This window comes from Enterocloster sp. 210928-DFI.2.20, from assembly GCF_020554465.1.
Classification (GTDB): Bacteria; Bacillota; Clostridia; order Lachnospirales; family Lachnospiraceae; genus Enterocloster; species Enterocloster bolteae.
On record NZ_JAJCHK010000005.1, the window covers coordinates 115344 to 173014 of the forward strand.

The window sequence follows — 57671 nt, forward strand, 5'->3', positions numbered from 1 at the left end:
GGAGCCGAGACATGGGCCGACCATGGAAAATACCAGATATTCTTTGAATACCAGAGCCTGATGGCAGAGCTGTTAGACATGTCCTTCCTGACCGTCCCATGCCACTGCGGCGGTCAGGCATCAGCCACAGGCCTTCGCATGGCCTGCCGTATCACCGGAAGGAACAAGGTCCTCCTTCCCCATACCATGAACCGTCAGAACCTGGCTCTGGTGCGCAATTACCTGAAAATGATAGATGCGGACCAGGAAATTAAGATTGAACTGGTAGCCTGCCGCAGCGATACCGGAATGCTGGACCTGGAAGACCTTAAATCCAGGCTGGACCAGGATACGGCAGCTGTCTACATTGAAAATCCAACCTTTCTGGGCATCATCGAGACCCAGGGTGAGGAAATCGGGAAGCTGGCAAAGGCTGCGGGAGCCGAATTCATCGTGTATACGGACCCCATTTCCCTGGGCGTGCTGGAGGCTCCTGCCAACTACGGCGCTACCATCTGTGTGGGCGACCTTCACGGACTGGGCCTTCATCTGAACTTTGGCGGCGGCCAGGCAGGTTTTATTGCCAGCCATGACGATATGCGCTATATCACGGAATTCAAGGAGCTGGTGGACGGAATGGTGGAGACCACGGTACCCGGGGAACAGGGCTATTCGGTTGTGCTCATCGAGCGCACCCACTATGCCATGAGGGAAAACGGAAAAGAATTTACCGGAACCCAGAACAATCTGTGGACCGCGCCCGTGGCTGTTTACCTGTCCCTCATGGGCCCGAAAGGCATGGAGGAAATCGGCCATACCATTATGACCAACGCAAAATACGCAGCCAAAAAACTGGCTGGGATTCCCGGCGTATCACTCCGGTTTCCATCTGTGTTCTTCAAGGAATTTGTGGTGAATTTCGATAAAACCGGCAAAACAGTGGAGGAAATCAATCAGCTGCTGCTCTCCCGCCAGATTTTTGGCGGCGTGGACCTGTCCCGGGATTATCCTGAACTTGGTCAGAGCGCTCTGTACTGTGTGACCGAGACTGCAGACAAAGAATCCATAGACCGGCTGGCTGGTGCGTTGCAGGCTATATTAAATTAAGGGAGGACATTAGAATATGAAACGAGATTACAGCAAACATTTACGCAGGTTCCATGAAGCAAAATGGGATGAAGAGCTGATTTTTGATTTGTCCGTTCCCGGACAGAGAGGTGTCAATGTAACAAAGCCAAGTCCACATATAACAGAAGAAGTGGGCGACGGCGCCGACGACATTCCTACCTGCATGAGAAGAAAGACACCCCCGTTCCTGCCTGAGGTACACCAGGCCAGGGTCAACCGCCACTATCTGCGTCTGACCCAGGAAATTCTGGGCAACGACATTACCCCTGATCTGGGCGAAGGAACCTGTACCATCAAATACAGCCCCAAGGTGCAGGAGCATATTGCCAATACCCATCCCAACATCATCGACGTACACCCGCTGCAGGATGCATCCACCATCCAGGGCATCCTGGAAATATACAAAAAAACAGAAGAAATGATTTGTGAAATTTCCGGTATGGACGCTGCCTGCTGCCACATGGGCGGAGGCGCCGCTGCCTGCTTTGCCGGAGCCAGCGTGATTCGTGCTTATCATGAGGCAAAGGGCAATACCCAGAAGGATGAAATCATCACCACCATATTCTCTCACCCCTGTGACGCAGGCGCCCCTGCCACCGCAGGTTACAAGGTGATCACCCTGATGAGCGACCCGGAGACAGGCATGCCCTCCCTGGAAGCCTTCCGGAGCGCCTTGTCAGAGCGCACTGCCGCCATCTTTATCACCAATCCCGAGGATACAGGCATCTTCAATCCCCAGATTAAGGAAATCGTGGATGCTGCCCACGAAGCAGGCGCCCTCTGCTACTATGACCAGGCCAATGTAAACGGCATCATGACCATTACCCGTGCAAAGGAAATCGGAGCTGATTTAATCCACTACAATCTGCACAAAACCTTCTCCTCCCCTCACGGCGGCATGGGACCCGGCGTTGGCGCTCTCTGTGTCAGGGAACCGTTAAAGGCCTTTCTGCCCGTACCCCGGGTGGAATACGACGGCAAACAGTATTATATGGACTTCAATTGCCCTGAAAGCATTGGAAAGGTCCGCATGTTCATGGGAAATGCCAACGTAATCCTCCGCGTTTACATGTGGATCCGCCAGTTAGGAGCCGACGGCCTGCGGGAAGCCGCTGTGTGCGCTGTTCTCAACAATCAGTATATGATGAAAAAGGTGGGACAGATTAAAGGCGTTAAGATATTCTATGCCGAGGGGAAACGCCGGATTGAACAATGCCGTTACAGCTGGCAGCCCTTAAAAGAGGACACCGGCTTTGGAACCGTGGATGTGACCAAGCGTCTGGTGGATTTCGGCATGCAGCATTACTGGCAGTCCCACCATCCGTGGATTGTGCCTGAGCCATTTACGCTGGAGCCTACGGAGTCATTTTCCAAGGATGATTTGGATGAATTCGCGGCCATCCTCAAAGAGATATCCAGGGAATGTTATGAGGAGCCTGAGACAATAAGGAGCGCTCCCCATAACGCTCCCATCCATAACACCCTGTTGGATGAAGTCATGGATTTTGATAAAATAGCAGTTACATACAGGCAGCTTCGCAAACGCATGGAAGCCGGCACAATCAGCAAGGATATTCTCGGCCAGTAGCAGGTAAAAGCAAATAATGAGGAGGAAACAAGAATGGAGCACAAAGATAACTATGACCGACTATTGCCCATGCCGGTAAAACTGGGTTTTGGTATTGCCAACTTAGGCGACACAGTCATCACTGAGTTTGTAGGAGCATTTTTCATCTTCTTTCTGACAAATATCGCAGGCGTGCGGCCTGCCCTGGCCGGTACCATTGTCTTTCTGGGAGTTATGTGGGATGCCATCAGCGATCCCATCATAGGAACCATGTCAGACCGGTGCACACTGGAAGCCGGGCGCAGACGTCCGTTCCTGCTGATATCCACCGTGCCCCTGATCCTGCTGACTACCATGATGTTCACAAAAGTGAACTTTTCAGCTAATTTAAAGTTTGTATATTTCGTTGTTGTGTCTGTGTTTTACTGGACCGCTTACACCCTGTTCAATATTCCCTACCTGTCACTGGGTTCTGAGCTGACCACCAACAACGATGAAAAGACCCGCGCGTCCTCCATACGCCAGGTATTCGGCACCTGCGGCCTGTTCTTTGCCAACGCCCTGCCCATGATACTGGTGAGCCTGTTTAAGGGCCAGGGAATCAGCGAGGAACGTGCCTGGACGTTTGCAGCCCTCACACTGGGCGCCATAGCAGGTACTGCCATCTTTATCACATGGCGTGCCACCAGGGGATGGGAAATCAAATACCCGCCCCAGAGCAAGGATGAGCCCATTTTCAAGAGTCTGGGCAAGGTACTGACGTATAAGCCTTACATTTTGGTGATTGTGGCCTCCTTCCTCTTCTATTTTGCATTCAACACCTGCAATGCCAGTGTTATTTACAATACCATCGTGGTGGTGGGCGCAACTGAGGCAGATACGGCTGTTGTGTATCTGGCAGGCACCATTGTGGGAGTTATCCTGTCTGTGCTCATCGGAAAGCTGGCTGTTGTGTTTGATAAAAAATGGGTCTTTATCACCTTCATGGCCATTGCGGGCTTTGCCCTGGTGATATTCAAATTTGTGGGCTTCCACAGCATCACGGACCAGGTTATCCAGTTCTGTATGGCGCACTTTGCCATTATAGGCTTCCTGGTGCTCAGCTATAACCTGCTCTACGACGTATGTGAGGTTTATGAGTTTAAGACAGGGGAGATGCTCACCGGGGTCATGATTTCCTACTTCTCATTTTTCATCAAGCTGGGTAAGGCAACCGCGCTCCAGGCAGTGGGAATCCTTCTGGACCTGGGCGGCTACGACGCGTCGCTCACCATACAGCCGGACAGCGCCAAAGCCGCTGTCACCAATATGGCTTCCATCATTCCCGGATGCCTGATGCTTCTGTGCGCGCTGGTTGTCTGCTTCTATCCCATAAACAGAGTCCGCTTCCGCGCCATGCAGAACGCCAGAAAACTTAAGGATGAGGGAAAAGCTTACTCAACAAGTGAATTCGACCGTATTCTGTAGTGTCTGACAGGTTTTGCAAAGATAAATCTCTACCCATAAGAAATTCTACCCATAAAAAATGGCAGAAAAAGGGACGGAAAATATCCGCCCCTTTTTAGTATGTTCTATTCCCGGCCCTGCTTTACCTCCCCGGCCGCCTTCACTGCCGCAGGCTTCACCGCATCCCACTTCGCCGCATCCCTCTTCGCCGCATCCCTCTTAACCGCTGCCCTTTTCACCGCCTCAGCCACTGCCTTAGCCACACGTTCATCAAAAGCAGAAGGAATGATATACTCCTCCCCCAGTTCTTCACCGCTGACCAGGCCCGCAATCCCGTAAGCTGCCGCCAGCTTCATGCCGCAGGTGATGTCCCTGGCCCGGCAGTCCAGGGCTCCGCGGAATAATCCTGGAAATACAAGCACATTGTTAATCTGGTTGGGGCAGTCACTCCTCCCGGTAGCCATGACGCGGGCTCCGGCTTCCTTTGCTTCCTCATACATAATTTCAGGCACTGGATTTGCCATGGCAAACACTATGGCATCTTTTTTCATGGTTCTTACCATGTCCTTTGATACCACGCCTGCTGCCGAGACACCGATAAAAACATCCGCGCCGGCAATGACATCCTCAAGCCGCCCCTTTTCCTTCCTTACGTTGGTCATCAGGGAAAGCTTTTCTTTATGCCCATCCATCTTTTCGCGGCCGGGACACAGCGCCCCGTGCTCATCGCAGACAATCAGGTCCTTCACCCCTGCACCAAGCAGCATCTCAGTGATAGCCGTGCCGGCGCTTCCCGGCCCGTTTACAATGACCTTAATCCCATCCATCTGCTTTCCTGTCAGCTTGAGGGCATTGATCAGGGCGGCCGTGGCCACAATGGCGGTGCCGTGCTGGTCATCATGGAAAACAGGAATATCCAGCTCACGCTCCAGCCGCTGCTCAATTTCAAAACAGCGGGGCGCGCTTATATCCTCCAGATTGATGCCTCCGAATGTGGGGGCGATCCTCTTTACAGTCTCTATTATTTCCTCTGTGTCCCTGGTATCCAGACAGATGGGGACCGCGTCCACGCCGCCGAATTTTTTAAAGAGGACGGCTTTTCCCTCCATGACCGGCATGGCGGCCTCCGGGCCGATATCTCCCAGTCCCAGCACAGCGGTTCCGTCCGTCACCACGGCCACCAGGTTGCCTTTTGCCGTATAGGTGTATGCCTCGCTCTTGTCCTCTTTAATTTTCAGACAGGGGGCAGCCACCCCCGGTGTATATGCTGTGCTCAGCTCATCCCTTGTGGTTAAAGGAATCTTGCTTGCCATCTCCAGTTTGCCGTGATTTTCCCGGTGCATTTTTAAAGCCGCCTCTGCATAATCCATATCCCGTGCCTCCCCGCGTCATTTTGTTCCGTACTATTTTTCATCTATATTATTCTTCATCAGCAGCTCTTTCCCCGATATCCCGGGCTCAGTCATCCGCACCGGATCCAGGATATGGTCCAGCTCCTCCTCATCCAGCAGTCCCTCCTGGAGAATTATGCTTCTCACAGACGTACCGGTCTGAAGGGCCTTCTTGGAAATATCCGCCGCCTTCTCATATCCCACATGGGGAGAAAGGGCCGTAATGACTCCAATGCTGTTTTCCACCAGGGAGCGGCATCTCTCCTCATTGGCCGTGATGCCGGATACGCAGTTGTCCACAAATGTCCTGACCGCATAGGCCAGAGTGTCGATGGACTGGAACATACAGTAGAAAATAATGGGCTCAAAGGCGTTCAGCTCCAGCTGTCCGGCTTCCGCCGCCATGGTGATGGTCAGGTCATTTCCAATGATGTTAAAGGCAACCTGGTTTACCACCTCCGGTATGACGGGATTGACCTTGCCCGGCATGATAGAAGATCCGTTCTGCCTGACCGGAAGATTGATTTCATTAAAGCCTGCTTTTGGTCCTGAGGACATCAGTCTGAGGTCGTTGGCAATCTTGGACAGCGTCACCGCACAGGCCTTGATTGCGCCCGATACAGCCACAAAGGGATCCAGATTCTGGGTGGCGTCAATCAGGTCAAAGGCCTGCACAAACTCCATGTTGGACACTTCCGCAAGATTGGGAACGATTCTTCTCAGATAGGCTTCATCCGCATTGATTCCTGTCCCAATGGCAGTGCCGCCCATATTTAAGGTGCACATCTCCTCCATGGCCTTGTCCATACGGCGGATATCCCGCATGACAGCTACCGAGTACGCCTTGAATTCCTGCCCCAGACGGATGGGCACAGCGTCCTGCATCTGGGTGCGCCCCATCTTGATCACATGGTCAAATTCCTCCGCCTTATGGCTAAACTCCCTGTGAAGGCGCATAAGCTCTGATTTCAGGTTTTTTAACAGCCGCAGGGAAGTCATCTTGCCGGCCGTGGGAATCACATCATTGGTGGACTGTCCGCAGTTCACATGGTCGTTGGGGCTGACTATAAAGTAATCACCCTTCTGGCCGCCCAGAATCTCGATGGCGCGGTTGGCAATCACCTCGTTGGCATTCATGTTCAGGGATGTGCCAGCCCCGCCCTGAATGGGGTCAACAATAAAGTCCTCATGGAACCTGCCTTCCAGAATCTCGTCGCATGCCTGTACAATTGCCTCCGCCGTCTTTTTTTCCAGCAGCCCGATTTCGCAGTTGGTGATTGCCGCCGCCTTTTTTATGTATGCAAGACTGTTGATGATTTCCGGGTGCATATTCAGACCAGTAATCTGGAAATTCTCTGCCGCGCGCATGGATTGAACCCCATAGTATACATTTTCCGGCACATCCTTTGCGCCCACTGAATCCATTTCCACCCTGTAATCTTTTCTTCCGTCCATTTTAACGAAACCTCCCATATACGAATGATATAATATCAAGTTGATGTTATTATAAGGCTGGGGTATAATATAATCCAATACATATGGTTCTATATTGATTATAACTTTGATAGTATACTTTTTGGAAAATAAAGGGGGATGTTATGTTTCAGGGAATGGAATACATCTACACGGTCTATCAGGAAAAAAGCTTTTCCAAAGCAGCCAGGAAGCTGTTCATATCACAGCCCTCCTTAAGCGCCACCGTAAAAAGAGTTGAGGAACACATAGGCTATCCTATTTTTGACAGAAGTACAAAGCCCCTGACCCTCACTGAGTTCGGCAAACGGTATATCAGCTCTGTGGAACAAATCATCTCCGTAGAACATGAATTCAGCAGCTTCATGAATGACTGGGGCGGATTAAAAACAGGAAAACTGGTTCTGGGCGGCAGCAGTCTTTTTTCATCATGGGTGCTTCCTCCTCTGATTGGCAGCTTTACACGGCAGTTTCCCATGGTAAAGGTGGAATTGATGGAAGAAAATACATCGGAACTCAAATTACTGCTGCAAAACGGCGGAATCGACCTTATGATTGATAACTGCCAGTTGGACAAGACTGCCTTTGACAGCCGTGTCTACCGAACGGAATACCTGCTTCTGGCAGTGCCGGCAGCCCTTGACGTAAACAGGGAAGCAGCCCGGTACCAGATTCCTCTTGAAATGATTCATGACGGTTCCTTCCTGGACAGCAGCATTGCGCCTGTTCCCCTGGAGCGGTTCAGCGGGGAGCCTTATATCATGCTTAAGCCGGATAATGATACCAGAAAACGGGCGGTGAAAATCCTGGCCGGCCATAACATTACCCCTGACATCCGGTTTGAACTGGACCAGCAGCTTACATCCTACAACATCACCTGTTCCGGAATGGGCATATCCTTCATCAGCGATACTCTGATTAAACAGGTCCCCTTCCACCCCGGCGTGGTGTACTATAAGCTGGACGGCAGCCTCTGCCAGAGGAATCTGTATTTTTACTGGAAAAACGGACGGTATTTCAGCCGGGCCATGGAGGAATTCCTCAATATAGCAAAAGGGGATGCAAAATCAGCGTAAGCCGGTACTGCATCCCTCTTTATTTCATATTATTATCTTCCGCTCCCCTGCCCCGCAGAGCCGAACAGCCTCATCTTTTCCATCACGGACCGTTTCACCGCCTCTATCTCAGGCAGTATCATATCCGTAAGTCCTATTCCTTCCCTGTATCCGCTGCCCGCTGCCCTAGCCCCGGCCTGGTTGATATCTGTAAAAATATTGACCTTGCTGATTCCCCGTTCAACCGCTGTCCTGAAATCAGAGTCAGACAGACCGGATCCGCCGTGAAGGACCAGAGGTGTGGAAATGGTTTCTGCAATTTCCGAAATCCGGTCAAAATTCAGCTTAGGCGGAAGCTTATAGGCTCCATGGGCCGTGCCCACGGCAATGGCCAGTGCATCTGCCCCGGTCCGGTCAATGAAGTCCCGCGCCTGGACCGGATCCGTGTAAAACTGCGACGGTTCGGCCCCAGGGCCGCTTCCTTCAGCGCTTCCTCCTTCATTATCCCCTACATGGCCCAGCTCCGCCTCAATGGAAGCACCAAAGGAATGAGCTGTTTCCGCCATCCTTTTTACATGCTCCATATTGTCCCCGTAGTCCATAGTGGAACAGTCGTACATAATGGAGCTGAATCCCAGTTCCAGAGCCAGCCTGCATGTCTCCTCCCTCAGGCCGTGATCCAAATGCACCACCACCGGAACCGACGCCCTCTCTGCCATGGGAATCAGAAGGTTTGCCAGGTCCTCTAAGGGACCATAGGGCAGCAGTACCTCTGCTGTTCCGATGATAACAGGGGAATCCAGTTCCTCGGCAGCCTCCATCACGCCTCTGGCCAGCTCCAGGTTGACCGTGTTAAACAGTCCCACCGCATACTTCCCCTTCCTGGCGGGAACCAATACATCATTTAAGTTTACCAGCATTGTCCTTTACCTGTCCTTCTTACTTTGTCTTTAATGCGTCGTCAAAGGCAATATCTGACGGTGAGAAATTGATCTTCTTCGTAAACGCGCACGCCTCTGTACCCCCGAAAATACGGTCCATGCCGCTGTCCTCCCATTCAATGGAAAGAGGCCCTTCATAGCCCTTCACATTCAGTATCCGGATGATTTTATCAAAATCCACATCCCCGTGGCCCGGCGATACAAAGTTCCACCCCCGTCTTGGATCTCCGAAGGTGATATGGGAGCCCAGGATTCCATTTCTTCCGTTCAGGTTCACGGCCGCATCCTTGATATGTACATGATATACCCTGGAGGCAAAATCATAGAGGAACATGGCCGGGTCCATTCCCTGCCAAATCAGATGGCTGGGGTCAAAATTAATACCCAGTGTCTCGCGGTATTCAAACACTTCCAGCAGTTTCTGCGTGCTGTAATAGTCAAAGGCGATTTCCGTCGGATGGACCTCCAGGGCAAACTTCACGCCGCACTGGTCAAACACATCGAAGATAGGGGTCCACAGCTCCTTAATCTGTTTAAATCCCTCCTCTACCATTTCCTCTGTGGTCTGGGGGAATGAATACCACATCTTCCAGATAGGTGAACCCATGAAGCCGGTCACCACCTTGACTCCCATGGCCTTCGCGGCCATGGCAGCGTATTTTAACTGCTGTATGCCCCATGCCCTGATTTCCTCCGGCTTGCCCGCCAGTTCTGGGGGCGCGAACCCGTCCAGACGCGGGTCCCACACATCGCCCACACACTGGCCCGGCAGGTGGGCGCCGATAGCCCAGCATCCAAGTCCGTATTTTTCCAGAGTGCCCTTCAGGTTTTTTACATACTCCGGATCCTCTGCTGCCTTCTGTAAATCAATCTGGCCCCAGGAGGCAATCTCCAGTCCGTCGTATCCCATGTCCTTTGCTGTCCTGCACATCTCCTCCAAACCCAAATCAGCCCACTGTCCTGTAAAAATCGTTACCGGTCTTGCCATAATCATTTCCTCCTAAACTCCACCCACGTATTCCCGTTCTGATTGCTTTCCAGACAGGCTTCCACAAACGCCAGCCCCTCAGCGCCCTGGCTCACCGTGGGATAATCCACCATTTCCGCTGTAAACGTTCCATCCTTTTTTGCGCTTACGCATTGTGCAAAGCTGCGGTAGAGATTGCCCATGGCCTCAAACCAGCCTTCGGGATGTCCGGCCGGAATCCTTGCGTATTTACCTGCCCTTTCCCCGATGGCGCCGTATCCGCGGTGTATTTCCCGGATGGTATTGTCTGCGTCAATAACCGTAATCTTATCAGGCGTTTCCTGGAACCATTGGATGGTGCCTTTACTGCCGTAGATACGGATTCTCAGGCTGTTGTCATGGCCCACCGCCACCTGCGACGTCCAGTATATTCCGGTGGCGCCGTTGTCATATTCCACCAGAATGCTGTCGTTGTCATCCAGTACCCGCCCGGGCACAATGACATCCATCTTAGCCAGAAGGCGCTTAATCTTAAGCCCGGTCATGGCAGCCACCGCGTTCTCCACATGGGTGCCTAAGTCTCCCAGACAGTTCACTCCGCCTGACTGACCGGGGTCGCAGCGCCACTCTCCCTGTTTTCCCCCGAAATCGTCCTCAAAGGCAAGCCAGCCCTGGGGATATTCCGCCATGACCGTGCGTACCTCTCCGATGGCGCCGGAGGCCACCAGCTCCCTGGCATATTTTGCAGTCACATAACCCATGTAGGTATAGGTAACCATAAACAGAAGTCCCTTATCCTCTGCCAGGGCTTCCAGCTCCTTTGCCTGCCGGTACGTTGTTGTCACCGGCTTATCGCATACCACATGGATTCCCGCCTCCAAAAAGGCCCGGCAGATTTCATAATGGGACTGGTTGGGGGTGACCACTGTCACAAAGTCAATGCCGTCCTCACGTTCCCCCTCAGCCCTGGCCATTGTCTGGTAATCCTCATAACACCGGTCCGGGGAAATGCCAAGGCTTTCCGCCATCTGCAATGATTTCTCACGGTTTCTTGAAAATACCCCTGCCGCGATGGCTGCTGTTCCATCCAGCCCGATTGCCCGGCGGTGGGCATCGCCGATAAACCCATCCGGACCCCCGCCTACCATTGCGTATGTCAGTCTCTTTGCCATCTTTTTTCTCCTTTCATGGTTGGTTCTGCTGCTTTTTTACGCTCCGCCCTGTCACGGTCTGTATTCCCGTTTGCTCCATCCCTTCCTGATTCTCTCTTTCATTTCCTCCAGGGACCGTAATCCGCTGAGGGCGTCATAAGCAGCCACACAGCATGCCCCTTCTGCTGCTGCCATCTCCACTGCCTCCTTTAAATCAGCTTCTCTGAGAACAGAGGCCAGGAAGGCGGCTATGCTGGTATCCCCCGCGCCTGTGGCGGATACCACTGTATCCGGTTCAAAGCTCGGCTCAAAGCCCTCTTTGCCCTTCCAGGCTTCCATGGAAAGATTCAGCTGCCTGCACATGTCCTCTATGCCGTTTTTGCATGCCGTGCGGTAATAGATGCCTAAAGCGCCGCATTTAATCAGGACAACCCTGGCCCCCATGTCCAGGGCCATCTGACCCAGAGGCTTTACTTCCCGGACCCGGATCACCTCTGTGACGTCCCTTCCATCCGCCCGTTTGGTCCACTCCCGGTAACGCTCCCCATCCAGCATGAAGCACAGCTCCTCGGCGCTTGGCACAAAGAAATCCACATAGGGCAATATGTTTCCCAAAATCCCTTTCCAGTCCGCTCCGGCTGCTTTTGAGGCCGGGTCAATGGCGGCCATGTCTAAGGATATGGCGGTTCCCCCCTCTTTTATCTGCCTGAACATCCGGGCCATCTCTTCCCCCTGGTTCCGGTACATGTTTTGCATCAGGGTGGGATATCCGAAATGGAACAGGTCCGCCTCTTTGATCGCCTCAAAATCAAGATCGCTGCCCGAAAAATTCACATTGGCGCCCGGATCATGAAGGAAAATACGGTCAATTCCCGGAATAGCCAGGACAACGGAATAAGAAGTCTTTTCCTGGTCCGCCAAAATCATATCCTCAGCCGCCCCGTATTTCTCCAGGCAGTTAAGGATAAGGGTTCCCAGTTCATCCTTTCCTATCTTACCCATCAGACGGACATCCACTCCCAGGTGCTTCATGGCCAGGCCTGTATTGGCCACTGCCCCGCCGGGATGGATATTCACCCCCTCCATCTGTACCAGCTGTCCGGGCGCCAGTATCCTTCCTGCCTCCCCCGTGCTTCCTTTCGGGAACAGGGGAGTGATGTCAATGCATATATGTCCTGCCGCCACCGCCCTTTTGTCTTTTGCTGCTCTCTTGTTTTCCGCTGCCCTCTCATCAGCCACCACAACACCCCCTTTCACGGGTTTATGCCTTTGGCCTTTCCAGTTGGCCTTCCTGTTTTACCTTCCTATCCGCTGTTACCATCCTTCACATTCACATCAGACAAGGCCCATCAGGAGATTCATCACATACATTTCCAGCCCCTCAAAGTCTCTGTTCCTCACACATTCCTTCTGGAACTCATAGTCAAACCGGTCCGCCTTTTCTTCCAGTGCCTTAAATATGTTCAGGCTGTTCTCCAGATGCTTATAGCTGTCCTGATCCCTGGTGGTCCTCATGGCTTTTACATCCAGGCCCACATACTCCCCGTTTTCACCGTAGCCATTCTCCTTCAGCACCTTTACCTGGTTAAAGGCAGCCCTCAGGTTTTCCACACCAAAGGCTTTATCCTGGTCATACTTGATACCGTTCTGGTCATTGAGATGGACGGTCATCAGTTTTCCCATTGCCATTGCAAACCCGATTTCATGGGCAGGGTCAAGGCCGGCCAGGATGGCATGGGCGCTCTCCAGATTACCGCCCACCCGTCCCGGGTCAATGGTGGCTGCCGACACTGCCAGCACATGGCCCATGGTCCCGCAGATGCTTCTGTCAATGGGCTCGTTTGGCTTGGGCTCAATGCAAATCCGGATATCAGAATCATATTCCAGCATTTTATTGATGGCCTGAATCAGCATCTTCGTGGCCCATACAGGGGATTTGGACTCCGCGCAGAGGGTGCCCTCCCTTGCCAGCCACAGCACCACCATATTACAGCCCAGCTCCTTTGCAATGTCAATGGAGCGGTAAGCCCTCCACATGGCGTATTCCCTGTCCTCCTCTGAGGTGCTCATAAATCCGCCGTCCGCGGTCCGCCCGTCCATCCAGAGCCTGGGAGCCACAAACTCAGCAGCCAGTCCGTATTTGTCCAGCATCTTTTTAAGGGTTCTGGCCTTTTCCTTTATCTCTTCCTCCGTATAATCATTGATGTTGGGCACCGCATCGTCATCGTGGAACTGGATGGCGGAAAAACCCAGCTCAGCGAATGTTCTGATTTTCTCCTCAAAGGCAATTTCATCTCTGGTCGCGGGTCCGTAGGAGTCCGCTCCTGAATGCACATTCCACGGTCCCACGGAAAACTTGAATTTTGTCATATCCTTACCCTCCTGATTCATCGGTTATCTGTATCTCATACCTATACTATATCAAGTTCCCGGCCTCAAATCCCAAACAAATTTACGGTTCAAACCATGACAAATTTGCTTTTTACTTTACAAGCCCGCCCCCGGAGACGTATACTGTCAGAAAGGGAGGAGATACCATGAACCAGGAGTTTGAAATCATATCCCACAGCCAGATGAACTTTAAGCTTTTTCTTGTAAATATGCTTTACCGCACCCCCCATATCCATAAGGATTTTGAGCTCTGCCTTCTTCTGGACGGCAGTCTCTTTCTTCAGGCCCAAAATGAAACCCACAGCCTGGAAACCGGGGATTTCTTTGTTGTGAATCCATTTCAAAGCCATGAGCTGAAAGCTGATTCCCCTGCCCTCTTAGTTTCATTACAGGTACACCCATCCTTTTTTTCTTCTTACTACCCGCGGATTGCCAATCTGGAATTTACCTCCCTGATTCTTCAAAGGGACGGGACGGATGTCTGCAAAAAACTGTATGACATGATGATAGAGCTTGCCTGCCTTTACCTGAAAAAAGCTGACAAATTTGAATTAAAATGCGTCGGACTTTTAAATCTGCTCTTTGCCGGCCTGCTGGACACCCTGCCCAACAGGCTTCTGTCCGACAAGGAAAAAAACGCCTCCCAGAGCAAGGCTTCACGTATGCGCAAAATCACCCACTATATCGACGAACATTATTCAGAAAAACTTCTCCTGTCGGACATTGCCCGCAAAGAAGATTTGAGCCTTACCTACCTGTCCCACTTTTTTAAGGATTACCTGGGACTTCCCTTTCAGGAATACCTGGCCAAAATCCGATGCGAAAAAGCCCGCCAGCTTTTATTGCTGACGGACTTCCCATTGTTAGACATCTGCATGTCCTGCGGTTTTTCTGATTCCAAATATTTTAACAGCGGCTTCAGGCGGCAGTATGGATGCTCCCCCAAGGAATACCGCCGGAATTTCCGGCACGATGAACTGAAGCAGCAGCAAAAATCCATGCTCACCACCCAGGAGTTCCTGTCTGCGTCCTCCAGCATCGTGCTTTTAGAACGCTGCCTTCTTCCCCAGCCAGCAGGCCCCGCAGCGTGTTCCTGATAAAATCACGGTATGACATGCTCTGCGGACAATTCCTTGATGACAAGACGGTATGTTCCTGACGGAAGTTCCCCGTACATTGTCAGATGATTGATCATGCTCTGTTTGCCTCCGTCCGGTATATAAAACCCCATGCAGTTAAATCCCCAGTTGCCCGGCATGGCCGGAATCTCATACCACACGCCGTCAATCAGAACCTGCAGCTCATAAAATTCACCGCAGCTCCATTCCCCTCCGCTCTCATTGTTAATGGTCACTGCCGCTATATCATTATCCCAGGAATCCAGCGTCATGGTAATTCCCCTGGGAGGATTTAAAGGAGCTGCCGGAACCAGGAACCGGGTATTCCACTGTTCTTTTTCCTGTGTAAATACCCGCGCACACGGAAAGTTTGTAAAAGAGGGCAGTTCTCCTGCACTCTCCCACTCCTTCCTCTGCTTCAGAGCTTCAAAATCATAATCGAATTGATACACAGACCCATTCTGGGCAATCCACCTGCCGTTGGTCCACGCCGCAAACAGGCTCAGTCCATCCTCCCGGCCAATCTCAATTCCGTAAACAGGCAGGGAGGCATCCTTGGCCGACCAGTCTTCCGCCGGCTCTGCCTTTACGGAACTTAAGTCATCCAGTATCTCCCTCTCCTTTTCGCTGTCAAACATATAGTAAAGGCGCACAGAGGTTCCGTCGTATATGAACAGAGTCATGGCGCTGGTTTCAGGCGATGCCTTAGCCAGGAGACCGGAAGAATCCAGCTTCGCAGGCTCTGCTTCACCCTTTAGAACAGGCACTTCCTGCACGTTGAGAGCAGCCTGTTCTGATTCGGCCTGTGTCTCCGTCGGACTCTGTTTTTTTGTTCTTTCTTTTTCATTCTTTTCCGTATCTGCCGTACCTGCCTCAGCTTTTTCAGTACTGTCTGCCGGTGCCTTCCTGTCTCCCGATGAGACTCCGGCCTTTTCTGCCGGCACTGGGGCATCTCCCATCATCTTACCGCAGGCCCCCGCAGCCACCATAACTGAAATCAAAACTGCCGCAATGGTCATCACTTTTCTGCGTTCCATTAATATCTCCTTCTGCCGTCACACTCAGAACCGTCAATCGTTTTGAATATTATAACAGACAACCCCATAAAAACAAAGTATATATCACCAGATTACAGCGGTTTTTCCTCGGTTCCAGTCTGCCCGCTCTGATATCTTCCCACAGGTCCTATTCTTTTTCCCTGACCCATGTTATAATTTAAGCACCTGAATTCACCCCAATACAGAACGGAGAATATATTATGAACGAGCCCCTTCACTTTAAGACACGTGACGAGTTCCGCATTTGGCTGATAAATCACTGCATGTCCGGCGGCGGCATATGGCTGAAGTTTGAAAAGTCAAAGAATACAGCGTTTAAGGCCGGCGATGCCCTGGAAGAGGCACTGTGCTTTGGATGGATTGACGGAGTGATGAAACGGATTGACGATGAATCCTATATCAAATATTTTTCTGCCCGCAGAAAGGACAGCAAATGGTCTGAAAAAAATAAAGCTCTGGCAGAAGACCTGGAAAAACGCGGCCTGATGACTGATTTTGGAAGAGAGAAAATGCAGGAGGCCAGGAAGAACGGTCAATGGGACAAGCCTTCCGGACCGCCTGCTGTCACAGCAGAACAAATCGGGACCGTGGCCGGCCTTTTAAAAGAACATGAGCCGGCCTATACTAATTTTCAGAAAATGCCTCCATCCGTCCAAAAAACCTATACCAGGGCATACTATGATGCCAGGACAGACGACGGACGCGCCAGACGCTTTGCATGGATGGTTGAACGGCTGGAGAAAAATCTGAAACCTATGTGACGGCTTATACGGCAGTCATTTTACTATTTCAGCCCTGCTTTTCTAAACACCTTTTTGCCCTTTTGAATGATGATTCCGTCCATCAGCATGTTCCGGGTCACGGTAAAGTCTATGGATTCCACCCTTTTCTGGCTGACCTGGATGCCGCCCTGTGTGATCAGCCTTCTGGCCTCGCTTTTTGAGGCCGCCAGTCTGCACAGCACCAGGAGATCCATGATATTGATGCTGCCCTGGACAAGTTTTTCCTCCCCAACCTCTGTAAACGGCATGTTGTCATCATCCATGGCCCCGGTAAACAGGGAAACGGAGGTCTCCTTTGCCCTGCGTGCCTCTTCTTCCCCGTGGACCAGAGCAGTCAGGTCATAGGCCAGGATTTCCTTTGCCCTGTTTAGCTGTGCTCCCTCCCATCCGTCCATGGCATCAATCTCTTCCACCGGAATAAAGGTCAGCATACGGATGCATTTCATCACATCCGCGTCCGCGATATTCCTCCAGTACTGGTAAAACTCAAAGGGAGATGTCTTCTCCGGATCCAGCCATACAGCGCCTCTTGCAGTCTTACCCATCTTGTTTCCTTCTGAGTTCATGAGAAGGGTAATGGTCATGGCATACGCGTCCTTTCCCAGCTTCCTCCGAATCAGCTCCGTTCCTCCCAGCATATTAGACCACTGGTCGTCCCCTCCAAACTGCATGTTGCAGCCAAGTTCCTTGTACAGATGGTAAAAATCATAGGACTGCATAATCATGTAATTGAATTCCAGGAATGACAGTCCTTTTTCCATTCTCTGCTTATAGCATTCCGCCCGAAGCATATTGTTTACGGAAAAACAGGCTCCCACGTCCCGGAGCAGTTCAATGTAATTCAGATTCAGCAGCCAGTCCGCATTATTTACAACAATGGCTCCATTCTCCCCGTCAAAATCAATGAACCGTTCCATCTGCCTCTTGAAGCATTCACAGTTGCGGCGAATCACATCCGGCCCCATCATGGAGCGCATGTCGGTGCGGCCCGACGGATCGCCGATGTATCCGGTGCCCCCGCCCAACAGGACCACGGGGCGGTTTCCCGCCATCTGCAGTCTTTTCATCAGACACAGTGCCATAAAATGCCCCACATGCAGGGAATCCGCCGTGGGGTCAAAGCCAATATAGAACTTAGCCTTTCCCGCATTTACAAGCTCTCTTATCTCTGCCTCATCCGTCACCTGCGCAATCAGTCCCCGCGCTTCCAATTCTTCATAAATTCCCATGTCTTCCTCCTTTTAGACAAAAAAATAAGCCCCTGCAGCAGCTTGCTGCAGAGGGCAGGTTATGCGGTACCACCTCTGTACTTGAATGTCCTTCACAGAACATTCCTCATCGAGTGTCTGTCAACACTCTCACGCTGTATCGGGCGTTCCCGTCAAACCCTACTAAAACCTTCAGGCTGCTGCTCCGGAGCGTATTCATACAGTCTTTCCTGCGTCCTTCCACCAACCGGGCGCTCTCTGTAAGAAAAGCCTCTGTACTACTGTTCTCCTTCATGGCATTCTTTATTACATGTGCAGTATAGCAGGGGACGCGTCAAAAGGGAAGTCACAGATTTACACATGTGTGACAGGAGACATCTGATATTTTTTAATCTCTTCCGGCAGGGTTTCACAAATCAGCCGCGCCATCTTCTCAGCCGGAAGATCTATATTGCCAAGCATCCACTGAATCACCATGTCGCTTCCGCCGCGCACAGCTATTTCAATGGAAAACCACATAATCTCAGACCGGATGTCGGCTCCCCTTTGCTTTAGGAATGTCTCATAAATCCTTCTGGTAATCTCGATATCATGATTCTTCAGGCCATTGATATCACGGCTCTCATATGCATGTTTCAGGACACTGCGCTTTTGCCGGTAAATCTTCAGGCACTGGGTCAGCGCTTCCTCCAGACCGGCGCCCAACACAATGCTGCCAAAGCTCTCTTCGTAAAATTCATCGTAATACCAGTTTACCAGTTCGTACTTATCACAGAAATGACGGTAAAAGGTCCTTCTTGATACGCCTGCCATCTTTACAATTTCACTTACCGGGATATCATCCAGGCTTTTTCTGCTCAACAGATATTCTATGGATTCTGACAATTTTTTCCTGCTGTCTGCTATCTCATCCAACGCAACTCTTACCCTTCTTGTACGATTTTTGCACCTCTTGTGCTGATACATGCTGATATTATATCCTTTCCCGCCGTTCATGGCAATATCCAGACTAATATACGGCGCTGCATTCTTTCAGGCGGAAATCAGATTACAGAAAGGGACCTGCTGGACATGCTTAAAGAAACGCTGCTTCGGACTTCCATGAAACAGTGCGGCTCCGCTTACAGTTTTAGTAAACAGGAGATATATTCATTTTCATGTTGACACAGCCATTGTGTTATGAGATACTTTTATATATAGTATCGAATACTACATATGGAGGTGTTGTATGAAAACAGCGATTTTAATTGATTCTGGCTGCGATGTATCCCATGAGTTAATCCAGAGATTTCACATGAAGGTAATGCACCTTCATATCATTTATCCGGAACGAGATTATGTTGACGGGGTGGATATTCTGCCTGAGACCATTTATCAGCGTTTTCCGGGAGAAATTCCCGCCACTTCAACCCCCAGTCCCCAGGATGTGAAAGATATGGCTGAAGAAATAAAGGCTGAGGGCTATACCCATGTGCTGGCATTCTGTATTTCCAGTGGATTAAGCGGTACATATAATACGGTGGGAAGCATTCTGGGGGATGAAAAGGAGCTGACTTCCTTTGTGCTGGACACCAGGAGTATTTCCTTTGGAGCAGGTATACTGGCCGTATGGGCAGCGATGCAGCTGGAAGAAGGCAGAAGTTTTGATGAGCTGAAAGAAATGCTTCCCAAAAAGGTGGGGGATTCCAAGGTTTTCTATTATATGGATACACTGACCTACCTGCGAAAGGGAGGCCGAATTGGTCTGGTCACCTCCGTGGTAGGCAGCATTCTAAACATAAAACCCATTATCTCCTGCAATGAGGACGGAGTATACTATACTGCCGCCAAGATACGCGGAGCCAGGCAGGGACTATCCCGGCTGCTGACAGAAGCCAGGTCCTTTGCAGGCGGCCGCCCCTGCCTGACCGCCCTGTTAAACGGTCAGGGGCAGGATGCATCCGATGAACTGAGACCCCGGCTGATTGCCGGTATCCCGGAAGGACGCCTGATTATGGAAAAGGCCATCACCGCGTCCCTGGCTGTACACACCGGTCCCGGACTGGTGGGAATCGGTGTGCTTCGCCTGTAGCAGGCACAAATATATTCACACTTGCCGCATATGAAACATCCTGCGGCATTCTTTTTGCCATGCCTTCTGAACCACGGAACTTCCTGCAAAATATCCGTTTCTCTTTCCTCTCTAACTTACCTCCGTTCTGGCCTCAAACCCGAATTCAGCTCCTGCCTCCCGTAAATTCCCCTCCAGTTCCAATCCGCGCATAAGCGTTCCGTTTACTGCTAAAAGAATATATTTTTCCTGTGTATTATCAGCCATATTTTCCGCCTCCTCCGCATCTTATCAATCTCTTACCTGCGTCCAAGCTGCCAGAAAGCAACGGCGCTTGCCGCAGCGACATTTAACGAATCAACGCCGTGAGACATGGGAATGCGGACCGTATAATCACAGCCCGCAATGGTTCCTGCCGCCAGCCCATCCCCTTCTGTCCCCAGGATAATAGCCAGTTTTTCCTCTGACATCAAACCGGAATCATCAATACTGACAGAGTCATCGTTTAATGCCATGGCAGCTGTCGCAAATCCCAGCTCCCGCAAAAATCCCACCCCCTCCTGAGGCCAGGACAGCCGGCTGTCCAGAAAGGTCCATGGAATCTGGAAAACGGTTCCCATGCTCACCCGTACGGCGCGGCGGTAGAGAGGATTGCTGCAGGCGGATGTCAGCAGAACTCCGTCCATATTCAGGGCTGCTGCTGAGCGGAATATAGCTCCTACATTGGTGGGATTCATGACATTTTCCAGCACAGCAATCCGGCGCGCCCCTTCGCAGATTTCCTCAGGCCCGGGCAGGGGCGGCCGGTACATTGCACAGAGCATGCCCCGTGTCAGGTGAAACCCGGTAAGCTGTGTCAATACATCAAATTCCGCCGCATACACTGGGATTTCACCGCAGCGCTGTATTATTTCCCGTGCCTGGCTTTCCACATGCTTCTTTTCCATCAGCATGGATATGGGAACGCATCCCGCGTCCAGAGCGCGCTCTATCACCTTGGGGCTTTCAGCAATAAAAACGCCCTTGTCCGGTTCATGACGTTTTAAAAGCTGCCCCTCTGTAAGCCGGGCGTAAATATCCAGCTCCGGGGCCGCAAAATCTGTTATTTCAATTATATTTGGCATATGGTATCTCCTGGTCTTCTTTCGCTGTTTCCTGTTTTCCTGTTTAATTCCATTACCTGGAATAGGGCCTTATTGCCCTGATGATTATTAATTATAGTATATAAAGCCCTGAGAATCCATGGTTTTATGAAAAGTCCGGCCTGGACCGGCAGCTGATTAAAATAGAAAAAGAGCTGGGGCAACAGCTCTTGAAATTGCTTTAGCACATTTTCTCAAAAAACTCGTACATCAAACGCATAAGCTCCACACCGCTCCTGAATCCCACATCCCCATATTTAGAGCGGAATATCCCCTGTATCCCTGCGTCCTGACGGCCCACAACCCGGACAGAGGCCGCGGGATAAACCGGAAATTCCCTTAAAACCTCCCGCTCAAAACCATACTCCTTCTTTATTTTCCCTCTCAAATCCACAAAGGGAACCGTTACTGCATCTTTATTCCGTTTACCGGTCAGACTCCGGGGGACTCTCCCTCTCATGGGGGCACCCACTGCATCCATTATATCTTCCATAATGAAGATCATCTGGTCAAGCCCCTGGAAGTATAATAATTTTTCCACATGGAATGATTTTACATACCCTCTGGCAATCCCTTCTGAAAATGACTGGAGGCCAATCAGAAATGTATATGTATATTCCGGATAACGCCCTCCGTCACGGGCAATTTCATCCTCCATGATTATAAATTTTTCTATTTCTCCCATGGCCCTCTCCTATTAAATTTTATCCTGCCTGTCTGTCCTGCAATTCATATCTGTCCTGTAATTCATGCCTGGCCGGTCTTTCGTATCCGTCCAGCGATGCAGGATTGTTCCGATTGCCTCATCCTCAGTGGATGCCTTCTGTCCTGTCAGATAGATACACGCCTCCTTCCATTCTTCCTGTGTAAAGTCATCTCTGTTACGCAGGATGAATTCCCTCAGCCACCGTTCTTCCACGTGCATGAATCGTAAATCTGACATATACTCACATTTTGCCTTCAAGGCCAGATACTCTAACAAGGAACAACTCACCATCTCTGTATCTCCTTCCTTAAGCAGCACCAATCCGGTGATGCATGTGAACTCCGGCGTTTTCATGTGGATTACCCCAGAATAATCATTCTGTGGTACTTTCTCCGCCTGGGCGTGTATCAAAAAGAATCCGCTAAGGATTTTATAGGAAACTCAGAGGAACAATCAAGCAAATTTGACACACCAAGAAACCGGCAAGTATTTTTTTCCTTCCCGGTCTTGTTTGCTTTGAGGAAAAATAATATATGTATATTGACGCAGTCCGCCTTTTATTATAAAATACAAGAAGATTGTAATTTTGGTTTGCAGAAATGCCGGCATGATACCACAGAATGATTATTCTGTGGTATTTTAATGTCCTTTGCAATTCCCATACGGTTCATCACTTTCTCATAATGTTTCAGGCTGGATGCCACGTAAATCCGCGTTGTCTCTATGGAGGTATGTCCCAGAATATCTGCCAGATGTGCCAGATTTTTCTCGATGGCATAGAAGCTCTTTGCAAACAGATGACGGAAATTATGAGGAAATACCTTTGACTGGTCCACCCTCGCCTCCCGGCATATTTTCTTCATGGAATGGCATATATTACTTCTGTCCAGACATTTTCCGCTCTTTGTCCTGAATATACATCCGCTTTTTATATCTGCATCCCTTATATACTCCTTAAGCTGTCTGACCAGATTTCTTGGAAAAATAATGACCCTGTATTTTCCCTTCATATTTATTTCAGCATTTCCCTGATAAACAGCCTCCACAGTCACATATGGCAGTTCACTGATTCGTATGCCTGTCCCGTACAAAACCAGCATGAGGAAATATAACTGGGTCTTTCCTGTACGGCTGGCTGTCTCCAACAGCCGTCTGCAGTCCTGTTCTGTCAGATCCCGTTTCTCATCCATATAGATTCTTTTCTGGACCTTCAGGAATTTCACTTTATGGGCCTCCAATCCCATACACTTTAAATATGCGTTTATGGCTGAAAGTTTTCCGTTCACGGTCCGGGCCCTGCATCGACGGCTGAGATGCCCCCGGTACTGTATCAGCAACTCTTTGCTGATACATTCCTGTCCCATAAAATCAAGCATCTCTCTCACATCATGAAGATACTTGTTTATGGTTGATTTTGATTTTTCCTCGTCACACAAATACGATTCAAATTTCATCAGCAGCATTTCCATTTCCATTTCCATAAAACCCTCCATTTCAGCCCTGTTAACAAGTTGTCATTGATGTCATATAGGATACAGAATATCCTTTTTTAGTTTTTATATTGTAAATCATATTTATACATCCAAAAACCGGGGGGTTATTTTTTATGGAATGAGGCCCATCGTTAAAATTCCGCTGTCCTGACTCAGATGGTACGATTACGGCCAGAGAGGAAAACATAACAAAAACAGCTGCTTACCTGCGTATCTAACGGCCCGCACTGTCAAAGCAGCTAAAGGATATAGCACTGGAAGGGATGCTGCCCTGAAAACGGACAGAAGACATTCTGGAAATAGCGGATAAAACAACGGATGAATTCAAGTCACTGAGGATAGTACTGCCAGGACTTTCGCATTTTTCGACTTATTTATATCAATTTTGTCGTCCAATCTCCCTTGTCAAACCACGCCTCTGCGTATAACGTAACATTGGTAACAAAAACCAAGGAGGGATTAACATGAACCACGAAAAAGAAATCAGTAACCTGCTTCGGCGCCTCGGTGTAAACAACTCCTATGTAGGGTTTCGTTACACAATCTACGGCGTCATCCGGACCGTCCATGACCCCACTTTGCTCGCTTATATATCCAAGGGGTTATATGTGGATATAGCGGTCCATTACCAGACCTCAATCGGCTGTGTGGAGCGGAATATACGCACTCTTATCAATACGATTTGGTTACATGGGGACAGAAAACTGCTAAATGAAATCTTTGATTTTGAACTTAGCCAGAAACCCCGCAACGGGGCATTTATAGACGCGCTGGTAAATTATATAGTGATGAGAGGCATCAGTGAAGAAATTACAGACTCTGCCTGTCAGCAGCAGGCAACATAACCCTCCCGCACCGCTAAAAGGCCGTACAGCCTCCCCTGCCGGCAAACTCTGTACCGGCCGGGATGGCCTCCGGGCATTACTCACGGACACAGCAGGCTCACGGCAGCCGGCATATACTCCTTTTTCTGCCAGGATTATACCGGGTACCTGCTCATACCCTCCGTACAGGTCTGATATATTTAAAATACTGTTCGGGATTATAATAAAAATACATGAGCCGGCCGGGAGAAGTATCCAGGCAATAGCCTGTATCAGCATAATCAAACGCTGCCATTGCATTTTCTATTCTTTCCTCCACACTCCGGTTTTCCTGTTCATAATCAAATGGCCCGTGTTCAAAAACAATATACTCGGCTTCAGGAATGTCATCCATAAGCATCTGCGGCGGAACTGCTCCTTTGTATTCAGGAGGAAGCCGTACTCCCCAGCATTCAGAGCGCAGTATTCCCCAGTCACATAGTCTGCCATCCGGATCATTCATATAGGCCATGATTTGACCGCTTCCACAGTTGACCTCGCTTCCTCCGCCATCGTCCAGTTTTCCCTTGATGCTGTCCAGCAAGCCGCAGACCGTCTCATAGTCCTGCCCTGGAATAAGATTCTGCTTCTGCCAAAAATCCCAATATCCGTTGCTCTCACGGTTTTTAATATACAAAAATTTGTGAGCGGGTATAGTAACAAAATAAATTTTAACTCCATCTGCTGATTGAATCATACCGATTTCTCCTAATCCTAAAAAGTAGCGGTCAAAAGCACTTATCTTTGTACGGAGAACCACGGGTTTAGGATTTTTCCGATATTCGCTGGGCGTCACACCGTATGTTTCCTTAAAAGCCCTGGTAAAAGCCTCATGTGATGAAAAGCCATAATCAAAAGCAACCTCCAAAAGATTCTTCTGGCTGTCCCTGACTTCTTTTAATGCAAAGGCCAATTTCCTGAGCTGCAGGTAATTCCTGAACTGTATGCCTGATATTTCTTTAAATTTCCTCGACGTATAATATTCAGAATATCCCAGTCTGCAGGAAAGGGCACGCAATGTCAGGGCTTCGTCATTATAACATTTAATACACCGGTCAATTTCATCAACAATTATCTGAATCTGCTTTTTCCACTCGTACATCCGTCTGTTTACCTCGTTTCAACCACTCTGCGATTCATTATACAAAAAAAATGGGGCTGATACTTGATTTTACTTGCTGTATGGCGCCATCTTCCCTTCCCAATTATAATACGTCTCCCGCTGATTATTCACAAGCCTTAATAAATGATAAACAGGGGAAATATAAAATTGCGGAGCCATATAATGGAAGAACAGTTAAAACATTCTGCCATGACTGACAAAAATAATAAAATTTCCCCTTGACAATACTCTAAAAGCAAGGTATACTTAAGAAGTATTTTTTATAAGATTTTGATTTCACATGTTTTTGTAAGTCATTATTCCTATGATGGTTTACAAAAATATGTGATTTTTTTATTTTATTTAAAATCACAATAAAATATTAGGAGGTATCTTTCATGAACAAAGGTACAGTAAAATGGTTTAACTCACAAAAAGGATTTGGTTTTATTACGAATGAAGAAAACGGCGAGGACATTTTTGTTCACTTTTCCGGTATTGCTACAGATGGCTTTAAGTCATTAGAAGACGGACAGTCCGTAACCTTTGACATAACCAATGGCAACCGCGGCTTACAGGCTGTAAATGTCTGCGCTGCATAATATTCAAGATATAAATGGGGCATATCACAATATGCCGCCGTACCATACCTGGCGGGGAGAAATCCCCGCCATATCCAGTTAAAGTTCCCCTGCCGTGCTACAGCAAGACAGGGGCTTTTGTATATCAAAGAGGACACCTGGGTCACATCGCCTGCTTATCCATCTAAAAAACAGCGGATTTTGCCGCCATAGCAGAATCCGCTGTTTTTTCTTTAGAGGCTGGCAGATTGTGTCCGGATATTCAAATACTCCGCCACCATCTCCGGAGGCACCATGTTGCCGCCTGTCGCCCAGGCTATATGGACAGCCTGCCCCATACAGCCGCTGAGACCCTTTTCCCTGATATAACTGTCCATTTCATCTGCATGAAGGAACGCGGCAAAGGAGGCGCATGCAGAAGGTTCTATGAATATATCCTCTGTTTTCACAAGCGCGCGCATCAGTTCATACAGCTTTCCATCCTCGATTGTGCAGATTCCTGCAAGCCGCTTCTCAATCACCTTTCCCACAAACGCAGACGGCCTTCCGACGGCCAGCCCGTCCGCATCTGTCTTTCCACTGATTCCAAAATCTCCAACACAGACCTTATCATGCTCTCCTGTGGCCATTCCTATCAGCATACAGCAGGCCTGGGTCGGTTCCATGAAAAAGCAGTGAACGCAGTCGCCGTAAATCTCTTTCAGACCATAGGCCACCCCGCCCGGCGCTCCGCCAATCCCGCAGGGCAAATATACAAATAGCGGATGTTGTCTGTCCACCTGGATTCCCTGTTCCTCCAGCTGGTGTTTCAGCCGTTGTCCTGCAACCGCATATCCAAGAAACAGATTGACAGAATTCTCGTCATCCACAAAATAACTCATAGGGTCCTGGTCGGAACTCTTTCTTCCTTCCTCCACAGCCGCACAGTAGTCGGACTCATATTCGATAACTGTAACCCCCTTGCTTCTCAGCAAATCCTTCTTCCACTGTTTGGCATCCGCCGACATGTGTACCGTCACCTGGAATCCCAGTTTGGCGCTCATGATGCCGATGCTGAGCCCCAGGTTACCGGTGGATCCCACCTGAACCTTATACCGGCCAAAGAACTCCCTCATTTCACTGGTGTTCAGTTTCCGGTAATCCTCATTTTCGTTGAGAAGCCCTGCCTCAAAGGCCAGGTCCTCCGCATGTTTCAGCACCTCATAGATACCTCCCCTGGCCTTTACAGAACCGGATATGGGGAGATGGCTGTCCATTTTAAGGAACAGTTTTCCGGTTATACCGGCCCCCCACTCCTGGTTCAGTTCCTGTCTCATGGCCCTGATTTCCCGCAGCTCCGATTCTATTATGCCATTCCGGGCAGCCGTCTCAGGAAAAACCTCGGCCAGATAAGGCGCAAAACGTTCCAGCCGCCTTGCCGCATCCTGTATCTGCTCCTTCGATACTGCTTTTTCTCCCTGCCCGCTCTCCGGGCACTCCCTGCTGTTCACCCAGAACACTTCTTTTCCGGCGGCAGCTTCCGCCAATACCGGTATCTGTTTCATATATGCTTCTATTCTTGAATCCATAATATCCATTCCTTTCTGTCTGTAAATTTATAGTTTCTTTGCGCCCTATTGGTTCTCTCTGAAGAATTCCCTGGTCATCCTCATTACCACCGGTGAAAGTTTAAGAAGAGCCAGCACATTGGGTATGATTAAAAGTCCCAGCATACAATCCTGAACAGACCAAACGATCCCGGCCGTGCTCAGGCTTCCCAATAAAATCAATACGGGAAACAGAATGCGGTAAAAACGGTCTCCTTTCAGGCTCTTTATGTACATAAGGCTCACATGGCCAAAATACCACTGGCTCATGATGGAGGTGGATGCAAACAAGATCAGGCTGACCGAAACCACGTATTTAAAAAGAGGAGCGACGGTCCCAAATGCCTCAGCCGCCAATGACGCCGCACTTGCACCTTCCAGAGGCACCCCGCTTGCCAGGATGGAAAAACCAGTGGTGCTGCAGATAACCATAGTATCTACGAACACCTCCACAACACCATAAAATCCCTGTCTGGCCGGATGGTCCACCTGCGCCGCCGAGTGAATAACGGCCGCAGATCCTTCGCCTGCTTCATTGGAATACAGCCCCCTGGCCACACCAAAACGCATGGCCTCCTTCATTGTCAGTCCCGCGGCGGCCCCCATCCCTGCTTTCATGGAACAGGCGTCCTGCAAAATGCTTCTGAACATGGGAAGGATGGAATCCAGATTAGTGAACACCACCACGATACCTCCCACAATATACAGCGATGCCATGACCGGCACAATTTTCTGAGCCACATCCGCCAGGCGCTTAAGTCCGCCGCCTATAATGAAAACCATGACAGCCGCCATTAAAATCCCTGTGACTGCTTTCGGGACTCCAAATACCTGAAAGGCCACATCCGATATGGTATTGGACTGAATCAACGTTCCTCCCGCATTCTGGAAAAACAGGAGAACCGCCGCGGCTACGCCCAACAGCCTTGCATGGAGCCCCTTTTCAATGTAATACATGGGGCCTCCGTAATAGCTTCCGTCCGCACCTTTTTGACGAAACACCAGTCCCAACACAATTTCAGCATACTTTGTGGCCATGCCTAAAAATGCAGCTGCCCACATCCAGAACAATGCGCCCGGTCCTCCTCCAATCAATGCAGTGGCGACACCAACAATATTTCCGCTTCCCACACAGCTGGCTATCGCCATATAAAGCGCCTGGATAGAGGATACGGTTCCCTTATGGTCCCGGGTACCCTCTGTTTTCTCTTTTTTTGGACATAATTCCTTTATGATCCAGGGGATGGACCTGAACTGGATTCCGCCCGTGGCAATGGTGTAAAACACTCCCAGCCCCAGCAGCACAAACAACATCCAGTTCCCCCACAGCAGGCCGGCCAGATTCCCCAGTACTGCCTCTGCTGTTTTCATCACTTCAACCGGTTCCTTCCCTCCGCCTGCGGCATATCAAATCCCATGACAGATGCCAGTGTAGGCGCTATATCAATCAGATTCATGGACCCTATGTCGCATTTTCGTTCTATCCCGCATCCCTCAATCATGAAGGATGCCCTCATCTCCTCAAATCGTTCACAATAACCATGCTGGGCTTTCTGATGCAGTGTTTCCGTACAGTAATCCCCTTCTGCGTCATCCCGTATTTCATATCCCTTCCGGGAAACCAGCACATAGTCAGCCAGTGGGAAACCTCCCCTCTCTATGGCCTGCGCCCGGTCCAACACCTCCAGGATTCCAAAAACCGGATCGGATGACAGCTCCTTCATTATCTGATCCAGCTTTCTTCTTGCATCCTCATCCTGTCCATTCTTTAGCCGGATTTCAGACATCCCCCCCGCGCGCTGGGACCAGGCCCTCCAGTCCGTCACCCTGCCGTTCCCATCTGTAGTGATAAGCCCTGCTTCCCTCAGCTTTACGTTGGGCCGGATATTATACCGGTTATCCAGTGTCCCATGGTCGGATACCACACAGACAACGGCCTGGTCATCTGTCATACTATGTACCTTTTCAATCAGATCCCCCAGCATTTTGTCAATGGCCTCAATTGCATGTGCTGCCTCTTTGCTGTACACTCCGTACTGGTGGGCCATCTCGTCAAAGGATGCAAAATAGGCGGTCATGAAGAAAGGACATTTCCCAGCCTTTGGCGCTAGTTTATGGTCCAATACCCACATAGCTGCCCGGTATCTCTGCCTGTCCCCTGCTTCCGTCAGGTCCAGCCCCCCTGCGTACCTTCCAATCTCCTTTTCCATCTCCAGAATCATGCCCTGGGGCACGGACATGGCATCAATAAAACGGCTGTCAAGCTCCGTGCCGTCCCACCAGAATTCAGGTGCCATAAAGTCTCCTCCGGCAGCCACAGAAGTGGGAAAGGCCACGCTGGCAGACAAATATCCATGTTTTCCGGCAGCCTCCCACAAATTTTCCGCCTTTTTGCTGGCAAACCAGTGCCATGCCCCCATATGTTCCCCCATAGGGTCAAAAATACCATTGTTATAAATACCATGGGTGGCTGGATTAGTTCCCGTTATGATGCTTTGATGACAGGGATACGTAAAGGTAGGGAACACACTCTGAACTCCCCCGCCTGCAAATGTACCATTCTCCACAAAATATTTGCTTATATTAGGAAGACTGATTCCCAGACGCTCCTGTTCAAAAACAAACTCCGGTTTTAACGCGTCCACGGATACCAGCAATACGCTTACCTTATTTCTCTCCATATCCTTTATCCCCCTTAGTTTTCCGGTTTCTCAACAGATATGCCTGCCTGCTCAAACGGCCGTATCTGCTCCTTCGATGCCTCGGAATCAGTAATAATCATCCCCACCCGGTCAATATCACACATCTTCACCAGGGAATTCACCCCCAGCTTGGTACTGTCCGCAATGACAATGGTCTGGTCTGACGCTTCCATCATCTTTTCCTGCACGATAATTTCATCCATGCGCTGGTAAGTGATCCCCCTGTCTACCGAGATACCGCAGGTGGTCAGGAAAAATGTGTTTATACTTAATTTAGAAAATATCATGCCGGCAATATCAGACACAAAAGCCATCTCCTCAGGGCGGTACACACCCCCAGTGGCAATGAGAGTGATTCCCTTTGCATCGGCCAGCTCATTTAATATGGCGATGGAATTGGTAACGACGGTCAGGGAACGGAATGTCCTCTTTATGACACGGGCCAGCTCATAGGCAGTGGTTCCCGAATCCAGCGCAATGGATTGGCCCTCTTTAATAAAGCGGACCGCAAACTCTGCAATCTCCACCTTGCTCTCCAGATTCTCTCTCTCCCTAGCCGAAAAATTCTGATATTGGATGGTCCGCTCCCCGGGCATCTCTTCCTTGTCAGCTAAAAAAGCCCCTCCTCTCGTACGCCGTATCAGTCCCTGAGCCTCCATGTTTTCCAAATCCCTGCGGACTGTTTCGGGAGAAACCCCCATCTTCTTCTTTAAATCCGCAACCTTAACGCTTCCGTCCGTCTGCATCAGGTTTATTATCTTTTGGTACCGTTGTTCCGCCAGCATCCGCAAACGCTCCTTTCTTCCCCTTAATTAGCTTGTTTGTACTTTTTTTAACCACTTTCAACTCATAATAGCACACATAAACACACTATTCAACCCTTTTTCTCCGCAAAACATCACAAAATCGCTTATTTATTTTCGTATAAATTCCACAATTTAACTTATTTTAACTCACATTAACTTGACTTAGCTTATTTTACCACATATACTGTGTGTACGGAAACAACCAAACACAATAGAATAAAAAGTAAAATCAGGAGATGAAAAAATGAAAACAATTGCAGACAACCGTCAATCAAAAAAGTGGATTTCATTTGGAACATTGGTGCTGGGTGCCGGAACCATTTATAAGCTGGGGTGTTTAAAGGATGCTTTTTATGTTCCCATGCAGGAATTTATGGGACTCTCACACACACAGATAGGTACAGCCATGAGTGTGGCCGGACTGATTTCCACTTTCGGCTTTCTGATCTCCATCTATCTCACGGACCGGGTGTCTAAAAAGGTCATGATTCCCATGTCGCTTATGGGCATCGGTTTACTGGGCATCGGCCTTTCTACCTTCCCGCCCTACTGGCTCTTTCTGTTAATCAACTGCGGCCTCGCCGTCTGTGCGGACATGCTCTACTGGCCCACCATGTTAAAGACGGTCCGTCTTTTGGGTTCAGAAGAAGAACAGGGCCGTATGTTCGGTATCATGGAAGCCGGACGGGGACTTGTGGATACCGTCATTGCCTTTGGCGCCCTGGGCGTCTTCGCACTGCTCGGAAGCAATGCCGCCAGCCTGAAGGCTGCCATCCTTTTTTACTCAGCAGTCCCCATGGTAATCGGCATCATCGCTTATTTCCTTCTTGAGCCGGACGAGATAAAGGCCGTCAATGCTGCCGGAGAAAAAGTGAGCCGAAACAAGGCAGCTATGGATAATGTAATTCTGGCCCTTAAAAACAAGAACATCTGGCTGGTATCATTTAATGTTTTTTCGGTCTATTGTGTTTACTGCGGACTTACATATTTTATTCCCTTCCTCAAAGACCTGTATGCGATACCTGCTGTTTTGGTTGGCGCTTATGGAATCATCAACCAATATGCCCTGAAAATGCTGGGCGGTCCTGTGGGCGGCTACCTGACCGATAAGGTATTCCATTCCGCCACAAAATATCTGCGCGTGGTATTTGTTATTACAGGAACAGCCCTGACTGTCTTTGCGTTCCTTCCCCACAGCCATATGAATGTATATTTCGGCATGCTCATGACCCTCAGCATCGGTGCCTGTGTATTCAGCATGCGGGCCATATTCTTCGCTCCCATGGATGAGATTAACGTACCCAGGGAAATAACCGGCTCCGCCATGTCACTTGGTTCCTTCATCGGTTATCTGCCCGGCGCATTCCTCTACTCCATCTATGGGAGTATCCTGGACCACAATCCCGGCCTCAGCGGCTACCGCATTGTATTCCTTATCATGGCCGTGTCCGCCGGCGCCGGATTCCTGCTGAGCAGTTACATATTAAGTGTGATTGGTAAGGATAAGGCCATCAATAATTAATTCCTTTAACGGCCAGCACTCCCTCGGATACCCCGAATACAATGTTCGGGGTTCCGTCTTTTTTAAGGACGAATCCGGCCATGCTGGGTGAAAGCGTTTCATCTCCCGCCGCCTCCACTGCCGCCGCCAATTCCGGTGTGAATATGCGGTCTGTTCCCAAGGCAGCCAGTTCTTCCGGTGACCCCGCCGAAACGCCGCCGTCCTTAAATCCCACATACAAAGGATAGGAGGCCAGGGAGGCCAATGCATCCATATCCCGGTCTGCAACAGCCTCTTTTACCTTTCCGGCAAAAGCAGTTATCTCTTCTTCCGGCACCATGAAATTATCCGTATAGCCGGTTTTTTCTGCCATGTTCTCTGTTTTGTCTATCTCAAACTCCAGTTTTCCATAAGCTCCGGGAGCAATCTCATATTTATCAAACACAATAACCGGATTTTCCTTCTCATTCATGTAAAACACGGTTTTATCCGTGACTCCTGTAAACCCGCCCTCTGACTTGGACCAGAAAGCGATGCCTTCCTTCTCCTCCATATTTTCCATCTGGCGGAGTATGCTTTCATCCGCAATCCTGGCATAGTCATGGCCCAGGACATCTGCCAGCGTAACCATTTTATTATCCTTTAAATCAATATTGTAATATTTTGTTTCACTGTAGGCCGAGGACCAGTTCTCAGTTCCCTGTACCGCAAAGGAAAGATACGCCTCTGTCTGGGCCTTGATTTCATATCCCACATGAATGTTAATATCATGTGCTTCCCACTCCTCCTCTGTTCCTCCAGTTTCCATAAACGCCTTCTTATATTCCCTGGCGCGTTCCACTGCCTCGTCTGCATACTGGCTGCATAAATCGTATATTTCCTGATTCAATGCAGAATCCAGCCCATTTGTATCCTTTGCTATCATCTCTACGCTGGGAATTTCCACCGATATTTTCCAGTCCCCTTCATCCCTCTCGTAAGACCGGAAGGTAAGAATCCGCGCCGCTGCTCCTATGACAGGGAGTCCTGCCGCCATTTCCGCAAAAGCTGTGTTTGTGTTTAACGCCGTAGTAAATACCAGTACAAGGGCTGCTGCCATACCTGCACATGTTCCCCATATCCTGTGTTTTCTGCGTATCCTGACCGTTGGTATTCTTTGCCTCTGACTTTTCCGCTTTTCCTCTGACCGGACAATTGCTGCCCTGACCCGCCCGGACAGTTCCGCGGGAATAGGTATCTCCTCATATCTTTTTCTTGCATCTTCTATCTGTCTCATAAGTCCGCCTCCTGTATATTTTGTTTTAACAGTTTCAAACCGCGGTATAATTTTGCCTTCACCGTATTCAGATTGGTCCTTGTTACGTAAGCTATTTCCTTCAGCGTCAGCTCCTCGAAATAGCGGAGCTTTATGATGGTCTGCACATCCTCCTCCAGCCGGTTTAACTGCTCGTAAACATCGTACTCATGGTTGTATCCTTCTTCATAATATGGTATCTCCTGCCCCATTCCCTCCTCTGTGGGAATCTCCATCTTCTGTTTCCTGAGCAGCAGCAGGCTCTCATTTACAAGAATACGGTAAAACCATGTTTTTACGGCATTTTCATTTCTGATCGCCTCATAGTGGTCCAATGCCTTGCAGACAGCATTCTGGACAATATCCATGGCGTCTTCCTGGTTATGGACATAACTGTAGGCCAGCCTGTAAAATTTCTCCTGGTTGCTGACGATATAGTCCACAATTCTGTTATATAAATCTTCCTTCATGGGGTTTACATCCCTCCTTGCAGTGTTGTTTCGCGGCACATCATAGCGGTACATCTTTGCTGCTGATATATAGATTCTTCTTTCGTCTTAAAAGTTGCATATGATTAAGTTTTTTAACCATAAAATGCAGTCAGGGCAGGAATCCGATGTTTCACCGATTCCCGCCCCGCCTGGTACCTGGCATTTACTGCCCCATTCTGTTTTATGTCCATTCTTACCGGAATGCCGCCATATGTTCCGACGCCATCCGCTTCATTGGTTTGACTGAGTACAGGCAGACCGCCATAGTCAGTATATCCGCTGCCGGCTGTGCCAGATAAATTCCCGTGACACCCATTATTCCGGGCAAAATCAGTATGAATGGGACATAAAACAGTCCCTGGCGTATGACGGACAGGAATAATCCATATCTGGAAGAACCAATGGTTTGATATGTAATTGTCATCATGTAGCACAGCCCAAAAGCCGGATAAAGGGCCACCTGGGAAATCAAAAGCCTGACACCGTAATCAATGACAGCCGGATTCCTGTTAAACAGCATAATCAACGGCCTGGCCAGAAGAATATAGGTTCCCGCCACCAGCACGGTAAGAATCAGGGATGTCCTCAATGCAAAGCGTACGGACTCATGAAACCGTTCCTCCCTGTTGGCCCCAAAGGAGTAGGCGGCTACCGGCTGATATCCCTGCATGAACCCCATGACTACATAGCATCCAATCAGCACCAGGCGCTGTACCACACCGTATGCGGCTATAATAAGGTCTGCGTCTGTCATGGACTTTGCTGCTATATTGGTAAGGGATGTTGCCGCCGCAAGGCAGATCTGTATAACAGCTGTAGGTATACCGATAAGTGTGACGGATTTGATTAGAGTCCACTGGGGTTTAAAATATTCCCTCTTTATTTTAATGATGGAACGTCCGGATAGGTAGAACCATCCCAGGATAAAAAATGTGACAAACTGTGAGACTGTTGTGGCAAGGGAAGCCCCCTCCACTCCCATTGCAAACCCCCAGTCAAACATAAAGACAGGGTCCAGCACCACATTAAGAGCAGCACCCGTCACAACCGCGATAGATGAGATCTTTACAGATGACTCTGCCCTGGCCGCGCAGTTCATACTCTGGGCGGGAAGATTGGCAAGGGCCGCCACAAACATCCAGAATGCGTAATCCCCGGCCTGGGGCAGCACAGCTTCGGAGGCTCCGAAGGCCCGCAGTAAAGGCTCCATGAAAATGATACCTGCCGCACATAGAAACATTCCAATGAATACAGATAACCCAACCACGGATGTGACCGTCCTGTTAGCCCCCATCTTATCGCCCGCTCCCAGTTGTCTGCCAGCCAGCACCGCTGCCCCTGCCGCAAAAATATTTTCCACTGAAACCATGATGAGCAGCAGCGGAAGGGTAACGCCTACAGCTGCAAGCGCAATATCTGAACCAAGCATTCCGATGTAAGCTGTATCCACAATATTGTAGACGGCCTTTGCCAATAAGGCCAGGGTGGCCGGAACTGCCAGCCTGGTAATGGCCCTGGAGGGCTTCATATCACCCAGTATGGATTCCTGACGTGCGTTTTCTTTCTTCATATGTCCACATCCTTTCGTTCCACCACACCATGGAGAAGCACATCCAATGCTCTCCTGCAATCCTCTTCATGTGTCTTGAAATCAATCTCCTTCTCCCCGGATGACTGATACTTTGCATTGATATAATCCTGAAACTGCAGGAATATATCCACCACCGTTTCCCGTGACACCCCGCCCCTGAGCTTAAGAGGCTCCAATATCCGGTTCAATATAGATATATTAAATTCATCGAACCCGGATTTGCGCTGCCTGACGGCTGATTCCAGATGGGCCGGCGGCATGATAACCGCCTCGCAGAAAATCCTGCGGTACATGGGAAATGCCTGGAAAAATTCAAACCTGGCATCAAAATAAAGCTGCAGCTGTCTGTGGACGGTTTCCCCTTCCAATATCAGCTTTTCTCTCAGATATTCCGTCAAAGCCCCAAAACATCCATCCACACAGGCCAGATACAGCTCATCCTTGGTCTGGAAATAATGGTAAATGATTCCCTTGGACACACCCTCACAGCTGCATATATTGTTAACGGAACTGGCTCCATATCCTTGTTCCGCGAATTCCTTCAGCGCGCTCTCCATAATCCGGTGTTTTGTCTGTTGATTTTTCTCTTCCCGCTTCATGAACATTCCCCTCCAAAATTATTGACCACTCGGTCTATTTATGATTAGGATATCACAAATTGACTAAGTGGTCAATAATTTAAATCTGAAATATTTATAATCTGCTATCCGGTGCAAAGACCGTCAGTCTACCACCGCCCCTTCCAGGGACATCACCCGCAGGGAAGATCCTGCCCATGCCTCATCATACAGTATTACCCTGGCAAAAAGGCACTCTGGAGCCGCCTCACAAGCCGCAGCAGTATTGCAGCTCATCCATGCTGTTGTTTTTAGCCCAGAAGCTGCTCAAACGCTGCTGTCTGCATCGGACGGTAATAGTAATAGCCCTGGGCGATGTGGCAGCCAATATCCTGGAGTACTTTTACCTGTACTTGGGTTTCCACTCCTTCGCATACGACCTCCATCCCCAGCTCCGAGGCCATGTTCACCAGATTTTCAATGACAATCTGCTCCCGCGGTCCCTGAAGCCCGGCACATACAAAGCTGCGGTCCAGTTTGAGGACATCCGCCCTCAGCCTTTGCAGCTGCCCCAAGGAGGAATATCCGGAGCCGAAATCATCTATGGCAATCTGAAATCCGCGCATCTTCAGTTCCGTCAGGGCGGAGGACACACTCTCAGGTGCATCGGCAATCGCACTTTCGGTAATCTCCACTTCCAGCAGATGATGGGGAACCTGGAACCGATCAGCAATTTCAGAAACCTGGCCGGCAAACCCGTCATGTCCGAAATGCATCTGCGAGAAATTACATGAGACTGTAACAGCGGGACGTCCCTCATCCAGCCATCTGCGTACTGTGCGGCATACCTGCTCAAACATATGAAGGTCCACTCGGACAATAAGACCCTTCTTTTCAAAAAATGGAATGAAGGACCCCGGCATCAGAAGCCCCTGTTCCGGGTGATTCCAGCGAACCAGGGCTTCGCAGCCCACAATCCTGCCTGTATCCATGTCCACCTTTGGCTGGTAATACGCCTCAAATTCCCCCTGTTCCATCGCGGAGGCCAGCCTTCCCTCCAGCCCCTGTTCAAACAGGGCCTTATTCCGCATCTGCTCATCATATAGGAAGCAGCTTCCGCCTGCCGCTGTCTTAGCGCTGCGCATGGCATAGTTCGCAAAGTCAAGCATCTGTTTCATGTCGTTAGTCTCGCCGGCATCCGCCTGGTAAACACCAAAGGATACCGCGATCTCATAAGGTATGATTCCCCTCTCCCCACGCCACTTGTTCAGCACCGCCTGGATATGCATCAAATCAGCAGCAAGCGTTTCCCATTGTTTGTAATGCCTGAGCATCACGAAGTTATCAGCCGAAAGCCTGGCGCAGCACTCCCTGTCCTCCATTGATTTCTGTAAGATACTCCCGAATGCGCGCAGGACTTCATCCCCCTCCTCAAAGCCAAAGGTATCGTTTATCAGCTTGAAACGGTCAATGTCACAATAAACCACCGCATATTTCCCCGTCGCCAGGAGTTCCTCCGCCCGGACATAAAAACGGTTTATATTATCCAGACCTGTCAGCTCATCCCGGTAGAGCAGGTCCTGGATACGGCGCTTACTGCGGGAAATATTAAACAGGTTGATGCACAGCAGCAGGATGATGCTGCCGGATACAGCTGCCACAAGCCCTGTTATCAACCAGATATTCTGATGTACAAACGCTTCCATGGTAATGGGACGGACAGAAACGGAGTTGTTCAGCAGCAGGGTATCAATCTCTTCATTGGACATATACTGGATATATTTATCCAATATGGAGAACAACCTGGGGTCGGCAGATTTGGATACGCCGATACAGAGGTCGTTTGGGTACTGGGTCAGCGCAGTGACATGAAGCTTTTCATATTTGGGGTCGCTGATTATGTAATTTGCCGTCTGGGTATTGGTATAAGTTGCCTGAGCTTTTCCATCCAGGACTGCATCAAAACACGCCTGTATAGAATCGTAATATTGGATTTCCTTTTCCGGATTGTTTTGGGCGACATGTTCAGAGAGCTGATACCCCTCCGGAAGAGCCAGCACCTCTATCTCCGTTCTTTCAGCCTGGGTAATCATTGCACTGGGAGTATTCAGGAAACGCAGTGTGGTGTTCATATGGTTGCGCTCATCCCACAGATAATCTCCATCCACAACGGAAACGGCATCCGTCTCCCCCAGTTTCACTGCACGTAAGGCCGTGGCTGCAGGGCAGGCTTCAAACTGGAAGTCCAGCCCGCTCTTCTCTGCAATCCGGGCAAAAATATCTGCCATAATACCGTTTAACTCGCCTTCAGCATCTTTATATGAGAAAGGGGCAAACGAAGGGTCGTAAGAAATATGTATCGGCTCATCCGCAGCCTCGATGTATTCAACTTCTTCCTTGGTTAGTACCGGAACCTGATTGGAGCTTGGTGAGAGATACTTGTCATAAAGGTCCGTCCGATAATCAGGATTGCGCAGAAGAATGTCATTAATGGACCGGTTAATCTGAGCCAAAAGGTCCGGACGCTGTTTCGAGACCGCAATGTACATTGGGGTCGGGGCAAACCGCGCAACACTGCGGAACACACTGCTGCGGCCCAGGTGGGTAATTGCCACACCATCCAGGGTCCCGCTCCCAAGCGCGTCCAGCAGTTCCTGCGTCTCATCATATTCAATGATGGTGAGCGCAACGCCGTTCTGCGCACAGTAGCGTTTGAAACTTTCGCCATCCTCACCCCCCTTAATAATGCCTACCCTCATGCCCTGGAAAGCGTCAAAATCCTCATAATTGTAACGGTTATCATCCATCCGCACATTGAGGGTAGTATAAATCGTACACATGGACTCATCGGTAAATAACATCTGATCCATTCTGCCTTCCGTGCGGTATACAGCAGGCAGAATGTCTATCCTGCCATCAATCAAAAGCTGGAACGCTTCCTGCCAGCTGGGGGAATCCACTACCTCGTAAGATAGTCCACTCAGTTTTGAGACTTCCTGGAGGAACTCGAAGTTATAACCTTCATACTCCCCCTGCGCATTATGATACATGTAATCGCCATCTTCATAATAGCCTACAAGCGCGGCAGAAGCCGTCTCCGCTGCGGATACGTCCAGAGGGAACAGGAATACAATGAGAAGCACGGCTATCATCAATATCCCATTCATCCCTTTTACCTTTGTCTGCATATGAATTCCCTCCTCAACGGCTCGGCTCCATTATTCATACAAACTGCATCTTTCCTTTTTGAGCTTTAAGGCTATTTTAACACATATACCGGCCAAACGCAATTTGATGCATGTTGAAAAAACCTATATAATATAACGATGCCTGTATCGGCACAATACATCTTTCAACAAATGGCTATGGGAACACTTTTACTCTTAATTATGAAGATGTCTGCCGGGGTGTTTCACAGATATCCGGTTGTTCCTTTTTACTTTTCTAAAAATTATTATGCAGAAAACTTTGTTTATGCTATAATTTTTTATTAGGGATTTAAAAAGATTCTTTCGAGATTTGACTATAAAAGGAGAATATTATGGATTTAACCAGCCTTCGGTACTTTGTCGCATTAGCCCGGAATCTTCATTTCACCAAAACAGCACAAGAACTGTATATTTCCCAGCAAAATCTGAGTCAGCATATAAACAAACTGGAAACTCACTACCGTACCCCATTATTCTACAGAAAACCAAAGCTTCAATTGACGCCAGCGGGCAAAGCCTTGTATGACTCATGCATTAAAATTCTCACAGAGGAAGATAATATCTCACGGCAAATGAATGATATCATTCAAAATAATGTGGGTTCTCTTTCCATCGGAGCAAGCCAGTACCGTGGCCAGTACTGGCTTCCGCTCATTCTTCCTGACTATCTAAAGTGCTGGCCAAATATAAATGTGCAGGTCACTATGGAACGGTCGGAAAAGATGGAACAGCTTCTTGTCTCGGGGGACCTGGACTTTTTCGTAGGAATCAAGCACGGCGATGATTCCCTGCTCCGATTTATTCCGTTAATGAATGACAAAGTATATATGGCTATCACAAGGGAGCTGATGGAGCAATATTTTGGTGAAGAGACTGATACGATTATTACAAAATGCAGCAATGGCACCACCCTGAAAGAATTTAAAGAGGTACCATTTATGCGGTTGAAATCCACTTACCGGCTCCGTATGCTGACTGACAAGTGTTTTCAGGCTGTAGGCTATAAACCACGGCAGATTCTGGAAGTGGAATCCATCGACCTGATGATTTCTCTGTTCCCATATAGTCTGGGCGCCTTTTTCTGCACAGGGATGCGGGTTCCATCGCTCAAAACCGCCCATCCAAACACTTACTTTTTCCCGGTACAGCTGAATGGAAAAACCTTGCTCAATCCACTCGGCATTGTATACCATAAAGACCGTTTTCTTCCCAGATATGCACAGGATTTCATGGAGCGGTTAAAATCTTTTTTTGCATCATTTGAAAATTCTTCCTGTTAATTATTAATATAAAGGAAAAACAAATGGTGCCCATATAATATAAGCGGCGGCAAAAACAGCCGCCGTTGGCAGTCCTGCTTTTATATAATCGCTGAATCGGTATTCACCTGCTTCCATAATCAGCGCCTGGATTCCGGCCGCCATCGGAGTAGAAATAGAAAGCGTGGCGCCTGCCACTGTGGCAACCATAATGGCAGTGGGATTGATTCCTGTTGTACAGGCCACAGTAGCCGCAATGGGCATCGTCAGATTGATCACAGGTATATTGCCCATAAACTGCGTCATGGCAAAGGGTACAAGCAAAAAAATAGCAACCAGCACATATTCACTTTGGCTGGAGTTTGTTGCGAAAACCAGTTTTTCTACAATCCAGTCTGCAATTCCGGTTTTGGTCAACGCATTTGCAAAACCCAGACTTCCCGCGAATATACACACAGTATTTAAGTCAATTGCTCCAAATGCTTCTTTTCCACTCAGCACGCCGCTGACAATCATCAGCAATGCGCCGATCAGAGGCGCATAGTGTGACGGAATCCCCACCAGAGAACTGATAATCATTGCAGCAATGCTGCCAAAAAAGATTCCAATTCCCATTTTATCCTTAAATTCAGAAAGATTGCAGTTCTCGTTCAAAATAATCTCTTCCTGATTTTTGTCCCCATTTTCTTTTTGATTTGAAATAAACTTATAGCCAAATAATCCAATAAAACTGATTGTCACTATCAATACCGGCAATCTTGCAATAGCTGAATCAAATAAACTCATACGAACAGATGACCCCATCATCTGTAAATACGAATTTCCCTGTTCCATAAAAGCTGCTCCCATTCCAAATGGCATAATTGCAAAACCCATACAAGCTGCGTCCATAACAGGCTTCAGCAAACGTCTTTTCTGAAAATTCCCTTTCCTGCTAAGCAGGGATACCATTGGAAGCATTGTTGCCCCTGCTGCTGTGGCACTGGTCAGCATTGCAAGAAAAGAGGCAATATACATACAAATCCATCTCATTTTCTTCTCACTGCTGCCAATTTTCTGAAGAAGCTTCTGTATCTTTATAATAAAACTTGTTTTCATAAGACCGGCGCCTAAAATGAAAATCGAAGCAAACAGAAAAACCGTTGTGTTTCCAAATCCCGCCCAGGCTTCTGCTGATGACAGTACCCCCGTAATCTCTAATGCAAGACAGCAAAAAACCGCTGTCATTCCATAAGGAATTTTTGCCCAGATATAACTAATAAGCATAAAAAATCCTATTAATAATGTAACCTGAATATCCCCCATTTTTCTCCTCCCTATTATAGTTTCGCTTTTTGCTTTTATATTTTAAATTTTTCCTTTTATATTTTAGATTTTTCCTTATACAGAACATGCAGACACTCCGCTTTTTCAAAGCCGAATGTCTGCTCTTTCATCTCAGTTATTAATAATCATACATACCCACCGGTTTTCTGTCCGGCTTAATCGTATCAGTATATACGGGAGCTGTTTCATAATCAATATCCGGTATAGGCCAGGTTGGCTCTTTTCCTTCATACATCTCCACAATTCCCATTGCAGCCATGTAAGAAGCCCGCATTGCCGCTTCCACCGTATTGCCGCCAACATGCGGAGTAATCAGCACATTATCCAGAGTGATCAGCGGCATATCCGGAAGAATGGGTTCGTGCACAACAGCGTCCAGCGCAGCGCCTGCTATTACATGATTCTTACAGGCCTCATATAAATCCTGTTCATTGACCACCGCGCCTCTTGCTGTATTAATCAGGAATGCGGTGGGCTTCATCATCGAGAGTGTTTCTTTATTAATCATATTTCTTGTAACAGAGGTATTTGGCGTATGTAAAGATACATAATCACTTTCTCTGAAAATACGTTCTATATCTCTGACCACTTCAACCCCCTCCGGGAAATCACATGCCGGCTTATATGGATCATAGCAAAGCACATTCATCTCCATTGCCAGGCAGCGTTTCGCCGTGCGGCTTCCGATATTTCCACATCCAATCAAACCAACAGTCTTTCCGTTCAGCGTAGTCATATATGTTTTCAGTTTTGCATCGTAAAAATCCACTGTTAACATATCGCGAAGACGTGTTACATTTCTGCTCATATACAGCATCAGCATAAGAGCTGTCTCCGCAACTGATGTGCTGTTCGCAACCGGAGCGTAAAGGCATTTCACTCCATAATCCGCTGCCGCTTTTAAGTCCACAGCGTCATATCCGGCCCCGTGGCGTACCAGAACTTTGAGATTCGGTGCAGCTGCTTCAAATACAGCTCTGGGCATTTTCGTAATTCGTACGATAATGGCGTCCGGCTTATGCTCTTTCATGTCCGCAATTACATCTTCCGTTTCAAATCCGCGGCCGTCAATCAACGTATGTCCATGGCTTTCCAGCAAATCGCGTGCATCTTTTTTTAATTCCTGTGGTAAAAGAATTTTCCAACCCATAATTTCTTCCTCTCATTTCATGATTCTTCATTATTCTTAGCAAATGCCCATGATTTTCCAATACGGAAGTCCGATAATAAGGAATACCGCAAAAATCATAGCTAATAAAATGGTTCCTTTCAGATACCAGTCTTTCTGGCTCACATAACCATTTCCAAAAATATAGATACTTGCACCGTTTCCGTAGTTGCACAAAAGCGCGCCATATCCGCCGAAAAACGCCAGCATCAAAGACAATGCCATTATATTTACATTTGTGGATGCCGCCAATGTCAAAATAACCGGGTAAATAGAGGCGATATAGGCTGCATTGGACACGAAGAAGTACTTTGTAACAAAACTTATTAACAGCAGAATCACTAATACAGCCATTCCATTCACAGCTGAGAGATCCAGATAATTTTGTATCTGGCCAGACAGCCAGGAATAAAATCCTCCTTCATTAATTGCGCCGGATATACTGAAAAATGCACCATACCATATGTACATGTTCCATGCACCCTTTTCCGCCATCAAGTCATTCCAATCCATGACCCCAAGCAGCAGCTCCAATGCCAGAAAAGCAAATGCAACCACATACATACTGATTCCAATTTTTCCCCCGAGCATCCATCCCAGAATCGCCATGATAAATAATGCCAGCAGAATTTTCTCGTCTTTTTTCATTGCGCCCATTTCCTGCATTTTACTGACAACAAAGGGTTTAATATCTCCCAAATCTTTCATCTGGGGCGGATAGAGCTTATACACAACCAGCGGGCACAAAAACAAAACAATCAGTCCCGGCACCAATGCCGCCTTAAACCACAGCATCCATGTCAATTCCACTCCGGCAATGTCTTTAATGGTTGAGGCAATCACTGCATTGGATGCCATTCCTGTCAGAAACAATACTGCTGTGGACATGGCAACTACATGTTCCAGCAGCTCCAGATATCCTCCCAGCTTTTGCGGATCCTTGTCCGGATAAGAACCCAGTGACTCTGAGACGCCCCGGAAAATAGGAAATACAATGGCAGAACGGGACGTATTGGACCCGGTGGCCGGACTCAGTATTAAATCACAAAGCATCATGACATATCCAAGACCCAGAGAGGATCTTCCGAATTTGGTTCCCCCAAATTTGGAAAGCAATATGTATGCAAGACGTTTTCCTAATCCGGTTTTCTTAAACGCCCCGCAGGCAAGAAGCACTGCAAGCAAAAACCAAACTCCCTGGGCAGCATATCCGCTGTACAAAACAGCTGGTTTTTCAACAAAGCAGGCCCCAAGTCCCAATACAATCAGGCTGATTACCGGCTCTGAAAAAGGTTTCAAAATTAATCCGCACAGCAGGGACAGACACAGACCGAACATATGCCAGGTCTCTGTCTCCAGGCCTGCGGGAGCAGAGATAAGCCATGTCAGGAGCGGAAACAAAACTACCGGTATCATTTTTACCAGACGATTTTTCATCTGTTTCTCCTCCTCTTTTAGCAGTTATAAACGTCATCTATAATCTCTACATTTTTCTTTTCCATCAAATCTTCTACCCACTGGCGGTTCACAGTCCCTTTTGCAGAATTCTCCGCTTTCTGTTTATCTGCCGCTGAGAGTGTCCTGGCTTTTTCAAGAATCTCTGCCGCATCCTGTCTCGGAATAACGATTACGCCGTCTTTATCGCCCAGAATAATATCTCCGGGGTTTACAGTAATGCTGCCGCACGCAATCGGAACATTTACCTCGCCAGGACCTTCTTTATAAGGGCCGGCCGGATTCGTTCCAGTTGCATAAATCGGCAGATGCCCTTTTGAAATCACATCAATATCCCGAATCGGCCCATCAATCACAATTCCGGCAATTTTTTTGAATCCCTGCATGTAATTATACATGATTTCTCCCATAATCGCCCGGCTCCGCTCGCCCTCGTTGGAAACAACAATCACATCGCCCGGCATAGACATATTCATTGCCTTATGAAGCATCATATTGTCACCAGGCCTTGCCTTCACCGTTAAAGCCACACCGCACATAATTGCTTCAGACGGGTTTGACATCAGTCTGATACTGGGATTCATGCCGCATAACCGTCCCATACAATCTGCTACATTTGCTGCCGGTAATTTGCTGAATTCTTCTACTAAATAGTTATCCGGTAAATTTCTCTTTAAAAAAACACGATTTCCAACTGCCATTTCCTTCTCCTCCTTTATCAATGCGTTTCCAGGCAAAGTGTTGTTCCTGCCTGAACAAAATGGATATCCGCATCCATCATATCCGCATAATATAAAATCATTCCTTCAATTGATCTGGGAATCACCTTTGACTGTCCGGAATGAGCAACCACCAGCCCTGTAACCTCATTAGGAAGCCCGTATTTTTGTGTATAATAACCGCTCAAAAATCCGTGCTGGTAAATCTTACCCAGACTGCTCTTCCTGCTCGTTTTGCTTCCCTGGTCACCCATCTCCATTTCTTCAAGCTTACATACATCATGCAAAACCGCAGCAAGGATTAAAATATCAGTATCAATCTCATAACCATATTTTTCAACGGTATTTCGCGCAATCATAAGCGCATTCGCTGTAACACTTTCCGTATGCTTCACCAGTGCCACTCCAGGAGCACGGGTTGCAAACTGCGCGTCCGCTATATCTTCCCATGAGCTGTTTTCAAATGCTTCCACCCAGATTTCAGTTGCCTTTTTTGCATATTCCTGATTTTTTATCTCTGATAATTGGGGAAAATATGATCTAACCATCTCTTCTGTTATTTTGGTCATATTGAACCTCCTTCTGTTTCATTTAAAATATTCAGCATGCTTTTTATTTTCTGATATCATTATATATTCTTTTTTAACAACAGTAAAACAAGGTTATATTTATTTTTGACAACAAATCGTTGTAAAGAATATGGATTTATGGTGGTTTTTTATTGTATATATTGTGCAGGTTTGATGGATTATATGGCGGAGATTAAGGAATGATAATTAAAGAAATGCCTGCCAGCGAATATGTAGTGTTTCATTTCGGGGCTAAAATGCCAAGACAGTTTAGAGCCAGTTGCCGATTACATTTATTAAATAGGGTTTCCGCAATTGACTTGTCAGTTAAATGAATCCGCAACATATGTTTTTGCAAAGCATGGTGAGGAAGTGGGTGAAGAAGGGAAAAGCAAAATAGAGTACTGGGTTCCGATTTTACAGACAGCAAGGTCTGTAAACATTGAAACGAAAAATGACCGCCACGTTAGCGACGGCCAAGTAAATAATTACTCATTATGATAGATTGTATTTCCTTTTTATCTCAACTATTTTTCACCTGTCCGCCTTTTCTCTTGGTATAGCTTAAATGAGATTCTTTCAAAGGTAGACAATCATACTTTTGACTACCTCAGCTTTGATACTAATGTATCATAAAAGATTTCCACATTAATGGGCTTTGCCAAATGTCCATTCATCCCGGCAGCCAATGCATGTTCCACATCCTCTTTAAATGCATTAGCTGTCATTGCTATGACAGGCACACGTTCAGCATCAGGATGGCTACTGGCACGCAATTGCTTTGTTGCTTCATAACCGTCTATAACAGGCATTTGTATATCCATTAAAATTAAATCGTAATAGCCACCAGGGGATGCAAGGAATATATCCAGCGCCTCTTTTCCATTTTCAGCACAGTCTATCTCGGCACCAGTCACCTTAAGGATTTCCATGGCAATTTCTCTGTTTAGTATATTATCTTCTACCAGCAGAAAATGTCTGCCCGGAAATTCCGGAGGAATGAACTGAGATATCTGTTCTGGCTCCTGCCCAAGTATATTCTTTGTCAGCGATACTAATATGTCATAAAGGCTTGATTCAAACAACGGTTTTAAGATAAACGCATTTGCTCCGTCTGACCTTGCTTTGTCCTCAATTTCAGCCCAATTGTAGGTAGAGATTATAATGTCTGGTTTCTTCGGACCAATTTTTTCGCGAATACAGCGTATTACCTCTATACCATCCACATATGACATTTTCCAATCAATCATGCAGATATCATAATCCTGTAATGCTTTGTGGGCATTAAACACCCTCTGTAAAGCCTCATGTCCTTCACTTACACAGTCTGCATGAATACCCATTCTATTCAGAAGCATGGAAGCATAATTACAGTTGTCCTCATCGGGGTCTGCAACCAGCACTTTGAGAGGCTCCCATTCCCATTTTTTATGTTTTCCTTCGTTTGGTACATCGACAGGCAGAACAACCGTACAGGTAGTTCCTTCACCCAGTTTGCTTTCAACCTGTATGGAACCGCCCAGTAATTTAACCAGATTATAAGTAATAGCCATCCCAAGACCTGTTCCGCCATATTTTCGGGAAGTGCCGCTGTCGGCCTGCTCAAATGGTTTAAATATACGTTTCAGGTATTCATCGCTCATACCAATCCCTGTATCTTTGGTTATGAACTGGAGATGGGTTTTTCCATCAACAACAGGTGCTGGGTTTACTTCCAGATGAACCACACCGCCTTTTGGAGTGAATTTAATTGAATTGGAGAGGAGATTAAGGAGAATCTGGTTGATACGCATACAATCCCCAATATACACTGCTTCCGGAACGTTTTTTATACCACATTCAAATTTCAATCCCTGCTCTTCTGCTTGGGCATAAATGGTAGCTACAAGCGGTTCCAGCAACTGTTGTAGTTGAAAAGGTTCGTGGTTTACGGAGAGTTTTCCTTCTTCTATCTTAGACATATCCAACACATCGTTGATAATTGTCATCAGATGTCGGGAAGAAAATGTAATTTTAGAAAGACAGTCCTCTATCCTGTTGGAATCATCCAAATGTGTAGCCGCTATTTTTGTCATTCCAATGATTATACTCAAGGGGGTACGGATTTCATGGGACATACATGATAGAAACTCTTTCTTTACTTTGAAGGCTTTTTGCGCGTTATTAAGTGCATCCTTTAACTCCTGCTCCTGGATAGATAAAAGTTTTAAATTTTTTTTATCCATATATTCGGAATATATACTCAGTAATATAATACCGATTGAAAGCAGTAAGGAGACTGACACGGTAAGTACTGCGGTGTGTTTTGATGTTTCCGTCAACTCACAGACCTTATCATCAGCAAAATCTATTATTGTTGTTAAACAGTCACTAACCCTGTCATACTGAGGATATACATACAGAGCTAAATAGTTTGAGATCTCGTTCTCGGTATGTCCAACCACAAAGTCTACGGCTTTATCCTGCTGGGCAATCAGCTGATTCATGGCAGCCTGAAGGGTGTCCACATCCTCCTTAGGGCCGGAATAACAGCTATAAAGCCTCTCTATATCACTGAACTGCAAATCATACCGTTCCTGAAAAATCGAACGAACATTTTGCTCCCCCTTAAAATCATAGGTCAGGAATATACTCACAAAACGTTTCATATCCAACAAGCGTGACCTCATCCCCCTGGCACTGTTGCTGGATGTATAGGGATGGTCATATATATTTTGGGCTGTTTCCTGCATCCTATTGGCAGTATATATACTGATGGATGCAAATATTATAGTGACGGCACAGATAATAATTGTTATTTTTGACTTTATTTCTAAGTTCATACGCTTCCCTTTAACCTTCCAAAGTTCATCTTCTGCACATTTTTCTGAACTCAAAAGAAGTCCTGCGGATGTGCTTTTCCATGCCCATCATTTATTCGTTTTTTCTGGATATCTGTTAACATTAGTGCACGCTGATACCTGCCAGTTAAGTCTTACAGGATTTCGATACCAAACGCGCTTCGCTATTTTCCAGTTTAAAACCAGCAACTAAATTTTTTAATGCCTGAGCCTGCCTGGCTAGTTCTTCGCTAGCACCAGCACTTTCCTCAGAAGTTGCAGTATTAGTCTGTACCACATAGGAAATCTGTCTAATACCCTGTGTTACCTGGGTCAGAGAGGAAGCCTGTCGACTGGCGGCATCGGCAATGTCATCCACCGTGCAAGATACTGTCTGCGTATTTTGGGCTACTTGTTCAAGGGATTGGGCAGTTTTGTCAGCGATTTTACGCCCTGTTTCTACCGCCTGAAGGGAACCTTCTATCAGGACTGCAGTATTTTTCGAGGCCCTTGCTGACTGCTCAGCAAGATTCCGCACTTCAGATGCCACTACAGAAAATCCTTTTCCAACAGCACCAGCACGTGCAGCTTCCACCGAAGCATTAAGTGCCAATATGTTAGTTTGAAAAGCAATATCTTCAATCACTTTTATTATTTTTTTGATTTCGGACGACTTATGGCTGATATCTTTCATTGCATTAACCATTTCCTGCATCTGATGCATGCAATCGTTAACAGATCCGCCTGCCTGCATCGTCTGCTCGCGGGCCTTTTCCACATTCGATGCCGTCTCCTGTACCTGCTCTGATATTACAGAAATAGAGTTTGCCAATTCCTCGACAGAACATGCCTGTTCTGCTGCCCCCTGTGCCAGAGTCTGCGAGCTGGCAGAAATCTGTTCTCCTCCTGCTGCCACCTGAAACGCAGCCTGGTTAATAAGTTGAAGCATATCGCTTAAATTATTACGGAGATTTCGCATTGAGATTAGAATCCCTTCATAATTTCCCATATAAGCTTCTAAGGCATTGGAACAGGTTGTGAAGTCCCCTTTTGACAAATCTCCCATTATATGGGCGATATCAAAAATTATTTTCTTTTGTATACCAATTAAGTAGCGTATATTATTGGATAAGTCACCCACCTCATCCTTTGATATATATTTGACTTGTGCTGTTTCCAGTTCTCCTCTAGCTAACTTTTGGATTGCCATTTCTATTTCCTTTATAGGCTTACGGACGGTGTTCGATATATATAGTCCAATTGTTCCCGCCAATATAAAACTTAGGATAATAATGACTGTTACAAGGGTGATAGACATTTCCTGAGCTTTTTGACCATCCTGTACCATTTTCTTTGCATTTTCTCCTGCAATATCGGCTATCGCCTGCAATTTATCCGCCATTTGATTCAAATGTGGTACATAACCATTCTTCATTATGTCGAACGCTTTATCTTTCTTATTAGCCAGTATTGCGTCAAACACCTGGTTGCGATAAACAATCGCTTCTTTTTGAATTGATTCCACTTCATCTATCAGTGATTTATCCCCCCGAAAGACTTGACGTATGATAGGAAACGTTTCACGCATCATTATAAGGCTATTGTCAGCATTCTCAATCAACTCTTTTGAGATTTCCTGATCTGATTCCACAATAGCCCTTAATATATCACCTCTTGCCTCTTGTATTTTCCTTCGGGCTGTGGCTACATTGACTGTCACAGTATAGTTGTTGTCATAGAAAATGGTTAAATTATCGCCGATGTGATTAAGCATAATCAGGGCCACAATACTTGCACACAGGCAAAGAAATATGATAACTACATATGACAATAAAAGCCTGGTTCTGATTTTCAAATTTTTCAACATTATATTCTCCCTATAGCCAATAATAATTATGGATAGTTATATTGATATATAGCAAGCACGGTAACCTTGACGTATTGCACCTTGTTTATATACATATTTATAAGAATAGCATAAAATACAAAAAACAGCAACCAGCTTATAGATGCCGACTGCAAAATGAGTAGAAATTTCTTTTTTTCAATGTTATACTGATTTAAGTAATGAGTTTTTAAATTTCGCCTACCAGGAGGTATCCTTTTGAAAGAACAACTAGAATTAAATCAACTCATTTACAGCATAATTAAAACCCAGATTGAATTTGGAACTTATCGCTTTGAGGAACATCTACCGCCCATAGAAGAGATGGCGGACATACTGGTTGTATCTGTAGATACCATACGGCTTGCTTATCGCCGATTGCAGACAGATGGGTATATTACCCTTTCAAAACGTATTGGTTCTGTAGTTACAGTTCAATACGATGATAAAGAAGTAGAACAGAATATTCAGACTTATTTTGCAGAACGAGCTGACTCTCTGCTCGATATATGCCGTTCAATCCCGCTGCTGCTAAGAGGTATTCAGGTATCAACATGGAAAAGTATTCCACTGGAAGAATTAGATAAGATTGAACTTGATGCCTTACAGACTAAACCTGCCTTTTGGGTGTTGTTTTATATACAGACCCTATATAGAACGCTGAATAATGACCTATTAATGAATTTTTTCCTATGGTTGAATACCTTTTATACATTACCTTTTTTGAGTCTGACTGATTATGAAAAATATGTAGACAGAGACATCTGTGCCATACCAGATATAATAAAATTTCGCCGGGAGGAAAATTGGACGGCACTTCAGGTCATTTCCAAAAATGTCCTTGAGAAACACCAGTCCAATATAAGCAGTTTTTATAAAACTAGAATTTCTGTTCCTCCCTCAAAAAACCAAATCACATTTACTTGGAGTTGTTACAAAAGAGCATCGCAGATTTGTTATTCTGTGGGAATGGATATTTTAACTTCAATTGCCCGTGAATATTACCCTGTAGGAAGTTTTTTACCTTCCCAAAAAAAACTCGCAAAGGAAAAACATGTCTCTGTCAGTACAATCCGCCAAACCCTCTCATTATTAAATAATCTCGGTATTGTAAAGACTATCAATGGAGTCGGCACGCAGGTTCTTTCGATGGATCAGATTGCAGACAACTGTAATTTAGCGAATCCAATTGTAAGGAAACGCTTATTAGACTGTAAGCAAAGCTTGCAACTCTTTGCGTTGTCCTGCCGAGATGTTGCATCATTTACGATTTCCTCCATGGACGAATCAAGTCTGACGATATGGATAGAACAGCTCATTTTATTCGAACAATTAGACAAACTGGCGCTTATAGTACCGTTTTCTTTGAAATTCATGAGCCAGTCCGCACCTTATCAGACAATCAGAACATTCTACTCAGAATTATACAAGCAATTATTTTGGGGAGTCCCGCTTAGAGGTATGATGGGAACACAGGAAGTTATCAATGATATTTACCGACCATATCATCAATCTATGCTTAATTATCTAAAAAGTTCCGATGCAGAGGGATTTGCTGCAATATTGGAAGAGGCATCAAACCTGGCAGTTCAATTTGTATCTGAACGGCTAGCCAAATATGGGATACAGGAGACTGATAGTAAGTCTATCACTAAATATGGAAAGAATTCTATCTAGTATAAACGATTATAGTTAGCTTTTTGTCATGGTCCCAAAACATTAACTTTTATATACTATAAAAATAGAGGTTCTGTACTAAATATTGGTGTGTGTTGAAACGCACATCTCCAATATCCCTTTGGTTGTAAAGAAATCTCCGGAAATGTTTATCCCATCAGAAACAGCAATATCTTTTCCCACTCCTGGACTGGCGTAATTCATTCTTTCCGGCCTTTGGCTATGAGCCCCTCAGTTCCCCGGCATGTGGCACTTCTATGTTGGTTTTAAAAGTTTACTGATTTACGAAATTTCTTTATCGGCCTCATCCTCCCCGGATACTCCCATTGCCAGCAGCATCAGCATGACAGGTGTCACGATAGGAACGCTGATGTTGACTGCTGCCTGGGCAGCATAACAGATTACGGCAAAGGCAATTGCCATTACATAGGGCCGTTTTCCGGATAAACGAATCATTTTCCGGATGGATGTAACCAGTAATGCCAGATAGGCCACAAGTCCGGCCAAACCAACCGTCACCAGATATTGAAGATATTCATTATGAGCGCTGTCAAAAAATTCCCCATAGCGCATTACCATTTCATCATAATGGTTTTCCATGACAACCGCCCCATATGTATCCGGTCCTGCACCAAATATTTTCTGTTTAAAGGGAAACTTCCCATAACTTTCCATACCGATTCTCCATATGTACCAGCGATGCGTTCCCCAGTCGTCATTGATCGTCAGGTACTGTGCCAATCCGCCGTAGTTCCCTGCATTTCCACAGACATTCGCATCATAAAGGGCAAAGCCGGTCAGGATAATTCCCACGGACAGGAATGCCAGCCAGGCCCACCTCCCCTTGTTTCCATCCCGCATAAGGGGATGGGTGTCCGGAATCATTTTCATCATCCAACACAGTATGAAGTACAAGGCCCACAGGACTGCCACCAGAAGAATCAGGTAATGTGAACCGGTTATGATACGGTACAATCCTCCCATTTGACCGGCAGCTCCTGATTGCGGCTTTGTCATCCTGTGCAAGCTCCAGAATTCCGAACTTAACACTGCCAGTATAAAAATGTAGGTTCTGACCCCCCTCAGGTTTTTGAATGCATACAGCGGTAAAAGCCCAATCAGAGCAAAGATTGCAAGGTAGGCATTATCACTCATCCCGGTAATAAGGGCAGCGAATGAAATCGACATGCAGAAAAGATACCATGTTTTCCTTATCCGGACCTCCTCTGTAAAGAACAACAGGACAGACGCTCCGGCCAGCATGGCTGCATAGGATGTATATGTATTAATGTTGCCAATGGTTGACGTAAACATATAGTATTGTCCAGGGTCCATAAGATTCTTAAATCCAATAGGATCTATATCGAAGTATTGGAGGATTCCTATGATACACGCCCCCATGCCGGCTCCGAGAAACAGGTCCAGATACCATTGTCTTAAACGCAGACTCCTTCTTACGGCAAAATACATAAAAGCATAAGCAATCCATATCAGAAGACCAGAATACCTTCCATCATTTCCCAACAATGCTGCTGCGGGAGTTGCGGATTGCAGAGTGGATATACCGGCTATCAGTATAAAATCCAGCATGGACCAGTCAGAGGCACAGATTTTCCTTCTCCTGCCCGTACTCCTGTCACAGCCCAGATAGATTGACAAAATTAAAAAAATTACATTTACCATCAGAAATACAACTGCAAAGATAATCACTACTTTGTAATAAAAAAATGTTTTAAAATTCAGTATATCAAAGTAATAGTCCCTGAACGCAAGGGGAAACACCCCTATTATAATGATCGCAAAAATACCTGCCAGTCCGGAATTCATCCCTCGCCATTTTGAATAAAAACTTTTAATATTTGCAATACTGGTTTTCTTCCCACTATCCATGACTCCCCCCTTTCAGGTAATTCCAGAAGCAGCCATGACTGATACCATGGCTGCCTCCGTTACTCCTTCTTTTTTACATCTTTAAATCCTTATTTATCCGTTTTTGGCACATATAGGTATTTGCCTCCTCCAACATTCTCATCAGCTCCAGCGCACTGCGAAAAGCAATATAATGCGTCCCTGTATAATTGCACCGGAGCCTCCCCTGCATAGAGGAATTCTGCCGGAACAACACATGGATCAGAATGACCTCCTTCGCAGCTGTTACATATGGGTACAGGTTCCCTGCCACTTCCTCTTTTTCCAGAACTTTCCCGGAACTTTTTTGCCGTTTCCCCCTCAGCGCCCTGTACTGCTGCTCCCTTTCTTTTTGCAGGAACCGCGGTTCGGTTGTTGCCATAGGGGCCCCCACCATTTCACACACCTCATCAAGGGACAGTATCAGCCCGTGGATTCCTCTAAAGCTTACAGGACAAGGCAGATGATAATTTACAATGATACCATATGGCATATTATTTTCATGACCGTTTATACACACAAGCATCATACACGCCCTGTCCGTACCTGCCATTTCAATCTGAAGGTTCCTTTCCTCACTCAGCATGGTCCACTCCTTTGCAGTACAACCGCAGACATTGTTTTGGAACTTTATTCGCCGTTTTTACGGTGTCTCCCTCATCCATCTGCCGTTTTCATCCACCATATATCCATCAGGGGTTATTTCATTTACATATAATGTACCCATCGGCCTTCCGCTCTGGCTTCCGGTACTGAAGAAATACCAGTACTCGCCCAGCTTCTGCCATCCTGTTGCCATACCTCCGGTAAACTGATTCAGATAGTACCACTTCATATCCTTTGCGTCATAGTACCAGCCCATGACTAAACGTCCAAAGTCAGCCCCCTGGTCCTCTTTAAGATAATACCAGTGTCCGCCCGCGTCCATGTACCATCCGTAATCCATGATACCGGCTGCGTCAAAATGATAGGTACAGGTCTGCCGGGCATCCTTGTACTTGATGTTTATCCATTGGTCTTTGATGATTTTTCCGCTCCTCAGTATAAATGACCATTGTCTGCCATCCGTGTCAATGCTTTCCCATCGCCCTTCCGTACCAACGGTGTATGTTCTGTAATCGTTAAAGGTATTTCCCGGTCCAAGACTTCTGCCCCCGCCGGAACCCCCCCGTGAGCCGCCGCCGGAACCCCCACCGGAACCCCCGCCGGAACCCCCGCCGGAACCCCCGCCGGAACCCCCGCCGGAACCCCCGCCGCCTGGTTGGTTGGGATTGTCCGGGTCATCTGGATTGTTGCCGCCGGAAGTAATGGAGTCCACAAGGGCTTTTAAAGTGTCATAGGCTTCCAAAAGCTCATCAACAGTCGGGCGGTAGATTCTGTTGGCAACCTCCAGGGCAATGTCAATTGCTTCGCTTAACTCCTCCCTGTCCTCTTCACTTACCGACTGATTGTTCTTCAATACCTGGGCAATGGAAATCTGGTCTAATAGCTTCTGTCTTGCTTCCTGCCACTGCGCATCATCTTCCGTCTGGTAGAGTACATGCAGGGTCAGGTTCTTTGTAACCGGCTCGCCTGTGTCATAACCGTTACCCGAAGAGGCAGTCTTTCCCAGCCCCTTATACTCCCATACAATTCCGGTAATCGGATCCGTATAGTCCTCAAATATATCCAGATCCATGAATCCTTCCGCGTCCTCCAGGGCTGTGTCGGACCTGACCTTAATTATATGTTCCATGGAACGTTTATCGTCAATGATTTTTACCTCATGGGCTTTCAGGTAGGTCAGTACATAGGTGCTTTCCACGTTTGCATCAAAGGAGACAACTCCTGTAAAACCGGAATCCATATCATCCGGAGCCGGCTCCATAGGCACCTCTGTACATGTATATTCCCCATCCAAATCCTCCAAGTTCCACAGATGGTAATCCGTATAGCCGTGCATACTGCGGTCAAGGACAGCGTACACCCTGATATCCGGTTCTTTATTCACATCGGACGGAATCTCCTTATTGCTGCCGCCCACCTGTCTTGCCAGTACAGACGATAATGTCCAGGGTACCTTTACCGAATCATTGCCGACTTCAGATTTTACCGCTTCGGACTCCGATGCCTTGGGCGCGCGCTGGGTGAACTTGACTGTGTAAAGTACGTCAACCCCTGCTGTCATAGCATCCTGGTCACTGCTGTTATTAGTCAGTTCATCAATTAAATCCTCCATCCTGTCATCTGACAGGTCAAGGGCCACAGCCCCTGTCTTAGGGGTATAATCAATAGAAGCATTGCCGGGTGTTGCTGCCGCCGCAGCATAATAGTTCGCCTGAAGCACCAGATTCCCTTCCGGCATGGTGATAGCAGGGTTTCTCCTGGTCTTATCGGCCAGTGTCAGCTTGCCAATCAGCGCGCTCCACTGCCGGAACCCCTGCCCCTGGCTGTTGGTGGTTTCGGCATCCAATGAAATTACATCCCCGGCCTTTACCACTGCTGTTTTATCATCATCAAAGTCAATTATGGCTCCGTCACGCATGATTTTAGTGATAAAACCGCCGTTTGTCAGGGCTATGGTATAATCCTGCTGTTCCTGCGTATTTCCTATAACCGCAACCTGCGTACCTAAAAGAATCTTATCGGCAGCGGCCGTGTCCTCTCCCGGCTGTTTTGCAACCACCACATACAGCTGGTTTGACTCCAGTCCTCCAAGTACCGCACGAGGTAATGCGCCGGAAGACATGACCCATCCGTCCTCATCGGCCCCGGGTACATCTATTACATCGCCCTCCATGTTAAGGATTGCATACAGGGTTTCCGGATTTGCAGGCTCAACCACCACCTGCTTCATACCAGCCCCATCATCTTCCACATCATAGTTGGTGCCGAGAGCCGGCACCGTCACACGTGAAGGCGGGCTGAAGGTATCCGGGTCCAGATGTTCCGGAAGGATTACGCCTATATCCGGGTTAGCGCTCTGGTTAAGCTCATAGACATAGTAGCTTGTACATGGATTTAATCCGGTAAACCCAGTGTTTTTTAACTGGCTTCCCAGTTTGGTTCCAACCACCCTGTAATCCATATCAGTCAATGCGTATCTGCGGTTTTCATTGGCGCCGGATACGCTCACTTTCCCGCTTCCATCGCTGTCTACGGTCCCCCGGGCATCCGGCATTGCCAATATGTTGTCATCACTGATTCCAATAGGGATAAACCTTGCAGTATAGATCTGGTCTGCATTGATTGTCTGTGCATTCTGCATCCGGTTTCCATTCTCGTCAAACCAGCCGCCAAACATATAGAAATTATCAGGCAGGGTGCTGGGAAGTGCCAGGGATGACCAGGATGTCCCTATTTCCACATGGCTTGTCCTGCTCCCCTCAATGGTACCGTGGGGACCGGAGACAAATTTCAGATCAAACCATTCTCCTTCTGTTTCCTCAAAATTCGCGAACAGTTTAATGGAGGCATTAATTGCAGTGTCATCTGCCAGCTTTTGTCCTGTTTTATTACTTCCGTTGGATGTAGCCTTGTACCAGCCGTCAAAACTGTAGTGAGGTGAAGGAGTTGGC

47 protein-coding genes and 1 other annotated feature (2 of these 48 cut by a window edge) are annotated in these 57671 nt (G+C 47.5%); of the genes, 12 read left to right on the plus strand and 35 right to left on the minus strand.

Going from position 1 to position 57671, the window contains the following annotated elements; genetic code table 11:
- The 3 genes in view from gcvPA to LI015_RS07285 are tightly spaced (at most 33 nt apart) and all read left to right on the plus strand, a layout consistent with a single transcriptional unit that may run on beyond the window.
- Positions 1 to 1086 carry the 3' portion of an aminomethyl-transferring glycine dehydrogenase subunit GcvPA gene (gcvPA, locus tag LI015_RS07275; RefSeq protein WP_227124390.1) on the plus strand. 321 nt of this gene lie to the left of the window's left edge, so 1086 of the gene's 1407 nt are visible here — the last part of the coding sequence; its start codon lies beyond the left edge, outside the window; it ends in the stop codon at positions 1084 to 1086.
- A 16-nt stretch (positions 1087 to 1102) separates the two neighbouring features.
- Positions 1103 to 2695 (plus strand): aminomethyl-transferring glycine dehydrogenase subunit GcvPB, encoded by a 1593-nt coding sequence (gcvPB, locus tag LI015_RS07280; protein WP_227124395.1) that lies wholly within the window; start codon positions 1103 to 1105, stop codon positions 2693 to 2695.
- Between the two features lie 33 nt (positions 2696 to 2728).
- On the plus strand, positions 2729 to 4141 hold the full coding sequence (locus tag LI015_RS07285; RefSeq protein WP_002564976.1) for an MFS transporter: 1413 nt from the start codon (positions 2729 to 2731) through the stop codon (positions 4139 to 4141).
- A 104-nt stretch (positions 4142 to 4245) separates the two neighbouring features.
- On the opposite strand, the gene LI015_RS07290 is transcribed toward LI015_RS07285, so the two are convergent.
- The gene (locus LI015_RS07290) at positions 4246 to 5490 is read right to left on the minus strand and encodes an NAD(P)-dependent malic enzyme (protein WP_002564977.1); all 1245 of its coding nucleotides are present in this window, start codon (positions 5488 to 5490) and stop codon (positions 4246 to 4248) included.
- Positions 5491 to 5523: 33 nt separating this feature from the next.
- On the minus strand, positions 5524 to 6966 hold the full coding sequence (locus LI015_RS07295) for an aspartate ammonia-lyase (RefSeq protein ID WP_002564978.1): 1443 nt from the start codon (positions 6964 to 6966) through the stop codon (positions 5524 to 5526).
- A 143-nt stretch (positions 6967 to 7109) separates the two neighbouring features.
- On the opposite strand from LI015_RS07295, the gene LI015_RS07300 reads away from it, so the two are divergent.
- Positions 7110 to 8060, plus strand: coding sequence for a LysR family transcriptional regulator (locus LI015_RS07300; RefSeq protein WP_227124396.1), 951 nt, complete (start codon positions 7110 to 7112; stop codon positions 8058 to 8060).
- Positions 8061 to 8092: 32 nt separating this feature from the next.
- Here the strand turns inward: LI015_RS07300 and LI015_RS07305 are convergent, their stop codons facing one another.
- The 5 genes from LI015_RS07305 to LI015_RS07325 all read right to left on the minus strand — a co-directional run bounded on the left by LI015_RS07305 (position 8093) and on the right by LI015_RS07325 (position 13468).
- Positions 8093 to 8959 (minus strand): class II fructose-bisphosphate aldolase, encoded by an 867-nt coding sequence (locus tag LI015_RS07305; RefSeq protein ID WP_227124397.1) that lies wholly within the window; start codon positions 8957 to 8959, stop codon positions 8093 to 8095.
- Between the two features lie 19 nt (positions 8960 to 8978).
- Complete coding sequence (locus tag LI015_RS07310) at positions 8979 to 9968, minus strand: sugar phosphate isomerase/epimerase family protein (RefSeq protein WP_002564981.1); 990 nt, start codon at positions 9966 to 9968, stop codon at positions 8979 to 8981.
- 2 nt (positions 9969 to 9970) lie between these two features.
- Positions 9971 to 11119, minus strand: coding sequence for a Gfo/Idh/MocA family protein (locus tag LI015_RS07315; protein ID WP_002564982.1), 1149 nt, complete (start codon positions 11117 to 11119; stop codon positions 9971 to 9973).
- 51 nt (positions 11120 to 11170) lie between these two features.
- The gene (locus LI015_RS07320; RefSeq protein ID WP_227124399.1) at positions 11171 to 12337 is read right to left on the minus strand and encodes a carbohydrate kinase family protein; all 1167 of its coding nucleotides are present in this window, start codon (positions 12335 to 12337) and stop codon (positions 11171 to 11173) included.
- A 96-nt stretch (positions 12338 to 12433) separates the two neighbouring features.
- On the minus strand, positions 12434 to 13468 hold the full coding sequence (locus LI015_RS07325; protein ID WP_002572678.1) for a TIM barrel protein: 1035 nt from the start codon (positions 13466 to 13468) through the stop codon (positions 12434 to 12436).
- A gap of 167 nt (positions 13469 to 13635) precedes the next feature.
- Between LI015_RS07325 and LI015_RS07330 the strand changes: the two genes are divergently transcribed.
- Positions 13636 to 14586: an AraC family transcriptional regulator gene (locus LI015_RS07330; protein WP_002564985.1), complete on the plus strand. Its 951-nt coding sequence runs from the start codon at positions 13636 to 13638 to the stop codon at positions 14584 to 14586.
- Between the two features lie 5 nt (positions 14587 to 14591).
- Here LI015_RS07330 and LI015_RS07335 read toward each other — a convergent pair whose 3' ends face one another.
- Positions 14592 to 15644: an immunoglobulin-like domain-containing protein gene (locus LI015_RS07335; RefSeq protein ID WP_227124401.1), complete on the minus strand. Its 1053-nt coding sequence runs from the start codon at positions 15642 to 15644 to the stop codon at positions 14592 to 14594.
- A 221-nt stretch (positions 15645 to 15865) separates the two neighbouring features.
- On the opposite strand from LI015_RS07335, the gene LI015_RS07340 reads away from it, so the two are divergent.
- Entirely contained in the window at positions 15866 to 16426 is a 561-nt protein-coding gene (locus tag LI015_RS07340) for a YdeI/OmpD-associated family protein (protein WP_227124402.1), read from the plus strand.
- A gap of 23 nt (positions 16427 to 16449) precedes the next feature.
- On the opposite strand, the gene tyrS is transcribed toward LI015_RS07340, so the two are convergent.
- On the minus strand, positions 16450 to 17676 hold the full coding sequence (tyrS, locus tag LI015_RS07345) for a tyrosine--tRNA ligase (RefSeq protein WP_002564988.1): 1227 nt from the start codon (positions 17674 to 17676) through the stop codon (positions 16450 to 16452).
- Between the two features lie 47 nt (positions 17677 to 17723).
- Positions 17724 to 17959 (minus strand) — a binding site (T-box leader).
- A 50-nt stretch (positions 17960 to 18009) separates the two neighbouring features.
- Positions 18010 to 18570: a TetR family transcriptional regulator gene (locus LI015_RS07350; RefSeq protein ID WP_227124403.1), complete on the minus strand. Its 561-nt coding sequence runs from the start codon at positions 18568 to 18570 to the stop codon at positions 18010 to 18012.
- A 313-nt stretch (positions 18571 to 18883) separates the two neighbouring features.
- Here LI015_RS07350 and LI015_RS07355 point away from each other — a divergent pair, with 313 nt between their 5' ends.
- A complete protein-coding gene (locus tag LI015_RS07355) occupies positions 18884 to 19726 on the plus strand; it encodes a DegV family protein (RefSeq protein WP_002564990.1) in 843 nt (280 codons plus the stop codon).
- A gap of 111 nt (positions 19727 to 19837) precedes the next feature.
- On the opposite strand, the gene LI015_RS28180 is transcribed toward LI015_RS07355, so the two are convergent.
- The 5 genes from LI015_RS28180 to LI015_RS07375 all read right to left on the minus strand — a co-directional run bounded on the left by LI015_RS28180 (position 19838) and on the right by LI015_RS07375 (position 23028).
- A complete protein-coding gene (locus tag LI015_RS28180) occupies positions 19838 to 19972 on the minus strand; it encodes a hypothetical protein (protein ID WP_002564991.1) in 135 nt (44 codons plus the stop codon).
- Between the two features lie 32 nt (positions 19973 to 20004).
- On the minus strand, positions 20005 to 20829 hold the full coding sequence (locus LI015_RS07360) for a TrmH family RNA methyltransferase (protein ID WP_227124404.1): 825 nt from the start codon (positions 20827 to 20829) through the stop codon (positions 20005 to 20007).
- A gap of 199 nt (positions 20830 to 21028) precedes the next feature.
- Positions 21029 to 21532 carry a hypothetical protein gene (locus LI015_RS07365; protein ID WP_054353859.1) on the minus strand — a complete coding sequence of 168 codons (504 nt, stop codon included), beginning with the start codon at positions 21530 to 21532 and terminating at the stop codon, positions 21029 to 21031.
- A 12-nt stretch (positions 21533 to 21544) separates the two neighbouring features.
- A complete protein-coding gene (locus LI015_RS07370; RefSeq protein ID WP_227124405.1) occupies positions 21545 to 21907 on the minus strand; it encodes a hypothetical protein in 363 nt (120 codons plus the stop codon).
- Positions 21908 to 22113: 206 nt separating this feature from the next.
- Complete coding sequence (locus LI015_RS07375; protein WP_334291986.1) at positions 22114 to 23028, minus strand: tyrosine-type recombinase/integrase; 915 nt, start codon at positions 23026 to 23028, stop codon at positions 22114 to 22116.
- A 482-nt stretch (positions 23029 to 23510) separates the two neighbouring features.
- Between LI015_RS07375 and LI015_RS07380 the strand changes: the two genes are divergently transcribed.
- The gene (locus LI015_RS07380; protein ID WP_002564996.1) at positions 23511 to 23891 is read left to right on the plus strand and encodes a sporulation initiation factor Spo0A C-terminal domain-containing protein; all 381 of its coding nucleotides are present in this window, start codon (positions 23511 to 23513) and stop codon (positions 23889 to 23891) included.
- A gap of 151 nt (positions 23892 to 24042) precedes the next feature.
- Here LI015_RS07380 and LI015_RS07385 read toward each other — a convergent pair whose 3' ends face one another.
- Positions 24043 to 25011 (minus strand): helix-turn-helix transcriptional regulator, encoded by a 969-nt coding sequence (locus tag LI015_RS07385; RefSeq protein WP_117626125.1) that lies wholly within the window; start codon positions 25009 to 25011, stop codon positions 24043 to 24045.
- Between the two features lie 398 nt (positions 25012 to 25409).
- On the opposite strand from LI015_RS07385, the gene LI015_RS07390 reads away from it, so the two are divergent.
- Entirely contained in the window at positions 25410 to 25613 is a 204-nt protein-coding gene (locus LI015_RS07390; RefSeq protein ID WP_002564998.1) for a cold-shock protein, read from the plus strand.
- A gap of 212 nt (positions 25614 to 25825) precedes the next feature.
- Here the strand turns inward: LI015_RS07390 and LI015_RS07395 are convergent, their stop codons facing one another.
- The 4 genes from LI015_RS07395 to LI015_RS07410 are packed head-to-tail and all read right to left on the minus strand — an operon-like array spanning position 25826 to position 30665.
- Positions 25826 to 27160, minus strand: a complete 1335-nt coding sequence (locus LI015_RS07395; RefSeq protein WP_002572684.1) for a D-serine ammonia-lyase — start codon at positions 27158 to 27160, stop codon at positions 25826 to 25828.
- Positions 27161 to 27205: 45 nt separating this feature from the next.
- Positions 27206 to 28549, minus strand: a complete 1344-nt coding sequence (locus LI015_RS07400; RefSeq protein WP_002565000.1) for an alanine/glycine:cation symporter family protein — start codon at positions 28547 to 28549, stop codon at positions 27206 to 27208.
- Positions 28549 to 29859, minus strand: coding sequence for an alkaline phosphatase family protein (locus LI015_RS07405; protein WP_002572685.1), 1311 nt, complete (start codon positions 29857 to 29859; stop codon positions 28549 to 28551). Before LI015_RS07405 ends, LI015_RS07400 begins: the two co-directional genes overlap by 1 nt.
- Before the next feature lie 14 nt (positions 29860 to 29873).
- Positions 29874 to 30665: a DeoR/GlpR family DNA-binding transcription regulator gene (locus tag LI015_RS07410; protein ID WP_002565002.1), complete on the minus strand. Its 792-nt coding sequence runs from the start codon at positions 30663 to 30665 to the stop codon at positions 29874 to 29876.
- A 265-nt stretch (positions 30666 to 30930) separates the two neighbouring features.
- Between LI015_RS07410 and LI015_RS07415 the strand changes: the two genes are divergently transcribed.
- Positions 30931 to 32208: an MFS transporter gene (locus LI015_RS07415; RefSeq protein ID WP_117625988.1), complete on the plus strand. Its 1278-nt coding sequence runs from the start codon at positions 30931 to 30933 to the stop codon at positions 32206 to 32208.
- Here the strand turns inward: LI015_RS07415 and LI015_RS07420 are convergent.
- From LI015_RS07420 to LI015_RS07440, 5 genes are all read right to left on the minus strand, one after another.
- Positions 32198 to 33463, minus strand: a complete 1266-nt coding sequence (locus LI015_RS07420) for an RsiV family protein (protein ID WP_227124406.1) — start codon at positions 33461 to 33463, stop codon at positions 32198 to 32200. The two genes, LI015_RS07415 and LI015_RS07420, sit on opposite strands and share 11 nt — an antisense overlap.
- Positions 33460 to 33951: a sigma-70 family RNA polymerase sigma factor gene (locus tag LI015_RS07425; protein ID WP_002565005.1), complete on the minus strand. Its 492-nt coding sequence runs from the start codon at positions 33949 to 33951 to the stop codon at positions 33460 to 33462. Before LI015_RS07425 ends, LI015_RS07420 begins: the two co-directional genes overlap by 4 nt.
- Before the next feature lie 214 nt (positions 33952 to 34165).
- Complete coding sequence (locus LI015_RS07430) at positions 34166 to 35542, minus strand: MATE family efflux transporter (RefSeq protein WP_002565006.1); 1377 nt, start codon at positions 35540 to 35542, stop codon at positions 34166 to 34168.
- The gene (locus LI015_RS07435; RefSeq protein WP_227124408.1) at positions 35539 to 36162 is read right to left on the minus strand and encodes a TetR/AcrR family transcriptional regulator; all 624 of its coding nucleotides are present in this window, start codon (positions 36160 to 36162) and stop codon (positions 35539 to 35541) included. Before LI015_RS07435 ends, LI015_RS07430 begins: the two co-directional genes overlap by 4 nt.
- A 269-nt stretch (positions 36163 to 36431) precedes the next feature.
- Positions 36432 to 39308, minus strand: a complete 2877-nt coding sequence (locus tag LI015_RS07440) for an EAL domain-containing protein (RefSeq protein ID WP_227124410.1) — start codon at positions 39306 to 39308, stop codon at positions 36432 to 36434.
- A 353-nt stretch (positions 39309 to 39661) separates the two neighbouring features.
- On the opposite strand from LI015_RS07440, the gene LI015_RS07445 reads away from it, so the two are divergent.
- Complete coding sequence (locus tag LI015_RS07445; RefSeq protein ID WP_118024546.1) at positions 39662 to 40609, plus strand: LysR family transcriptional regulator; 948 nt, start codon at positions 39662 to 39664, stop codon at positions 40607 to 40609.
- Between the two features lie 3 nt (positions 40610 to 40612).
- Here LI015_RS07445 and LI015_RS07450 read toward each other — a convergent pair whose 3' ends face one another.
- From LI015_RS07450 to LI015_RS07480, 7 genes are all read right to left on the minus strand, one after another.
- The gene (locus LI015_RS07450) at positions 40613 to 41893 is read right to left on the minus strand and encodes an SLC13 family permease (RefSeq protein WP_002565010.1); all 1281 of its coding nucleotides are present in this window, start codon (positions 41891 to 41893) and stop codon (positions 40613 to 40615) included.
- A 139-nt stretch (positions 41894 to 42032) separates the two neighbouring features.
- On the minus strand, positions 42033 to 43064 hold the full coding sequence (locus LI015_RS07455; RefSeq protein ID WP_002565012.1) for a hydroxyacid dehydrogenase: 1032 nt from the start codon (positions 43062 to 43064) through the stop codon (positions 42033 to 42035).
- Positions 43065 to 43100: 36 nt separating this feature from the next.
- Positions 43101 to 44519 (minus strand): DASS family sodium-coupled anion symporter, encoded by a 1419-nt coding sequence (locus LI015_RS07460; RefSeq protein WP_002565013.1) that lies wholly within the window; start codon positions 44517 to 44519, stop codon positions 43101 to 43103.
- Positions 44520 to 44536: 17 nt separating this feature from the next.
- Positions 44537 to 45238: an RraA family protein gene (locus tag LI015_RS07465; RefSeq protein ID WP_002565014.1), complete on the minus strand. Its 702-nt coding sequence runs from the start codon at positions 45236 to 45238 to the stop codon at positions 44537 to 44539.
- A 17-nt stretch (positions 45239 to 45255) separates the two neighbouring features.
- A complete protein-coding gene (locus LI015_RS07470; RefSeq protein ID WP_227124415.1) occupies positions 45256 to 45825 on the minus strand; it encodes an HD domain-containing protein in 570 nt (189 codons plus the stop codon).
- Between the two features lie 605 nt (positions 45826 to 46430).
- Positions 46431 to 48647: a response regulator gene (locus tag LI015_RS07475; protein WP_439108731.1), complete on the minus strand. Its 2217-nt coding sequence runs from the start codon at positions 48645 to 48647 to the stop codon at positions 46431 to 46433.
- A 145-nt stretch (positions 48648 to 48792) separates the two neighbouring features.
- Positions 48793 to 50511, minus strand: a complete 1719-nt coding sequence (locus LI015_RS07480) for a methyl-accepting chemotaxis protein (protein ID WP_227124418.1) — start codon at positions 50509 to 50511, stop codon at positions 48793 to 48795.
- Between the two features lie 237 nt (positions 50512 to 50748).
- Between LI015_RS07480 and LI015_RS07485 the strand changes: the two genes are divergently transcribed.
- Positions 50749 to 52206: a GntR family transcriptional regulator gene (locus tag LI015_RS07485; RefSeq protein ID WP_227124423.1), complete on the plus strand. Its 1458-nt coding sequence runs from the start codon at positions 50749 to 50751 to the stop codon at positions 52204 to 52206.
- Positions 52207 to 52488: 282 nt separating this feature from the next.
- On the opposite strand, the gene LI015_RS07490 is transcribed toward LI015_RS07485, so the two are convergent.
- The 3 genes from LI015_RS07490 to LI015_RS07500 all read right to left on the minus strand — a co-directional run.
- Positions 52489 to 54096, minus strand: coding sequence for an O-antigen ligase family protein (locus LI015_RS07490; protein ID WP_227124424.1), 1608 nt, complete (start codon positions 54094 to 54096; stop codon positions 52489 to 52491).
- A gap of 73 nt (positions 54097 to 54169) precedes the next feature.
- On the minus strand, positions 54170 to 54700 hold the full coding sequence (locus tag LI015_RS07495) for a hypothetical protein (protein WP_227124426.1): 531 nt from the start codon (positions 54698 to 54700) through the stop codon (positions 54170 to 54172).
- Between the two features lie 57 nt (positions 54701 to 54757).
- Positions 54758 to 57671, minus strand: partial view of an N-acetylmuramoyl-L-alanine amidase family protein gene (locus LI015_RS07500; protein WP_227124427.1) — the 3' portion only. Its footprint extends 1493 nt past the window's final position; only the last 2914 of its 4407 coding nucleotides appear in the window; its start codon lies off the right edge, out of view; it ends in the stop codon at positions 54758 to 54760.

Bases quoted from the DNA above. Each gene is read 5' to 3' on its own strand.
- LI015_RS07395 (WP_002572684.1), bottom strand. From the start codon at position 27,160: ATGGATTCAAGAATAGAAGCATATATGAAACAGATACCGGTATTGGCG.
- LI015_RS07425 (WP_002565005.1), bottom strand. From the start codon at position 33,951: ATGAAGGAAGATTTATATAACAGAATTGTGGACTATATCGTCAGCAAC.
- LI015_RS07465 (WP_002565014.1), bottom strand. From the start codon at position 45,238: ATGGCAGTTGGAAATCGTGTTTTTTTAAAGAGAAATTTACCGGATAAC.
- LI015_RS07305 (WP_227124397.1), bottom strand. From the start codon at position 8,959: ATGCTGGTAAACTTAAATGATGTATTGGTTCCCGCCAGGAAGGGGAAG.
- LI015_RS07300 (WP_227124396.1), top strand. From the start codon at position 7,110: ATGTTTCAGGGAATGGAATACATCTACACGGTCTATCAGGAAAAAAGC.
- LI015_RS07400 (WP_002565000.1), bottom strand. From the start codon at position 28,549: ATGAAAACAGCAGAGGCAGTACTGGGGAATCTGGCCGGCCTGCTGTGG.
- LI015_RS07420 (WP_227124406.1), bottom strand. From the start codon at position 33,463: ATGAGACAGATAGAAGATGCAAGAAAAAGATATGAGGAGATACCTATT.
- LI015_RS07410 (WP_002565002.1), bottom strand. From the start codon at position 30,665: ATGCTGGCGGAACAACGGTACCAAAAGATAATAAACCTGATGCAGACG.
- LI015_RS07470 (WP_227124415.1), bottom strand. From the start codon at position 45,825: ATGACCAAAATAACAGAAGAGATGGTTAGATCATATTTTCCCCAATTA.
- LI015_RS07330 (WP_002564985.1), top strand. From the start codon at position 13,636: ATGAACCAGGAGTTTGAAATCATATCCCACAGCCAGATGAACTTTAAG.
- tyrS (WP_002564988.1), bottom strand. From the start codon at position 17,676: ATGGGAATTTATGAAGAATTGGAAGCGCGGGGACTGATTGCGCAGGTG.
- LI015_RS07415 (WP_117625988.1), top strand. From the start codon at position 30,931: ATGAAAACAATTGCAGACAACCGTCAATCAAAAAAGTGGATTTCATTT.
- LI015_RS07355 (WP_002564990.1), top strand. From the start codon at position 18,884: ATGAAAACAGCGATTTTAATTGATTCTGGCTGCGATGTATCCCATGAG.
- LI015_RS07445 (WP_118024546.1), top strand. From the start codon at position 39,662: ATGGATTTAACCAGCCTTCGGTACTTTGTCGCATTAGCCCGGAATCTT.
- LI015_RS07375 (WP_334291986.1), bottom strand. From the start codon at position 23,028: ATGGAAATGGAAATGCTGCTGATGAAATTTGAATCGTATTTGTGTGAC.
- LI015_RS07370 (WP_227124405.1), bottom strand. From the start codon at position 21,907: ATGAAAACGCCGGAGTTCACATGCATCACCGGATTGGTGCTGCTTAAG.
- LI015_RS07310 (WP_002564981.1), bottom strand. From the start codon at position 9,968: ATGGCAAGACCGGTAACGATTTTTACAGGACAGTGGGCTGATTTGGGT.
- LI015_RS07430 (WP_002565006.1), bottom strand. From the start codon at position 35,542: ATGAAGAAAGAAAACGCACGTCAGGAATCCATACTGGGTGATATGAAG.
- LI015_RS28180 (WP_002564991.1), bottom strand. From the start codon at position 19,972: ATGGCTGATAATACACAGGAAAAATATATTCTTTTAGCAGTAAACGGA.
- gcvPB (WP_227124395.1), top strand. From the start codon at position 1,103: ATGAAACGAGATTACAGCAAACATTTACGCAGGTTCCATGAAGCAAAA.
- LI015_RS07290 (WP_002564977.1), bottom strand. From the start codon at position 5,490: ATGGATTATGCAGAGGCGGCTTTAAAAATGCACCGGGAAAATCACGGC.
- LI015_RS07460 (WP_002565013.1), bottom strand. From the start codon at position 44,519: ATGAAAAATCGTCTGGTAAAAATGATACCGGTAGTTTTGTTTCCGCTC.
- LI015_RS07365 (WP_054353859.1), bottom strand. From the start codon at position 21,532: ATGGGAGAAATAGAAAAATTTATAATCATGGAGGATGAAATTGCCCGT.
- LI015_RS07335 (WP_227124401.1), bottom strand. From the start codon at position 15,644: ATGGAACGCAGAAAAGTGATGACCATTGCGGCAGTTTTGATTTCAGTT.
- LI015_RS07495 (WP_227124426.1), bottom strand. From the start codon at position 54,700: ATGCTGAGTGAGGAAAGGAACCTTCAGATTGAAATGGCAGGTACGGAC.
- LI015_RS07285 (WP_002564976.1), top strand. From the start codon at position 2,729: ATGGAGCACAAAGATAACTATGACCGACTATTGCCCATGCCGGTAAAA.
- LI015_RS07455 (WP_002565012.1), bottom strand. From the start codon at position 43,064: ATGGGTTGGAAAATTCTTTTACCACAGGAATTAAAAAAAGATGCACGC.
- LI015_RS07385 (WP_117626125.1), bottom strand. From the start codon at position 25,011: ATGTACGAGTGGAAAAAGCAGATTCAGATAATTGTTGATGAAATTGAC.
- LI015_RS07390 (WP_002564998.1), top strand. From the start codon at position 25,410: ATGAACAAAGGTACAGTAAAATGGTTTAACTCACAAAAAGGATTTGGT.
- LI015_RS07360 (WP_227124404.1), bottom strand. From the start codon at position 20,829: ATGCCAAATATAATTGAAATAACAGATTTTGCGGCCCCGGAGCTGGAT.
- LI015_RS07340 (WP_227124402.1), top strand. From the start codon at position 15,866: ATGAACGAGCCCCTTCACTTTAAGACACGTGACGAGTTCCGCATTTGG.
- LI015_RS07295 (WP_002564978.1), bottom strand. From the start codon at position 6,966: ATGGACGGAAGAAAAGATTACAGGGTGGAAATGGATTCAGTGGGCGCA.
- LI015_RS07490 (WP_227124424.1), bottom strand. From the start codon at position 54,096: ATGGATAGTGGGAAGAAAACCAGTATTGCAAATATTAAAAGTTTTTAT.
- LI015_RS07380 (WP_002564996.1), top strand. From the start codon at position 23,511: ATGAACCACGAAAAAGAAATCAGTAACCTGCTTCGGCGCCTCGGTGTA.
- LI015_RS07450 (WP_002565010.1), bottom strand. From the start codon at position 41,893: ATGGGGGATATTCAGGTTACATTATTAATAGGATTTTTTATGCTTATT.
- LI015_RS07440 (WP_227124410.1), bottom strand. From the start codon at position 39,308: ATGCAGACAAAGGTAAAAGGGATGAATGGGATATTGATGATAGCCGTG.
- LI015_RS07405 (WP_002572685.1), bottom strand. From the start codon at position 29,859: ATGGAGAGAAATAAGGTAAGCGTATTGCTGGTATCCGTGGACGCGTTA.
- LI015_RS07475 (WP_439108731.1), bottom strand. From the start codon at position 48,647: ATGAACTTAGAAATAAAGTCAAAAATAACAATTATTATCTGTGCCGTC.
- LI015_RS07315 (WP_002564982.1), bottom strand. From the start codon at position 11,119: ATGGCAAAGAGACTGACATACGCAATGGTAGGCGGGGGTCCGGATGGG.
- LI015_RS07435 (WP_227124408.1), bottom strand. From the start codon at position 36,162: ATGAAGCGGGAAGAGAAAAATCAACAGACAAAACACCGGATTATGGAG.
- LI015_RS07480 (WP_227124418.1), bottom strand. From the start codon at position 50,511: ATGTTGAAAAATTTGAAAATCAGAACCAGGCTTTTATTGTCATATGTA.
- LI015_RS07325 (WP_002572678.1), bottom strand. From the start codon at position 13,468: ATGACAAAATTCAAGTTTTCCGTGGGACCGTGGAATGTGCATTCAGGA.